Raw genomic sequence first — 55,102 nt, 5'->3', positions numbered from 1 at the left:
CCATGGGCCTGCTGGTTCAGTGTGTGGGCGGCGGCGGCCATCTGTTCCACCAGCGCTGCGTTTTGCTGGGTGGACTGGTCGAGCTCGGCCACTGCGTTGCCGATCTGCCCGATGCCTGCGCTCTGTTCGCGCGTGGCGGCGCTGATTTCACCGATCAGGTCGGCCACGCGGTTCACCTCGCCCACGATCTCGGTCATGGCGGAGCCTGCGGTGTGCGCCAGTGCCGACCCTGTCTCCACCTTCTCCACGCTGGCCTCGATGAGCGACTTGATTTCCTTGGCCGCTTGCGCGCTGCGCTGGGCCAGCGTGCGCACTTCGCTCGCCACCACCGCAAAGCCCCGGCCCTGCTCTCCGGCACGGGCGGCTTCCACGGCAGCGTTCAGCGCCAGGATGTTGGTCTGGAACGCAATGCTGTCGATCACGCCGATGATGTCGCCAATGCGGCGCGAGCTGGTTGTGATGTCGTCCATGGTGCTGACCACCCGCGCCACCACCGTGCCGCCGTGTTCTGCGGCCGCGCGCGCGGCCGATGCAAGCTGGGCCGCTTGTTGCGCGGTGTCGGCGTTCTGCTGCACCGTGGCGGTCATTTCTTCCATGGAGGCTGCGCTTTGTTGCAGGTTGCCGGACTGCTGCTCGGTGCGGTGCGACAGGTCTGCATTGCCCGTCGCAATCTCCTGAGAGCCCGCCTCAATGGTCGTGGCCGATGCGCGCACGCGCCCCACGATACTGGCCAGCGCGACCTGCATGTCCCCCAGCGACGCAAGCACACTGTCGGCGGGCGCCGTGGCGCTGCCGGACACGGTGCCCAGGTCGCCCGACGCAACGCGCCGTGCTGCGGCGCTGAGCTGCACCGGGTCTGCGCCCAGAGACCGCATGAGGCTGCGGTTGATGAGCGCAGCCAGCACCGTGGCCGCCAGGATCGACACCACGGTGGCCAGGATGAGCAGGAGGCGCTTGTTGCCGAACTTTTCGGCCGCGTGGCTGATTTCCTGGTCTGCGGAGGCCGCCACGGCTTGCGTGTAGGCGGACGTGGTGCTGATCAGCTGCTTGAGCAGTGGCTGGCATTCGGCATTCATCTTGGCGATCGCCTCGTCCTTCTTGCCGTCCCGTGCCAGGCCCACAATGGCCAGCGCCACGGGCCCGTAGCTGCGCTCGATGGTTTGCAGTTGCTCGAACAGCTCGCGCTCCCTTGCGGGCACCTGTGCGGCGTTGGCCACGGCCTGGCGCAGTTCTGCCATCTTGGTCTGCACGCGCTCGTGCGCGGCCGTCACGGCCAAGGTCTCTGCCTGCAGGTCTGCCGCGCTGGTCAGCAGGATCAGGTTGCGGGCCGCAATGGCGCGTGCATTGGCGGCCGCCTGGATGTCGCGCGCCAGGCCACCCCGGTGGAATTCATTGCCCACGAAGCGCTGGAAGTCTTCGCGCGCGTCGCCCAGGCTGCGCAGCGACAGGAGGGCAACGGCGATCAATATCGCGATCAATACAGAAAAGGCAAACGCCAGCTTTTGGGTGACGGTTCTTTGGTGAAAAGCCATGGAAAGTCCGGGTGGGTGTCATGCACGGCCGAGGTGCCGTCTGACCGGCTGGCAAACGGGTGCCAGCCAGAGGATGGGTGATGCGCGCAGTGCTTTGTAACCGCGCGTATCAATTTGTGAATTGTCGGTCACAAAGCGCCACGGCCGTGTAGGCCCAGTTCGACAACCTGCGCCGCCACAGGGAATCCGTCCTTGTTACAAATCAGCGAATGGGTATCCGTGCTAGGGAACGAAAGGTGGGCCGCCCCGGCCCGCCCACGCGTATGCGCGCCGGAGTGGGGCGACCGATACCGCTGGCAACGGAGCCGCGAGCCAGGGCCATGCAGAGGCTGTGGGTGGGGCCTGGTGAGGCCGCGCGCTTACAGCCCCCGTTCCACCATATCCAGCAGGCGCTGGCCCAGCAGGTCCAGCATCTGCTGGGGCGTGCCGCGCAGCGGCCCGTCGATGGCGAGCAGCGCCATGCCGTGCACGGTGGACCAGGCCAGGTATTCGGCGCCCGGGCGGCGCGCGGGCGGCAGGGCGCCAGCGGTCACCAGGTCGTCCAGTGCAGCGCTCAGGTGCTGGAAGGGGTTGAGCCCTGTGGCGCCGCCCATGGCCGGGTCGGGCGTTTGCTGCACCGTGAAGCGGCCGCCGAACGCGGTGCGAAAGAGCCCCGTCTCGGCGTGCGCGAACCGCAGATAGCCCGCACCCACGGCGCGCACCTTGGCGTGGGCCCGCTCGGTGGGCGTGCCGGTGGCGGGCACCAGGGCCAGCTCGGCCTCCATCGACCGCGCGGCGGCCGCCACAGCTGCGGCACGCACGGCACCCAGCAGGTCGTCGCGGTTGGCGAAATGGCGGTAGGCCGCATTGGGCGCCACCCCTGCACGGCGCGTGGCCTCGCGCAGCACCACGGCATCGGGCCCGCCCTGGCGCGCCAGTTCAATGCCCGCGTCCAGCAGCGCGCGGTGCAAATCCCCGTGGCGATAGGTGCTGCGTGCGACAGGTGTGCGGGAGGTGGCGGCCTTGTTGCGGGTGCTTACGGTCATGGATCGTTCGGATGTGGACACTGTCCATTATCTTTGCTATTGTTTGTGGACGGTGTTCACAATTGCACGCCGAGGTGTTCACTGGCCCGCCAACCCTCCCGAGGAGATCCCATGAAAGTCGAGTCCTACCTGATGTTCGAAGGCCGCTGCGATGAAGCGCTGGAGTTCTACCGCCGCGCCCTAGACGCCCAAGTCACCATGCTCATGCGCTACAAGGACAACCCCGAGCCTGCCGCTGGCGAGGGCTGCGCCGATGGCAGCGGCCCGGGCCCCACGCCCGAGATGGTCATGCACGCCTCGTTCACCGTGGGCGACACGCAGATCATGGCGTCGGACGGCATGGGCTCGGGCCACGCGAACTTCCAGGGCATCTCGCTGGCGCTGAGCCCCGCCAATGCGACCGATGCCAAACGCTATTTCGATGCGCTGGCCGAAGGCGGCAAGGTGCAGATGCCGCTCACCAAGACCTTTTTCTCGCAGGCGTTTGGCATGGTGGCTGACCGCTTTGGCGTGCCCTGGATGGTGGTGGCCCCTGAATGAGTGCAACCGCCATCACTACCACCGACTCCCCCACAGGAACCCGCATGCTCGCTCTCTATGGCCACCCTTTTTCGTCCTACACCCAGAAGGTGCTGACCGCGCTGTACGAGAACAGGACACCGTTCGAACTGCTCAATCTTGACCCCGCAGAGCCCGTCAGCCATTCCGCCGACTGGTTGCGCCACTGGCCGCTGGCCAAGTTTCCGGTGCTGGTGGACGGAGGCCGCACAGTGGTGGAAAGCAGCATCGTGATCGAGCACCTGCAGCTCGCGCACCCGGGGCCCGTGCCGCTGATTCCCGCCGACCCCCGGGCGGCACTGGACGTGCGGTTCATGGACCGCTTCTTTGACCTGCACGTGATGGCCCCGGTGCAGCACGCGGTGAATGCCGCGCTGACCGGCAACGCCGAGCGCAAGGCAGAAGGCGTGGCCTGGGCTGCGGAGAAGCTGGAGAAAGCCTACGCCTGGCTGGAGGGCATGTGGGCAGGGCGCACCTGGGCGGCGGGCGAGCCGTTCTCGCTGGCCGACTGCGAGGCGGCGCCCTCGCTGTTCTATGCCGACTGGACGCACCCCATCGCAGCCACCTACCCGCAGCTGCGCGCCTACCGTGCCCGGCTGCTGGCACGCCCCTCGTTTGCACGCGCGGTGGAAGGCGGGCGCCCCTACCGCCACTACTTTCCGCTCGGGGCGCCCGACCGCGACTGAGCGCTCGCCCACCACATCACCAGGAGACCCCCATGATGAACCCCGAACCCCACGCCATGCACCGCTGGCTGCAGCAGCTGCTGGGTGACTGGACCTGCGAGTCGCTGGCCGACATGGGCCCGGGCGAACCCCCCGCGCACAGCCGGGGCACTGAACATGTGCGCGCACTGGGCAGCCTGTGGGTGCTGTGCGAAGGGACGGGCTCCATGCCCGGCGGGGGCGGCGAGGCCCGCATGCTGATGACACTGGGCTACGACCCGGACCAGCAGGCGTTTGTCGGCACCTGGGTGGGCTCGATGATGACGCATATGTGGGTGTACCGTGGCACGCTGGATGCCGACCAGAAGGTGCTGACGCTGGAGACCGAAGGCCCCAGCTTCAAGGCCGACGGCGCCACCATGCGCTACCGGGACGTGATCACCCTGGTCAGCGCCAACGAGCGCACGCTCACCTCATTCGGCCAGCAGCCGGACGGCAGCTGGAAGCAGTTCATGCAAGCCAAGTACACGCGAACCCCCTGAGCCGCTGCGCGGCTTCCCCCTGGAGGGGGACGCAACCGCTGGACTGGCGGAGCCAGCTCCACAGGCGCACTGGCATGGCACTCCGCCAAGCGTAGGCGCAACGCGCGTGACACACTGCGCTGTCCATCTCTTCTGATTTCCGCTGTCCCATGACCCTCCGCATCGAAGGCCGCGCACGCTGGCCCGCACTCATCCTGCTGTGCCTGGGCGAGCTGATGATCGTGCTCGACACCACCATCGTGAATGTCGCGCTGCCCAGCATCAAGGCCGACCTGGGCTTTACCGAAACCTCGTTGGTGTGGGTGGTCAACGCCTACATGCTTACCTTTGGCGGCTGCCTGCTGCTGGGTGGGCGGCTGGGCGATCTGTACGGCCACCGGCGGCTGTTCCTGGCGGGCATCACGCTGTTCACCATCGCATCGCTGGCCTGCGGGCTGGCCAATACGCAGGGGCTGCTGGTGGCGGCGCGCGCGGTGCAGGGCGTGGGCGGCGCGGTGGTGTCGGCCGTGGCGTTGTCGCTCATCATGAATCTGTTCACCGAGCCCGGCGAGCGTGCGCGCGCCATGGGTGTCTACGGCTTTGTGTGTGCCGGGGGCGGCAGCATTGGGGTGCTGTTGGGCGGGGTGCTCACCAGCGCGTTGAGCTGGCACTGGATCTTTCTGGTCAACATCCCCGTGGGCGTGGCCATCTACCTGGCCTGCCTGGCGCTGCTGCCGGGCGGCAAGGGGCAGGCCCACGGGCAGCGGCTGGACGTGGCGGGCGCCGTCACCATCACCGCGTCGCTGATGCTCGCGGTGTACGCCATCGTCAACGGCAACGCGGCCGGGTGGACCTCGCTGCAGTCGCTGGGGCTGCTGGGGGCGGCGGTGGCACTGCTGGCGGCGTTTTTGTTCATCGAGTCGCATGTGGCTGCGCCGCTGGTGCCCCTGCCGCTGCTGCGGCTGCGCAACCTGGCCATCTCCAACGTGGTGGGCGTGCTGTGGGCGGCGTCGATGTTTGCGTGGTTCTTTCTGTCGGCGCTGTACATGCAGCTGGTGCTGGGCTACGACGCCATGCAGGTGGGCCTGGCGTTCCTGCCGTCCAACCTCATCATGGCGGGCTGCTCGCTGGGGCTGTCGGCCTGGGTGGTGATGCGTTTTGGCATTTGCCGCACGCTGGGCTGGGGGCTGCTGCTGGCGGCGGTGGGTCTGGCCCTGTTTGCACTCGCGCCCACCGAGGGGCGGTTTGTGATCCACGTGCTGCCCGGCATGCTGCTGCTGGGCGTGGGCGCCGGCATTGCGCTCAACCCGCTGCTGCTGGCCGCCATGGGCGATGTGAAGCCCGAAGACTCGGGGCTGGCCTCAGGGGTGGTGAACACCGCGTTCATGATGGGCGGTGCGTTGGGGCTCGCCATTCTGGCCAGCCTCGCAGATGCCCGCACCGACCAACTGCGCCAGGCCGGGGCCAGTGTGCAGCAGGCGCTCAATGCGGGCTACCAGCTGGCGTTCTGGGTGTCGGCGCTGTGTGCGCTGGTGGCGGCCGGGCTGGGCGGCTTCGTGTTGCGCCCGGCATCGCCGCCCTCAGCCGCTGCGCCTTCCCATCCGGGTGCCGTGTGAGAAGAAGGTTTGCTATCTAGTTGATAGCTGCTCAGGCATGTTGCACTAGCGCATGCGGCCGATTTGGCTTGAAATGGTGGCGCAAGCTGTGTGCGCACGTCGTGCGGCACTGTCCTGTACGCCGCACCGCACTGTTCCACCCAGCGCACTTCTGAAAGCGGCCTCTGGCCTTATCTTTGGCAGGCGTGCTGCCCGATAGCCGGTGGCGCAAACCCAAGGAGCCCTTGATGTCGTCCTCCCCCACCGTGTCTTCGTCGGCCGCCAGCCTGCCCGTCGTGCAGGCCCAGGCGCTGGGTCCGCTGTGGCCCACGATGGACCCGTTCCTGTTCTGCGCCCACCATGACGACGCCTACCCCGCCGGCAACGGCGCGTTTGCGCCCGCCGTGTCGCTGGAGGGCCGCCAGATCGGCAGCGACTTCAGCCGCAAGGACGGCTGGAGCATGTACCACGGCGACACCGTGCCCGGCTTTCCGGGCCACCCGCACCGGGGCTTTGAAACCGTCACCCTGGTGCGCAAGGGCCTCATCGACCATTCCGACTCGCTGGGCGCCGCCGCGCGCTTCGGCGGGGGTGATGTGCAGTGGGTCACGGCGGGCAAGGGCATTGTCCATTCAGAGATGTTCCCCCTGCTCAACGCCACCGAGCCCAACCCGCTGGAGCTTTTCCAGATCTGGCTGAACCTGCCCGCGAAGAACAAGATGGTGGAGCCGCACTTCACCATGCTGTGGAACGAGCGCATTCCGCGCCTGGTGCACCACGACGACGCGGGCCGTGCCACCACGGTGACCGTGGTGGCGGGCGCCCTGCCCGGCGCGCCCGCGCCCCTGTCGCCGCCACCCGAGTCCTGGGCTTCGCAGCCCGAGGGCGATGTGGCCATCTGGACGCTGCGCATGGACCCTGGCGCGCAGTGGACGCTGCCCGCCGCGCGCGGCCAGGGCACGCGCCGCATGCTGTACTTCTTTGTGGGCGACAGCCTGCGCGTGGGCCCGCAGGACGTGGGCCAGCACGCCGCGCTGGAGCTGGTGGCCGGGCAGGACTGGCAGCTGACCAACACCGGCGCCACGCCGCTGGAATGCCTGCTGCTGCAGGGCCAGCCCATCGCCGAGCCCGTGGCGCAGTACGGCCCGTTTGTGATGAACACACAGGCCGAGATCATGCAGGCCATGAACGACTACCGCCGTACCCAGTTCGGCGGCTGGCCCTGGCCCGACCAGGACCCGGTGCACGGCACCGAGGCGCGGCGTTTTGCGCGCTACCCCGGCCAGACCGAGGAAGAGCGCCCAGCCGAGGCCCCGGCGGGCGCATAGGGTTGTTCACCAGGCCCTGCCAAGCTTTCACGGGGCGCTACGGCAGCCGTGCGGCGCCTCGTGGACAATCCGGGGTTTCGTTCTGACCCGCGCGGCGGCTGGTGGCATACCCCTGCCAGCCCCGCGTCGATTCTTCACCGCCTGAAAGCGCAAGCACCACCATGGCCACCACCATCACCAAAGACTCCGCCGTCACCATCACCTACAAGGTCACCACCCCCCAGGGCAAGCCGCTGGATGCGGGGCACCTGTCGTACCTGCACGGTGGCTACGAAAACATCTTCCCCAAGGTCGAGGCCGCACTCGAGGGCCAGGCCGTGGGCTTCAGCACCACGCTGCAACTAGCGGTGGAAGACGCCTTTGGCGCGCGCGATGAAAGCCTGGTGCGCACCATTCCCAAAAGCGAGTTCCCGCCCGGCGTGAAGGTCGGCGGCCAGCTGCAAGGCGTGGGCAACGACGGCCAGCCCGCTGTGTTCAACGTGGTCAAGATCAAGGGCCCCGAAGTGCACCTGGACGGCAACCACCCGCTGGCAGGCCAGGCGTTGACCTTCAGCTGCAAGGTCACCGAAGTGCGCGCCGCCAGCCCTGAAGAAATTGCGCACCGCCATGTGCACGGTGCGCATGGCCACCACCATTGATGGTTGCTCGCCAGCATGGGGCTGGTGACGCCCTCAGACCCTGCTGAACCAGTCATCTGCGCCGGCGCCCGGTAGCGGATACCCAGGCACAAAAAAGCCCGCATTGCGGGCTTTTTTGTTCGGTGAAGCGTCGTGAATTACTTGGCTGCTTCAGGCTTGGCAGCGTCGGCTTTTTTCTCTGCCGTTGCCTTGGTCTTCTTGGCCTTCGCCTTCTTCTCTGCCTTCTTTTCTGCAGGGGCCGACGCGGTGGCGGTTGGCGTTACTGCGGGCTTGGCTTCGGCTTTGACCGCTGGTGTGGCGGGCGTGGCTGGAGTCGCTGGGGTGGCAGGCATGGCCGATGTGGCAGGGGTCGCAGGCGCCGCGGCCTTCGCGGGGGTTGCTGGCGTTGCGGGGGCCGCAGGGGCTTGGGCAAACGATGCGGTCACAAAGAAACCAGCGAGCAGGGCAGCGAGGAGCTTGTTCATGAGAAATCCTTTCAGATCGGATAACCGCCCGACACAGCGTCGGACTTAGCTATGCAACGGGCCTCGCCGGTGGCGCGATGACAGGTTACGAAGTCATTGGCAACAAGGCGTTACCGCGCCCCAGGCCACGTCCGTTCAGCACCGGCTCCTTGCCCAGGCGCTCGCGCGCCCATTCCACAAACGCGCGCACTTTCGCCGGGGCCCGCCGCCCTGCGGGGTACACGATGTGCACGGGCACAGGGGGCAGTTCGTGCTCGGCGAGCACGATGCGCAGCCGCCCGGCGCGCAGGCTGGCTGCGGCCTGGTAAGCGAGGCAACGGGTCAGGCCGATGCCTGCCTCTGCGGCGGCAATGTCCACCTCGTTGCTGTTGCTGATCCAGGTGAACTGCGGCTGGCCGGTGGCGCCATCGCGAAACTTCCAGGGCGCTGGCGTGCGTGCGTCAAACGCGAAGCCGATGGCGCGGTGGTTGCTCAGGTCTGCAGGGTGGCGTGGCCTGCCGTATTGCGCCAGGTAGGCGGGTGACGCCACCACCAGGCGGCGCAGCGCGCCCACCTGCACCGCAGTGAGGCCCGAGTCGGGCAGGGGCGCGATGCGGATGGCCACGTCCATGCCTTCATCGAGCAAATGCACCAGCCGGTTGACGAACAGCGTGCGCACCTGCACGCGCGGCTGGGCCTGCAAAAAGCCCTGCACGATGGGCGCCACATGCTGGATGCCGAACATCTGCGGTGCCGTGATGGACAGCAGCCCCTGGGCCTCGGCCTGTGCACCGCTGGCGGCCTGCTCGGCCTCGTGCAGGTCGTTCAAGAGGGGACGGCAGTCGTGCAAGAAGCGCTCGCCCGCCTCGGTCAAGCGCACCATGCGCGTGCTGCGCTGGAACAGCAGCACACCCAGCCGCGCCTCCAGCGCCGCAATGGCGCGCGTGACGGCCGTGGCCGAGCAGCCCAGCCGCCGCCCCGCCACGGCAAAGCCGCCAGCGTCCGCCACGGCCACAAAACAGCGCAGGGTGTCGAGATAGTCCATGCGACCCATTATTGCGGATACCGCAATTATGAAAAGCGGTGATTGATTATTCACATCGCGGCTTGCAATAGATATCGTCGAGCCATCTTTTCACTCACACCCGACGAGGCTTCACGATGTTCCCCACCACCCCGCTCCAGCTGTACCGCATGCCCATCTCGGGCCATTGCCATCGCGTGGAGCTGATGCTGTCCCTGCTCGGCTTGCCCTATGAACTGATTGATGTGAATCTGCTGCGCGGCGAACACCAGCGCGCGGAGTTTCTGGCACTCAACCCGCTGGGCCAGGTGCCCGTGCTGGTGGACGCGGGCCAGGTGCTGAGCGACAGCAATGGCATCCTGGTGTATCTGGTGCAGCGCTACGCCCCCGGCAGTGCCTGGCTGCCACAAGACGCCGTGGGGCAGGCGCAGCTGCAGCGCTGGTTCAGCCTGGCGGCGGGCTTTCTGGCGCCGGGCATTGGGGGGCCGCGCTTTGCGACGTTGACGGGCCGTGCCGTGAACGAGGTGGCGCAGGCCACCGGCAAGCGCCTGCTCACCTTCATGGAGGACGAACTGCAGGGGCGGGCCTGGTTGCTCGGGGGCACTGCGCCCAGCCTGGCCGATGTGGCCATGGTCAGCTACACCTCGCAAGCCCACCTGGCGGGGCTGTCGCTGGATGCCTACCCGCGCATTGCGGCCTGGGTGGCGCGCATGCAGGCCTTGCCGGGCTACCCGGTGCTGGCCGACCAGCTGCCCACTGCCGAGCAGGTGGCGGCATGACAGCCCCCGTGCCCGCTGCATCGGTTGGGGTGCCGGTGCCGCCCGAGGCATTCCACCCCGGTGAGCAGGCCCTGCAGGCGCGCGTGGGCGTGCGCGAGCGCATGGCGGCCGTGGGGGCCATGGTGTTGCGCGACCACATGCCCGACCAGCACCGCGAGCTGTTTGAAAAGCTGCCCACCTTGCTGCTGGGGACGTTGGATGAACAAGGCCAGCCGTGGGCCACGATGCTTGCCGGACCGCCCGGGTTTGTGCACACCCCCGATGCGCAGCGCATGCAGATCGCGACCGCGCCGGATTCCAAGGACCCGGTGCTCGCACGCCTGGCGCCAGGTGCGGCCGTGGGCGTGCTGGGGCTGGAGCCGCACACGCGGCGGCGCAACCGCATGAACGGGCGGGTGGCAGCGTTTGGCGATACCGGCCTGGGCGTGCAGGTGGTGCAGAGCTTTGGCAACTGCCCCAAATACATCCAGGCGCGGCAGCCAGGCCTGCGCGCTGCGCTGGTCGCTCCGGGCCCGGTGCAGTGGCTGGGGGCCGGACTGGACGCCGACGCCATCGCGCGCGTGCAGCGTGCCGACACCCTGTTCATTGCCAGCGCCTCGGCGCCACGCCCTGGTGCCGGGCACAGCGAAGGCGTAGATGTATCGCACCGGGGCGGTGAGCCGGGCTTTGTGCAGGTGGCGCACACGGAGGCCGGCGTGGTGCTGAGCCTGCCGGACTACCCTGGCAACCAGTTCTTCAACACCCTGGGCAACCTTGCGCTGCACCCGCTGGCAGGCTTGCTGGTGGTGGACTATGAAGAGGGCGGTTTGCTGCACATTGCCGCACAGGCCGAGGTGCTGTGGGACCGCGCAGCGCGTAATGCCTGGCCCGGCGCACAGCGTGTGCTGCGGCTCACGGTGCTGCGCGCCCTGTGGCGGCCGCAGGTGCTGCCGTGGCGCTGGACACCGCCGGTGTCGGCCCCTCAGTTCCGGGTGATGCGCGAGGCAGCGCTGGACTGAGTGGGGCACCACCAGCGGGCCGCGCACGGGGTGCCGTTGTCCCCGCGATGCGCCTGCGCGGCACGGTGGCCTCAGCCTCCACCATCTTGGCGCTGCGCTCGTGTGCTGTCTGCGCCAGCTCTGTGATGAGCGCGGCCTCGGGCAGGTTGTGCCAGTAGCGCGTGGGCATCTCCTTTTTCATCATGGCCAGCTTGAGCCGCGCGGGGTTGAAGATGTGGCGGTAGTAGGTGAGCCACAGCGCCTCGCCTGCGTCGGGCGGCGGCGCATCGCTGCGCTGCGCGCCGGGGCCGGTGTGCAGCTGCTGGCCGTCCCAGCGCACGCTGGCGTCGGGGGTGAGGATGGCCCAGCGCATTTGCGTGAAGCGGCGGATGAAGAAGCCCGCGTTGGCCACGGTGATGTAGTGGTCGGGCTCGAACCAAGCCATGTGCAGGGTCTGGCCGTCGGGTTCCACCACGGGCCGGAAGCGCAGAAAGGCGTGCATCTTGTGGATGTCCCGCCGCACGCTGCGGACCATGTGGTGGGCCAACATGCGGTCGGCGTCCAGCGGGTCGTGTCGCGCGCTGTCGGCTTCATGGCCGCCCTGCGCCATGCGCCACAGCAGGCGGTACATCAGCGCAAAGCGGCCCGGGTCGCGGTGCAGGATGAGCTGCTCGCACAGGTGCACAAAGTCGGGCGGTACGCGCAGCGGCGGCGCATCGGAGGCTGGGCTGGGCCAGGTGTCGCTGGCTGCAGGCTCGGGCGCGAACAGGTCTTCAGCGGCATCCGCCTGGCAGCGCCAGTCCACAGTCTGCGGAGGCACGTTGGCTTGCACCAGGGCGCGTGCCGCTTGGCGAAAACCGGGCCAGTCGGTGGCGTGGTCCAGCGTGATGGTGTGGCGCTGCATCCGTGCCGTTCCAGCTCAGAACAGGCTGCGCTGCACCGGCGGCGGCGTCAACTGCGCGGCGAGGTCAGCGGCGTCCAGCGCACGGCCGGGGCGGTAGTCGGCCGCCTCCACAAAGGGCAGCACTTTCCTGAGCGGCACATGCAGCCGCGCCAGGTCCGCATGCCGCAGGCAGCGCACGCGGCGCGCGGCCAGCAGGCGGTCCACCGTCTGCACACCAAACCCGGGCACGCGCAGCAGCAGTTCGCGCGGCGCGGTGTTGAGGTTGACCGGAAAACGCTCGCGGTGCGCCAGGGCCCAGGCCAGCTTGGGGTCCATGTCCAGCGCCAGCATGCCCTGCTGAGATGTCGGCACGATCTCGTCGTGGGTGAAGCCATAAAAGCGCATCAGCCAGTCGGCCTGGTACAGCCGGTGCTCGCGCACCGTGGGTGGCGCGGCCAGCGGCAGGGCGTGGGCGGCGTCGGGGATGGGGCTGAAGGCTGAGTAGTACACGCGCCGCAGCTGGTGCGCGCCATACAGCCGCGCGCTGGTGGCGAGGATGATGCGGTCGCTGGTGGCATCGGCTCCCACGATCATCTGCGTGCTTTGCCCGCCTGGCGCGAAGTGCGGAACGCTGGCGCGGCGTGTGGTGCGCGACTGCGGCATGGACACGATGGGCTGTGCAGCCTGCTCCTTGCGCGCGGCGCGGGATTCGCCAATGTGCACCGCCATGCGGGCCATGGACCGGTCGATGGCGGCGCTGTTTTTCTCAGGGGCCAGCGCCTTCAGGCCTTCGGCCGTGGGCAGCTCGATGTTGATGGAGAGGCGGTCGGCATAGCGGCCGGCGCGTTCCATCAGCTCGGGCGACGCGTCGGGAATGGTTTTCAAGTGGATGTAGCCGCGAAAGTCGTGCTCCTCGCGCAGCACGCGGGCCACCTCCACCACCTGCTCCATGGTGTAGTCGGGGCTCTGGATGATGCCGCTGGACAGGAACAGCCCCTCGATGCAATTGCGGCGGTAGAAATCGAGCGTGAGCTGCACCACCTCATCGACCGTGAAGCGCGCGCGGGACACGTTGCTGGTGACACGGTTCACGCAGTACAGGCAGTCGTACTGGCAGAAGTTGGTGAGCAGAATCTTGAGCAGCGAGATGCAGCGCCCGTCCGGCGCATAGCTGTGGCAGATGCCCATGCCCTCGGTGGACCCCATGCCGCGCCCGCCCACGGAGTTGCGCGGCGCAGCACCGCTCGATGCACACGAGGCGTCGTACTTGGCGGCGTCGGCCAGGATGGCGAGTTTGGACTGTAAATTCACTGGATGAATTTACAGTATTTTGATTGTCTGACGCCAGCCTGGGGTCAAGCGATAGCGGCAATATGCTCCTGATTTAATAGCTGCAAGCGCATGAAAATCATGCGCTTGAAGCCAAAATCACCTGAAAATTGCTGGATTACACCGTTTCGAGGGCCATCACCGCCGTGGCCGTGTTCGAAATGGGGATGTGATAGTTGCTGTGCACCCGCCGCACGCCCGCGCTGGCGGTGGACAGCGCCCCGCGCATCGCCAGCCACATCAGCAGTTCCACGCCCTGGGTGCCGGTCTTTTCCACCAGTTCGTGCACGCTGAACTGCGTGGCCCATTCGGGGTTGGTGGTCAGGCTCTCGATGAACTGCAGGTCAAACGCCTTGTTGATAAAGCCTGCGCGCTCGCCGTCGAGCTGGTGACTCAGCCCGCCCGAGGCAATCACCGCCACCTTCTTGCTGCGGTCCCAGCTCTGGATCGCCTGGCCCACGGCCTTGCCCAGCGCGTAGCAGCGCTTGGCTGAGGGCAGCGGGAACTGCACGGTGTTGATGCAGACCGGTACCACCGTCACGGGGCAATCGCCCTCGGGCCAGAAGAGCTTGAGCGGCAGCGTGCAGGCGTGGTCCACCAGCATCTCCTGGCAGGTGGTGACGTCAAACTCCTGATCGATCAGCGTGTTGATGAGGTGCCAGGACAGGTCCACCTCACCCGGGAAGGGTGGCAGCGTGGGGATGCCCCAGCCTTCGTCGGCGTTGTGGTATTGCGCCGCCGCACCCACGGCAAAGGTGGGCATCTTGTCGAGGAAGAAATTCAGGCCGTGGTCGTTGTAGAACATCACCACCACGTCCGGCTTCTTCTCGCCCAGCCACTGGCGAAGGGGCGGAAAGCCGTCGAAGAAGGGCTTCCAGTAAGGCTCGTTTTGCAGGCCCTTGTGGATGGCGTTGCCAATGGCCGGAATGTGTGAGGTGCCGAGGCCGCCGATGAGTTGTGCCATGTCGTTTTCCTGATGAAGGTTGTTGTGGCGTGTGTTGCTCAGGCGGCGCCAGGCCGCCCCAAGCCGCCTGCGGCCCCCTTGGGGGGCAGCGAACCACACGCAGTGGGGAGCGTGGGGGCTCAGTCTTTGCCTGCTGCGACCAGCATGGCCTTGAATTCGTCTTTGGTCATGCCCGTCTGCTGCGCGCCGATGTCCTGCATGTCCAGCTTGAAGATGCCCGCGAACTTGGCCAGGTAGTAGGCGTTGCCGCCCGCAGCAATCAGCTGCAGCACGTTCTTGGCGCGGATGGCGGCGGCCTGCTGTTCGTTCAGGCCGTACTTGCGCATGTACGCCTCTTCGTCGGCCAGAAAGGCCTTGCGGTTGGCCTCGTCGTTGAACGAAAAGCACATCTTGTTCAGCGCATAGCCCTTGCGGGCCTGGTCGCCATCGAACGGCGTGGTGCCGGGGATCGGGGGGTTGCGGGAAGGCATGGAAGTCTCCGGGTCTTGATGTAAGTCAGCCCGCAGTGTCGCGACGGCATTGCCAAAGATGAAGGGGCCCAAGATCATCGAATGCATGAGCAAATTCGATGGATCACAGCTGGACGGGCACCTGCTGAAGCTGCTGCTGGCGGTGCTGGAGACGGGCAGCATCACGGCGGCGGCCGAGCGCCTGGGCGTCACCCAGTCGGCGGTGAGCCACTTGCTCGACAAGCTGCGCGCCATCACCGGCGACCCGCTGTTTGTGAAGCGCGGGCGCGGCATCGTGCCTACCGCACGCGCCGAGGCCCTGGCCCAGCCCGCGCGCGACATGCTGCACCAGATGCAGTTGTTTGCCCAAGGGGCAGAGTTTGATCCAGCAGCGTGGCAGACCGAGCTGACCATCGCCGCCAACGACTTCCAGCGCGATTTGCTGCTGCCCGCGCTGGCCGCGCGCCTGCGCAGCGCCGCACCGGGCGTCACGCTGCGCATCGTGCCCAGCGGCGCGCCCAGCGCCGAGCTGCTGCGCTCGGACGCGTGCCAGCTCGTCATCAGCCCTCGCCCACCCGAGGGCACCGACATCGTGCAAAAGCGCCTGTTTGAAGACCAGTACCGCGTGTTCTACGACGCCAGCGTGCGCAGCGCCCCTGCCTCCGAGGCCGACTACCTGGCTGCCGACCACGCCACCGTGGCCTATGAGGCGCACCGGGGGCTGGACCTGGACCGGCAACTGGAAGCACGTGGCGTGCGCCGCCGCCTGGTGGTGCGCGTGCCGGGCTTTGCCGCGCTGCCCGCGTTTGTGCGGGGCACCTCGCTGCTCACTACAGCGCCGTCGCTGATGGGGCGCACCGCGTTGGCCGCGCTGGCGGGCGTGCCGGTGCCCGTGGCTTGCCCCAGCCTGCCCATGTACCTGATCTGGCATGTGCGCTACCAGCAAGACGCGGCACACCGCTGGCTGCGGGCGCAGCTGCAAGAGGTCTTGGCCGCTGTGTTGCCTGTGGAAGGAGCCTGACCCGTAGGGTCAGTCGCGCTCCCGTGACAGCACCTTGCGCAGCCGCCGCGCCGCCCGTTCCCGCAACGAAGGCACGGGGCGCAGCACCGGCCGTGGGTGGGCCTTGGCCTGTTCGCAGGCCGCCAGAAAGTCATTCAGGATGGCCGTGTCATCCAGCGTGTCTGAACCCTGCTTGTGGAACTCCGGATGCCATTGCGTGGCGGCGATGTAGCCGCGCCCTGGCGCAGGCTTGAGGCGAATCGCCTCGGGCACGCCATCGGGTTCGCTCAGTGCCTCGACCACAAATTCCGGCGCCACCCGCTTGATGCCCTGGTGGTGGATGCTGTTGACCCGGGCACGTGGCATGTTGGGGTACAGCTTGGCCAGGTGCGAGTCCGGCAGGATCTGGATGTCGTGGAAGTGCTGGTCGTAGGTGGTGGCGTTGCGGTGCTGCTGCGCGCCGGGGTGCTGGGTCTCGATGTCCTGGTACAGCGCGCCGCCAAAGGCCACGTTGATGAGCTGCAGGCCCCTGCACACTCCAAAGATGGGCTTGCCGACCTGGGCAAAGGCTTTGACCACGGCCAGGTCGTACAGGTCGCGCACGCGGTCACCCACCCACTCGTCGCGCAAAGGCTCTTCGCCATAGTTGCCCGGCCACACATCGGCGCCACCGTGCATCACGATGCCGTCCAGCCATTCGGCGTAGTGGTCCAGCGTGACGTCGCCGCGCGCGGTCTCGCCCGTGGGGCAGGGCACCATCACCACCATGGCACCCGCCGACATGAGCCAGTGGGCGATGGACTGTTCGACGTACTGCAGCGTCTTGCCCGTGAACAGCGGGCGTGCAGGGTCGGCGTGTTGAAAGCAGGCGGACAGGCCAATCTTGAGGCGGGGGGCAGCAGGCATGGGGGAAAGCTCCGGGCAGCGCTTGTGCGCGTGATTCCTGCAGTTGTAGCACCGCACCCCCTGTGGCGTCTGTAGGAAAGGGCCGTGCAGCGCCGCGCGCTGCGGCCACGGGTTGATGGGGTGCCTCAAGCGTCACAACCTGCAACGAAATGTGGCTTTCTTCATGAAATGTGTCCGCATGTCGATGGGGCGCGGGCGAAATCTGGGGGGCTGATCGCCATAATTTCAGCTCACCCGGTGCCAGGGAGGGGCGCCCGGTGGCGCGATGCACGCCTTCCCCGAAAGCAGAAAAAATGTCCCATCCAAAATTCCGTTTGTCCGCCCTGGCTGCGTTGGTGGCCGCGACAGCTGCCGCCTGCCCGCTGGTGGCACAGGCCACCGTGCCCGCCGGTGCGGCAGCCGAGATCATCAGCCTGCAAGGCACAGGTGACCAGCGTGCCGCCTCCGCAGCCGACTGGGGCCCTGCCCGACTGGCCCAGGCGCTGGCCCAGGGCGACTTTGTGCGCACACGCCAGGCCGCCAAGATGGCGCTGCTGTTCGCGGACGACACCCAGCTGCGCCTGCACCAGAACACGGTGCTGCAGGTCAAGGGCGTGGCCACCCCGGCACAGCCCGTGACCACCTTGCTGCTCAACGCCGGCCGTGCGTGGACGCAGACCAAACGCGCCGACGGCAGCCGCCTGAACCTGGAGACACCGGCCGCGACCGCTGCGATCCGTGGCACCGACTGGGACATCAGTGTGGAGGACGATGGCCGCACGCTGATCACCGTGCTCTCGGGCACGGTGGAGTTTTCCAACGCGCAGGGCTCGGTGTCGGTAGGGGCCAACGAAGCGGCGTTGGCCGAAGTGGGCAAGGCCCCCGTCAAGCTGGTGCTGAGCCAGCCACGCGACCGCATCCAGTGGGTCAACGCGTTGCGGGCCGATCCAGTGCCCCACCTGTCGGCCGAGGCCGTGCCTGCAGCACTGGTGCCCGTGCGGGATGCCCTGGCAGCGCGCGACATCGCCGCAGCCCGTGCGGCGCTGGTGCAGGCGCGCACCACGGCCGCACCCGCATGGGTGGATGTGTTCGATGCGGCCGTGGCCCTGCAGGCGGGCGACCTGCTGGCCGCACGCGGGTCGCTGGCGCGGCAGGTGGCTGCGGTGGACGCCGCGCCGCTGCCCGCGTGGCTCATGCAGTCCGACGTACAGCTGATGGAGGGGGAAGGGGCAGCAGCGGCCGGGACGCTGCGCACGGCGCTCCAGCGCTGGCCCGCCCACCCGGCGCTGGTGGCGCAACTGGCGCGGGTGCAGATCCTGAGCGACCGGGTGGACGAAGCGGCTGCCACCCTGGCCCCCGTGCAAGGCACAGCCCACGCCGACCTGGCGCTGGTGCGCGCTGAGCTGGCCCGGCGCCGGGGCGATGCGCCCGGCACGCTGGCCGCCTATGCCGAGGCCCAGACTTTGGCGCCAGGCGATGCACGCGCCTGGCAAGGCCTGGGCAGTGCGCATGCCGAGCGCGAAGACCCGCGCCCCGCCCGCGAGAACCTGCACCGCGCGTTGCAGCTGTCGCCGCAATCGCCCGGTGCCTGGGGCGAGTTAGGGACTCTGGAAACCTTTGTGAACCAGTTCACCGAAGCGGGTCAGGCGTTTGCCACTGCGCTGGGCGACAACCCGGCGGACTACGTCGCGCTCACCGGCCAGGGGCTGCTGCACCTCAAGCAAGGGCAGCCGGATGCCGCGCTGGATGCGTTCTTGCGGGCGGGCGTGATGGAGCCGCGCTATGCCCGCGCCAAGACCTGGACTGCCGTGGCCTACTACCAGCTGGGCCGCCATCAGGATGCGCTGACCACCTTGCAGCAGGCGACCGTACTGGACGACAAGGACCCTGTGCCCTACATGCTGCTGGCGCAGATCCACACCGATCTGTTCCGGCCCGGCGAAGCGGTGGAGGCTGCGCGCGCCGCCGTGGGGCGCATGCCATATCTCAAGTCGCTCAACCAGGTGGCCAACGACCAGAAGGGCAGTGCGAACCTGGGTTCATCGCTGGCATTCTTTGGCATGGAAGACTGGGCGCTGGAGATGGCGCAGCAGAGCTTCTACCCCTACTGGGGCGGCAGCCACCTGTTCATGGCAGACCGCTATGCGGGCGAATTCAACAAGAACTCGGCGCTGTTCCAGGGCTTTCTGACCGACCCCATGGCGTTTGGGGGCAGCCAGCGTTATTCGCCGCTGCTGCAGCAGCCCGGCAGCCACGGATCGGTGGGTGTGACGCTGGACCGCGAGTTCTACCGGATGCGTGCGCCAGCGGTCACGCTCAATGGCCTGGACAACAGCCATGTGCCGGTGTCCTGGTTCTTCAAGGCGCAGACGGCGGATGTGAGTGCCTATCCGTTCGACCTGCAGGTCAACCGCCTTCCTGCCATGCGCGCGGGCGAGGGAGACCTGCGTGCCCATGCCATCACCGCTGGGGTGGGCATGCAGCCCACCGAGCGCATCAACCTGTTTGCCTACGCCAACCAGTTCAGCATGCGCCTGCGCGGCCAGAACGCGCAGGAGACTTCGCTGGACGACACCGTCACCCAGGGCGCCCTGGGCATGGCCTACCGGTGGGGGCCGACGGAGCAAACCTGGATCAAGCTGGGCCGCAGCGTGGACAACCTGCAATTGCTGCGCTACCCCACGGCCTACATCGAGCCACCGTTCCTCACCGTCATGGGCGTGAGCAGTGCCCCGCGCAAGGACTTCAGCGACATTCAGCTGCGCCACACCGTGGACACCACCCCCGGCAGCCGCTGGAGCGTGACGCTGGAGCATGTGCGCGAGCGCCAGAACAACCTGCTGGCGGGCGAGGCCGCCGTGGTGGCTGACATTCCAAACGTGGGCCTGTACCGCGACTACCTCGTCCTGGCAGGCTACAACCGCATTGACCGTCGTTACACCGGCCTCACCCTGGCCACCACGCAACGCCTGGACCCGGCGCTGAGCCTGGACGCAGCCCTGGGGCTGCAGCAAATCCGCCACCGCGTGGACGGCCTCACGCAGAGCTACCTGGTGGGGCTGGATGCCCTGAGCGAAGACCAGGCCCGCCGCGCGGACACCGAGCGCGTGGTCACGCCGCGCCTGGGGGCGGTGTGGCAGCCTGCTGCGGGCACCACGCTGCGCGTGGCCTATCAGGACTGGCTGCGGCCTCTCAGCGTCTCCACCCTCGCCAGCGTGGAGACCGCAGGCATCCCTGTCGAGGACCGACTGGTGGAGGCTGGAGGGCGCCACAAACGCACAGTGGCACAGCTGGGCATGGAGGTGGGTGCCAACACCTTTGTGGGCCTGCGGGCCGACCATCTGCGGGTGAACAACCCTGGCACGATTGGCGTGGACCTGCGCACGCCCAGCCTGCCGTTCCTCGAAGAGATGCGCAACGCGCAGCTGGTCAACCTGTCCACCAGTGATCTGTTGGAGGACACGCCGAGTTTTGAGCGCGGCACGCTGCAGACCTTGGGTGGCACGGTCAACCACATGTTCAGCCGCCGCTGGTCGGGCTACGCCAAGTACCTGTACCAGCACAGCGAAAGTCGCATGCTCGATGGTGGTGCCGAGGTGGTGGGGCGCATTCCCTACATTCCGCGCCATACCGTGGCGCTGGGTGCCACCTGGGCCAGCGCGCAGCGCCTGTACCTGAGCGCGCGCGCGGTGTACCGCTCGGAGCGGTTTGAGGACAAGGAGAACCTCACGCGCCGTGCGCCGGGCTGGGGCGTGGACCTGATGGGTTTCTGGGAAACGCAGGACAAACGCTGGGTGGTGGGCGTTGCGGCCATGAACCTGTGGGCGCCCAAGTCCGACCGGCAAAAGACCCGCTATGTCCTGGATGCGCGCTATCGCTTCTGATCGGGCGGCGGTGCCGCACGCCCGGCAGCGCCAGCGGTGGCTCTCGCTCGCGGCGGGGGTGCTGGCGTTGCTGCTGGTAGGGGCAGCCACGCTCAGCCGCACATGGCATGCGCTGGAGTTCAAGACCTTTGACGTGCTGACGGCGCTGGCGGCCCCCCACGGCACGACCGTGCCGGTGGTGATTCTTGCGATCGACGAGCCGACGTTTCAGGAGCTGCAACAGACCTGGCCATTTCCGCGCAGCGTGCATGCGGCCCTGCTGGAGCGGCTGCGCGCAGACGGTGCCCTGGCCGTGGGGCTGGACATTGTTTTTGCCGACCCCACCACCGAGGCCGAAGACGCCGCTCTGGACCGCACGATGGCCCAGGTGGGGCAGGGCTTGCCCGTGGTGCTGGCCTCCACCCGCGAGAAGATCGACAGCGCCAATGCCGCGCTGTGGATGGACATCCAGCCGCTGCAGCGGTTTCTGGACGCTGGCGCCGACGCGGGCGATGCCGGGGTCGAGCCGGACGACGACTTCGTGGTGCGCCGCGCCCCCGTCGCGCGCGAAGGCTTTGCGCTGCGGCTGGCCCAGCGCGTGACAGAGGCGCGCGGCCAGACCCCGGCGCTGCACCATTTCGACTGGATCGGCTACCGGGGCCCGCGCGGCACGTTTGACACGCGCTCGTACTACCAGGCGCTGGAGCCGGGGCTGCTGCCTGCAGGTTTCTTCAAGGGCAAGATCGTGCTGGTGGGGCGCTCGGCGCGCACCGCCACCGAGCTGGCGCACTCGCAGGCCGACCTGTTCAACTCGCCGTTTGGCACGGCGGGCGGTGAGCGGCTTTTCCCGGGGGTGGAGCTGCAGGCCACGCTGCTGGACAACTACCTCACCGGCGGCGGGCTGCGCAGCGTGTCGGACGCTTGGACTTTGGCGATCACCGTGCTGCTGCTGCCTGTGCTGTTGGGGGCGAGCCGGCGGCTGCACCCGGCGGGCGCGGCGGCGCTGACGGCGGCGCTGGTGGTGGCCATGGGAGCCGTGTCGTGGGGGCTGTTTGCCGGCCCGCGCCTGTGGTGGCCGCCGCTGTTGCCTGTGGCGGCGGCAGTCGCCATTTATGGGGCGGCTGCGCTGGTGGGCTATGCCGTGGTGCGCCAGCGCGCGCGCCAGACGCGGGCGATGTTTGCGCAGTACGTGCCGCCTGCCGTGGTCTCGCGCCTCATTGCGCAGCCCGAGCTGATGCGCCTGGGTGGCGAGGCGCGCGAGGTCACGCTCATGTTCACCGACCTGGCCAACTTCACCACACTGTCCGAGCAGCTCAGTGCCGAGCAGACGGTGGAGGTGCTCACCGGCTACTTCAACGCCATGACGCCGATCGTGCACGCCACGGGCGGCACCGTGGACAAGTTCATTGGCGACGCGGTGATGGCCTTCTGGGGTGCGCCGCTGGACGACCCGCGGCATGCCGAACACGCCGTGGCCGCCGCCATCGCCATGCAGCAGGCCATGCAGGCGCTGGTGGCCGATCTGCGCGCGCGCGGACTGCCGCCCATCCACATGCGGATCGGGCTGCACACGGGGCGTGTGGTGGTGGGCAATGTGGGCTCGGACCAGCGCTTTTCATACACGGCCATTGGCGACGCGGTGAACCTGGCCGCGCGGCTGGAGGGCGCCAACAAGGCGTTTGGCACCGGCATCCTGCTGTCGGCCGCCACCGCAGCGCAGCTGCCGCCCACGGTGGCGTTGCGCGCGCTGGACGATGTGATCGTCAAGGGCAAGACCGAGCCCGTGCGCGTATTCACGCCGTGCGAGGATGCGGCGGTGCGTGATGCCAGCCTGGCCGCGTTGAACGCCTTCCATGCGCGCGACTGGCCCGGGGCCGAGGCACAGCTGGCAACGGTGCTGGAGCGGCTGCCCGGAGACCCGGCCGCTACCCGCCTGCTGGCGCGTGTAAATGAAGCGCGGGCGTTGCCTGCCGATGCGCCCTGGCAGGCCGCCGTGGCGCTCGACAAACTGTAAGAGCCTGTGGACCATCCCCCGCGACATCGTCACCAGGCTCTCTACATCCTTTGACATGTATTCACCGGGGATATGGATGCAGGTGCCATGATGGGGACTTCGCAACTTCATCAGGAAGGACCCTCCCCATGCAAGTACAAGTCAACACCGACGACCACATCCACGGCGGCGATTCGCTGGCGCGCTGGATCACGGACGAGTGCAAGAGCCGGCTGTCCCGCTTTCAGGACCATGTGACGCGGCTGGAGGTGTTCCTCACCGACCTGGATGCGGGCAAGTCCGGTGCCAATGACAAGCGCTGCCGCATCGAAGCGCGCGTCACGGGCCGCCAGCCCATCACCGTGACTGATGAGGCCGACAAGATGGCCAACGCCTTCATCGGCGCGGCCGACAAGCTGGCCCGCGCCCTCGACACTGACCTGGGCCGTGTGAAGGACCGCAATGGCCGTGACACCATCCGTGTGGCCGCCGACGAACGGGATTGAAGTGAATTCGAGGTGAAATAGGCTTCTAGCGCATGATTTTCATGTGCTGGCAGCTATCAATTCGATAGTAATGAAAAAGGCGCTGCAGCCCAAAGGTTGCAGCGCCTTTTTGTTGGGGTCGCCTACAGGTCGAGCACCAGCAGTTTGCTGCGCGCGCGGGAGCAGCAGGGCATGAACTGCTCGTTGGCCGCCTTTTCTTCGTCGGTCAGGTACATGTCGCGGTGGTCCACCTCGCCTTCCAGCACGCGCGTGAGGCAGGTGCCACACACGCCCTGCTCGCACGAGGTCAGGATGTCGATGCCCTCCTTGCGCAGCGCTTCCACCACCGACACATCGGGCGCAATGGGGTAGACCTTGCCCGTGCTGGCAATGCGCACCTCAAACCCCTGGTCGCCCGAGGTGTCCTGCGCCGGGGCGCCAAAGTATTCCAGGTGGATGTGGTCCTGCGCCCAGCCCAGGGCCTTGGCGGTGGTCACCACATGGTCGATGAAGCCTGCCGGGCCACACACGTACAGCCGCTTGTCGGGGCCGGGGGCTGCCAGCACGGCGGCGGTGTCCAGCTTCTGCTCGGGGGCGCCTGCATCGAAGTGGAAGTGGGCGTGGGGCGCAATGGCCGATGTAGCAATTTCAGCAGCAAACGCCGTGCGTTCGGCAGAGCGGGTGCAGTAGTGCAGCGCAAAGTCAGCGCCCGTGCGCGCCAGCCGGTCGGCCATGCACAGCAGTGGCGTCACACCAATGCCGCCCGCCAGCAGCAGCGTGCGCTGTGCAGGGTGCAGCGCAAAGTGGTTGCGCGGCGTGCTGATGGTGATCACGTCGCCCTCGTGCACGCTGTCGTGCATGGCGACCGAGCCGCCGCGCGATGCCGGGTCACGCAACACGGCGATGCGGTAGCGGTGCGACTCGTGCGAGGCATTGCACAGCGAGTACTGCCGAGTCAGCCCGCCCGGCAGGTGCACATCGATGTGCGAGCCCGCGCTGAACGGCGGCAGTGCGGCGCCGTCCAGCCGCGCCAGCTCATAGCTGGCGATGCCCTCGGCTTCGGCCTGCTTCTTGACGACGCGGACCTGCAGGGTCTCCTGCGCGGTCATGCGGCCACCGCCTGTGCTGTGGCAGGCGCGTGTTCTGCCGCCAGCAGGCGGTCCAGAATCTTGCGCGACTGCACGCCACCCGCATCGATGTTGAGCATGAGCAGCTTGCGGTCGGGGTAACGCAGCAGGTTCTCCTGCTGCAGCTCCAGCATCTGCTGGTCCTCCGCAAAGATCTTGCCCTGGCCGTCGCGGATCTGGGTGGTGAGCGACGGGTCTTGTGGCTTGAAGTTGCGCGCCATGCCCCAGAAGTAGTGGATCGACGTTTCGGTCTCGGGCGTGATGAAGTCCACCACGATGCTCGATGCCTTCTTGTCGGCCGGGGCGTTGTAGCCGCCGTTGCCGGCCAGGGCCACGCCCACCTCGATCAGCACATGGCTGGGGGGCGTGAAGTGGCAGATCTGCCAGCGGTCCACCAGCTGGTCGTCGGGCAGGCCGTTCATGCGCAGCGCCATCTTCCAGAACGGGGGGGCTTCAATGCCTTCCATGAAGCGGCTGGTGATCACCTCGTCGCCCTCCACGCGGGTCTTGCAGGGCACCTCGTCGATTTCCTTCTGGCCGATGCTGGTGGAGTGCACATAGGTCTCGTGCGTCAGGTCCATCAGGTTGTCGATCATCAGGCGGTAGTCGCAGGCGATGTGGTACAGCCCGCCGCCGTAAGCCCATTCAGGGTTGTTGGCCCAGGGCAGGTGGTGGATGGTGGCGGGGTCGGCCTTGTCGGCGTCGCCGGGCCACACCCAGATGAAGCCATAGCGCTCCACCACCGGAAAGCTGCGCGCCTTGGGGAACCCCTGCACGCGCTGGCCGGGCATGGACACCGACTTGCCCGTGCATTCCACCCGCAGGCCGTGGTAGCCGCACTGCAGGTGGCCTTCGCACACCGTGCCCAGCGACAGCGGGGCGCCCCGGTGGGGGCAGAAGTCGTCCAGCGCGGCGACCTGGTCGGGCGCGGGGCGGTAGAACACGATCTTCTCGCCGCAGATGGTGCGGCCCAGGGGCTTGTCCGCGATCTCGTCGGGCGTGCAGGCTACGTACCAGGCGTTCTTGGGATACATGGTTGTCTCTCTCCGTGGGTGGATGGTGTCGTTGCAGGCTTGGTATACAGCCCGCTCGCAGATCGCAGGCTAGGTGGGGCGATTGTGCGAAAAAGGCGAGTTCATGTATACATAGTAAAGGCGTAAAGCAGCTATTGCACTCTGGCATATCTTCTAACTTGTTGTTTTGTAATGTGTTGAAGTGTTTTTGAGTGGATGTTGTTTTGGTTTGTGTATACATTGTGCTGACTGACTCTCTCCCTCTCGCTGGTCGTATCGCTCCCTATCGCCATGAACCCTCCCGAACCCCTGACCATTGCCCTACCCGCCGAGGCCGCCGAGGCAGGTACCTCGCAGGCCGTCAAGGCGCAATTGCGCCTGCGCGAGATGATCCTGGCGGGCGAGCTGCCCGGCGGCGCCCGCATTGCCGAGCTGACCCTCGTCGAGAAGCTGGGGGTGTCGCGCACGCCCATTCGCGCCGCGCTGATGCGGTTGGAGCAGGAGGGCCTGCTGCACCGACTGCCCGGTGGCGGCTACGCCGTGCGCACGTTCTCTGAAACCGATGTGGCCGACGCCATTGAACTGCGCGGCACCATGGAAGGGCTGGCCGCGCGCCTGGCGGCCGAGCGGGGCGTGGCCCCCGCCCTGCTGGCCGAGGCCCACGCCTGCCTGGACGTCATCGACAGTGCCCTGGCACCGCCCACGCTGGATGACGAAGGTTTTTCGCGCTATGTGGAGCTGAATGCAAGGTTTCACCTGCTGCTCAGCCGCATGGTGGGCAGCGATGTGGTGGCGCGGGAGCTGGACCGCGTCAAGGGCCTGCCGTTTGCGTCGCCCTCTGCGTTTGTGGTGGTGCAGACGCATTCGGCCCAGGCGCGCGACATGCTGGTGGTGGCGCAAGACCAGCACCGCCAGGCGCTCGATGCCATCGAGCGGCGCGAGGGTGCACGGGCCGAGGCCATCCTGCGAGAGCACTCGCGCATCACCCGGCGCAACCTGCTGGCGGCGGTGCAGGCGTCGCAGGTGCAGGGCTTGCCCGGTGTACAGCTGATCCGCGAGCGGGCATAACGGCCGGTGCAGGCGTCCGGGGCTCCTTGGGTTATTGCATTTGGCGATACCTGAATGCTTGAATTTGCGCTTGTGAAATAACCCAGCCCACGCCAAACTCCCGCCAGCATTTTCTGTATACAACGACTTTCCACAGGAGACAACGATGCAAAAACGCCACCTTCTTCGTGCCTCGGCTGCCGCCGCCATCGCGCTGTCCACCGGCCTGGCCGTGCTGCCCGCCGTGGCGCAGGACAACGTGTTCAAGATCGGCCTGGTTCTGCCCATGACCGGCCAGCAAGCCACCACCGGCCGGCAGATCGAAGCCGCGGCGCGCCTGTACATGGCCCAGAACGGCGACATGGTGGGTGGCAAGAAGGTGCAGCTCATCATCAAGGACGACACCAGTCTTCCTGATGTGACCCGCCGCCTGGCCCAGGAGCTGGTTGTCAACGAAAAGGTCAACGTGCTCGCCGGCATGGGCATCACGCCCTCGGCCATGGCCACAGCCCCGCTGGCCACGCAGTCCAAGACCCCCCTGGTGGTGATGGCTGCCGCCACGTCCAGCATCACCGAGGCCTCGCCCTATGTGGTGCGTACCAGCTTCACGCTGCCGCAAGTGTCGGTGGCCCTGGCCGACTGGGCACCCAAGAACGGCATCAAGAAGGTCGTGACCCTGGTGAGCGACTATGGCCCCGGCATCGATGCCGAAAAGTTCTTCAACCAGCGCCTCACGTTCAACGGCGGCCAGGTGACCGAAGCCCTGCGCGTGCCGCTGCGCAACCCCGACTTCGCTCCCTTCCTGCAGAAGGTGCGCGACGCCAAGCCCGACGCGCTGTTTGTCTTTGTGCCGTCGGGCGCGGGCGCTGCCGTGATGAAGCAGTTCCTGGAGCGCGGCATGGACAAGGCCGGCATCAAGCTTATCGGCACCGGCGACGTGACGGACGACGATCAACTCAACGACATGGGCGATGGCGCCCTGGGCGTGGTCACCTCGCACCACTACTCGGCTGCGCACCCCTCGCCCATGAACAAGAAGTTCGTGGAAGCCTTCGAGAAGGCCAACAAGGGCCTGCGTCCCAACTTCATGGCCGTGGGCGGCTATGACGGCATGCGCGTGATCTATGAAGCGCTCAAGACCACCAAGGGTGCCGGCGGCGGTGACGCCCTGCTGGCCGCCATGAAGGGGCAGATCTTCGAAAGCCCGCGCGGCAAGGTGTTCATCGATGCGCAGACCCGCGACATCGTGCAGGACGTGTACCTGCGCAAGGTGGAGCGTGTGAGTGGCCAGCTGTACAACGTGGAGTTCGACGTGATCAAGGACGTCAAGGACCCCGGCAAGACTAAATAAGCCCCCTGAGCCGCGACCCGCTCGGTGTGTCCGCCAGATGCGGCCACTCTTCGTTGCCGTCCAAGCCTGCGCAGGCAGGCTCGGAGCCGCGGCACTCAGCCCCCAGGGGGACGCCGCCAGCGCGGCGGGGCGGCCCTTGCACGGCGGCCGCTGGTCTGGCCGCGCCAGTATTTACGGGCAGGCTCCCTCTCGATCCGTTCGGACTGAGCCTGTCGAAACCGGGGGCCGCAGGTTGAACGTCCGGCTTTGGTGATTCGTCGCACTTCCACAGCCCTGAGCAGGGTGGTGCACTTTTGTCTTCAATGAAGTGATTTCATGCTGACCATTCTTTTCGACGGCGTTGCCTACGGCATGCTGCTGTTCATCCTGGCAGTCGGCCTGGCCGTGACCATGGGGCTGATGAACTTCATCAACCTCGCGCACGGGGCCTTTGCCATGGCGGGGGGCTACATCACCGTGCTGCTCATGCAGCGGCTGGATGTGCCTTTCCTCGTCTGCCTGCCCATCGCCTTTGTCGGTACGGCCTTGCTGGGCGGCGTGCTGGAGCGCACGCTGTACCGCCCGCTGTACCACAAGGCCCACCTGGACCAGGTGCTGTTCTCCATTGGCCTGGTGTTCATGGCCGTGGCCAGCGTGGACTACTTTGTGGGCTCCACGCAGCAGATCATGCAGCTGCCTGAATGGCTCAAGGGCCGTACCGAGATCGGCAGCGGTGCCCTCATGCTGGGCATGGGGCACTACCGCCTGTTCATCATCGCGGTGTGCGCTGCGCTCACCGTGGGCCTCCAATATGTGCTCACCAAGACCCGCTTCGGCAGCCGCCTGCGCGCCAGTGTGGACGACCAGCGCGTGGCGGCGGGCATGGGCATCAACGTGAACATCGTGTTTTTGTCCACCTTCGCTTTCGGGTCCGGCCTGGCGGGCCTGGGCGGTGCGCTGGGCGCGGAGGTGCTGGGTCTCGACCCGAGCTTCCCGCTCAAGTTCATGATCTACTTTTTGATCGTGGTGGCGGTCGGCGGCACCTCGTCCATCACCGGCCCGCTGCTGGCCGCGCTGCTGCTCGGCATTGCCGACGTGGCAGGCAAGTACTACATCCCCAAGCTGGGCGCCTTCATTGTGTACAGCCTCATGATCCTGATCCTCATCTGGCGCCCCCAGGGCCTCTTTGTGCGCAAGGGGGGCAAGTGATGTCGAACCTGCAAAACACCTTGCTGCAGGCCCGGCGCTTTCGCTGGTGGGAGCCCGTGCTGTGGCTGCTGGCCTTTGCCGCACCGTTGGCGCTGCCGAGCCACGCCCTCATCATCAACGAGATCGCCATCGTGGCGCTGTTCGCGATTTCGCTGGACCTCATCCTGGGGTACACGGGCATCGTCTCGCTGGGCCATGCGGCTTTCTTCGGGCTGGGCGGCTACGCGGCCGCGCTGTTTGCCAAGCATGTGATGCCCGACCCGCTGGTGGGCCTGGCCGTGGGCATTGGCGCGGCCACCGTGCTGGGCGCCGTGGCGTCGCTCACCATCATGCGCGGCACCGATCTCACCCGCCTCATGGTCACGCTGGGCGTGGGACTGGTGATGCTGGAGCTGGCCAACAAGCTCGACTGGCTGACCGGTGGCGCCGACGGCCTGCAGGGCGTGATGATGGGGCCGGTGCTTGGCCAGTTCGAGTTTGACCTGTACGGCCGCACGGCCGCGTGGTATTCGCTCACCGTGCTGCTGGTGTTCTTCCTCATCGCGCGCCGCATCGTGCAGTCGCCTTTTGGTGCCACGCTCAAGGCCATCCGCGACAACCGGCTGCGCGCCATGGCCATCGGTATCCCGGTGACGGCCAAGCTGGCGCAGGTGTACACGCTGGCCGCTGCGCTGGCCGGTGCCGCGGGCGCACTGCTCACGCAGACCACAGGCTTTGCCTCGCTCGACCTGTTCGAGTTCCACCGCTCGGCCGACGTGATGCTGATCCTGGTGATCGGCGGCGTGGGCTGGCTGTATGGCGGCATCCTGGGCGCCATTGGCTTCAAGCTGCTGCAGGACGTGATCTCGTCCATTACACCGCAGTACTGGACCTTCTGGGTGGGCTTGTTCCTGGTGGTGCTGGTACTGGTCGGGCGTGACCGTCTGTTCCGCCCCTGGACCTGGTTTGGCGCCGGTCGCAAGGCCGGGGCTGCCTCCAAAGCGGGAGGCCATTGATATGAACACGACAACTTCCACCACCGTGCTGTCGGCCAAGGGCTTGGTCAAGCGTTTTGGCGGCATCACGGCCACCAACAACGTCACGCTGAACCTGCAAAAGGGCGCGCGCCATGCGCTCATTGGCCCCAATGGCGCGGGCAAGACCACGCTCATCAATCTGCTGACTGGCGTGCTGGAGCCCACCGAAGGCTCCATCACCCTCGAAGGCCAGGACATCACGCGCCTGGCGCCGCACCAGCGTGTGCAGCGCGGCATGGTGCGCACCTTCCAGATCAACCAGCTGTTCGACACCCTCACGCCGCTGGAGACACTGGCGCTCACCGTGTCGCAGCACCAGGGCCTGGGCGGCAAGTGGTGGCAACCGCTGGGCGCGCGCAAGGCGGTCACCGAGCGCTGCGAGCAACTGCTGGAGCAGTTCCACCTCACCTCAGTGATGGCCGAGGAAACGCGCGTGCTGGCCTACGGCAAGCGCCGCCTGCTGGAGATTGCGATTGCGCTGGCCTGCGAGCCGCGCGTGCTGCTGCTCGACGAACCCGTGGCCGGTGTGCCCGCCGGCGAGCGCGAGGAGCTGCTGCAGACTGTGGCGGCCCTGCCCGCCGATGTCTCGGTGCTGTTGATCGAACACGATATGGACCTGGTTTTCAGCTTTGCCAACCGCATGACGGTGCTGGTCAACGGCACCGTGCTCACCGAGGGCGACCCGGACACGATTGCCAATGACCCGCAGGTGAAGGCGGTGTACCTCGGCCATGGGGAGGATGCGCATGTCTAAGACAGAACTCCTGCGCATCGAGGGCCTGAGCGCGGGCTACGGCGAGGCCGTGGTGCTGCAAGGCATTTCGCTGGCCCTGCCCGAAGGCGACACGCTGGCCCTGCTGGGGCGCAACGGCACGGGCAAGACCACGCTCATCAACACGCTGGCCGGAGCCACGCGCCAGCATGCCGGCACGGTGAGCCTGGCCGGCGTGGCGCTGCACAAGCTGCCCCCGCACGAACGCGCAGCGGCCGGCATCGGCTGGGTGCCGCAAGAGCGCAACATCTTCAAGTCGCTCACGGTGCACGAGAACCTCACGGCCGTGGTGCGCCCGGGCCGCAAAGGATCGACCGCACGGCCGTGGACGCCCGAGCGCGTGTACGAAATGTTCCCGCGCCTGGCCGAGCGCAAGACCAACCTGGGCACGCAGCTCTCGGGCGGCGAGCAGCAGATGCTGGCCGTGGGCCGCGCGCTGGTGCTCAACCCGCGCCTGCTGCTGCTGGATGAGCCGCTCGAAGGCCTGGCGCCCATCATCGTGGAAGAGCTGCTGCGCGCCATCCGCCGCATCACGCGCGAAGAGGGCCTGTCGGCCATTATCGTGGAGCAGCATCCGCAGGCCATCCTGGCCATCTCGGACCACGCCGCCGTGCTGGACCGTGGCACTGTGGTGCACACCGGCAGTGCCGCCGAGCTGAGCGCCCAACCCGAGCTGCTGGACCGCCTGCTGGGCGTGGCACGGTAGCGCGCGCCATGCAAGCCGTGCATCGCAGAACCCTTCTGGCCTGGCTGGCAGCGTCGTTCGGCGGTGCGGCCAGCGCGCAGGCCGCTTTCCCCTCACGCCCGCTGCGCATCGTCGTGCCCAATGCGGCGGGCGGTGCGGCCGACATCACGGCGCGCACGGTGGGCCAGAAGATCGCCGGCCCGCTGGGGCAAAGCGTGGTCATTGAGAACAAGCCCAGCGCTGGCGGCGTGGTAGCGGGAGACCTGGTGGCGCGGGCTGAGCCCGACGGTCACACGCTGCTGCTGGTGAGCAGTGGCACGGCGGTCAGCGCCGCGCTGTTCCAGTCGCTGCCGTTCGACACACTCAAGGACTTTGCGCCTGTCTCGTTGCTGGCCACGTTTGATCTGGCCGTGGTGGTGAAAGAAGGCGGGCGTTTTGCCACCCTGGCCGAGCTGCTGGCTTATGCGCGTGCCCACCCGGGCAAGCTCAATATCGGCACGCCACAGATCGGCACCACACAGAACCTGGCGGCCGAGCTGTTCAAGGTGACGGCGGGCATCGACGCGCAGGTGGTGCCTTTCAACGGCACGCCGCCGGTCATCACGGCGCTGCGGGGTGGCGAGATCGACGTGATGATCGACATCCTGGGTGGTCTCATGCCACAGATCGGCGCCAAGGCCCTGCGGCCGCTGGCTGTGATGGGCGCGCAGCGGGCGCCGCAGTTGCCCGACGTGCCCACGGTGCGCGAAAGCGGCGGGCCACTGGCGGGCTTCAACGTCACGTCGTGGAACGGCCTGGCCGTGCCCGCCAAGACACCTGCTGCCGTGGTGGAGCGTCTGTCGCGCGAAGTGCAGACCGCACTCGCCCAGCCCGATGTGAAAAAGCGCCTGCTGGAACTGAACCTCAATGCCCAGGGCAGCACCCCCGCGCAACTGGGCGAGCACCTGGCGGCCGATGTGCGCCGCTGGAGCGACGTGATCGCCCGGGCCAAGATCGCGCGGCAGTGACGGTTGCTGCGCTTCGGCTTTTGTGACCGAAAGGCAAATCGGATGAACATCACACACATCGGCCTCGTGGGCTATGGCGAGGTGGGCAAGATCTTCAGTGCGGGCTTGCGTGTCCAGCCCGGCGTGGCCTCGGTCGCTGCCTGGGACCTGAAGCTGGCCGACCCCGCGCACCGCGACGCCCTGCAGAAGCACGCCGCGCAAGCGGGCGTGGTGGCCGTGGATGGGATGCAGGCACTGTGCGCGCGCTGTGACTGCATCATCTCGGCCGTCACCGCATCGAACACGCTGGCCGTGGCGCAGGAGACCGCGCAGCACATCCGCCCCGGCACCGTGTTCCTGGACCTCAACTCGGCATCGCCCGGCACCAAGCAGCAGGCCGCTGCGCTCATCGAGGCGCGGGGTGCACACTATGTCGAGGCGGGCGTGATGACCTCGGTGCCCCCCTACGGCATCCGCGTGCCCATGCTGCTGGGCGGCGCGCAGGCCGCCGCACTGGCCACCGTGCTGACCAGCTGGGGCATGGATGCCAAACCCGTGAGCGAGCAACTGGGCGTGGCCAGTGCCATCAAGATGTGCCGCAGCATCATGATCAAGGGCCTTGAAGCCCTGGTGATTGAGAGCTACGCCACCGCCCGCCACTACGGCGTGGAAGATCATGTGCTGCCCACCTTGGCCGAGACCTTTCCCTCCATCGACTGGCACGAACAGGGTCGCTACTTCTTCAGCCGCGTCGTGCAGCACGGCCAGCGCCGCGCCGAAGAGATGCGCGAATCGGCCCACACGGTGCACGAGGCCGGCATGGAACCATTGATGACCTCGGCCATCGCTGCCAAGCAGCAGTGGGTGGCCGACCTGGCGCGCGAAGGCGTCTTTCACGGCCTGCCCAAGGACGCGCGCTGGCAGGACTATGCTGACCGGGTGTTGGGCAGTGAGTCATCCCTGTCCGGCGGGAACTGACAACGCGCTTCTGCGGTCGCTGCTACCACTGCAGCCTATTGAAACTGGCGCGGCTCAAAAAGCGAGGGACGCCGAGCAAGGGCCGCCCCGCAGCGAGGGCGTCGTTCCCCCTCGGGGGGAAGGTGCGCAGCGCCTCAGGGGGGGCTTCTATACAACGCCTGCAGCGTCGTCCGAATCAGCTCCGCCATCGCCTGCTGTGTGAGTGTGGCCGGGCGTTGCGAGCTGACGGCCATGAACAGCTTGCTGCGCAGGCGGGTGCTGCCGCCTTCCTCCTCGCCGTCCCCATCGCTGCTCGCGCCGTGGATGGGCCGGGTACTGAACACTTCCGATTTGCCCGACGTGGTGACCGCATTCATGGGCAGCACCGCACAGCCCGCGCCATCGGCCACCAGGTCCAGGATGGCGGCCACGCCGTCGATTTCCAGGCTGATCTGTGGGCGCTTGCCGCGTGCTGCCAGTTCGGATTCCACCAGCATGCGGATGGAGTTGGGGCGCGTGGGGATGACCAGCGGAAAACGCGGCAGCTCGTCCAGCGGCAGGGGCGTGCGGGCCGGGGCATCGGCCTCCGCCTCGCTCTGACCGGGGGCGCGGCGCTGCACCAGAAACAGGTCTTCCTCCAGCAGCGCCGTGGTCTCGATGCCCGGCGCGGGCGTGGTGTTGTAAAGCAGTGCGATGTCGAGCAGCCCGGTGGTCAGCGATTCGCGCATGGCCACCGACAGGCCCTCGCTGATGGCCAGCGCCGCGTCCGGCATCTTCACGCGGAAGGCGCGGGTCAGCGGCACCGTCAGCACCTTGGCAATGCTGGGCGGCAGGCCGATGGCCACGCGCCCGGCCAGGGCGCCGCGCACGCGGCCCAGCTCCTCGCGCGCGCGCTCGACCTGGTGCAGGATGCCGCGCCCGTGCTCCAGCAGCAGCTTGCCCGCCTCAGTGGGCGTGGCGCCCCGGCCGTTGCGCACCAGCAGGTTCTGGCGCAGCTCCACCTCCAGCAGGCGCACCTGGCGGCTCAGTGCGGGCTGGGCAATGTCCAGCACCACCGAGGCGCGGGTAAAGCTGCCCAACTCGGCCACGCGCACAAAGTATTCGATCTGCTTGAGGTCCATACGCAAGGCTCTCTGCTATTTGCAATAGCTGTGGGTCAACGATCACGGAATGATATATCTGGTAGTGCCGGTGCCGCCTTCATGTTTGGGCCGCCGCTGCCCACAATCGGCGGCATGTATACAACTGCACGCACCGCCTGGGCCACCCGCAGCCCGGCAGGAGACAACGCATGACGGCGCCAGTGATCCGAGGCATTTCTTCCATGGCCACGCGCCAGGTGCTGGCAGACCTAGTGGCCGGTTTTGCGCAGCAGTCGGGCACGCAGGCCGCCATCGAATCGGTGGGCGGTGTCGACGCTGCCAAACGCGTGGTGGCTGGTGAGGCCTTTGACGTGGTGATCCTCGCCTCCGACGCCATCGACAAGCTTTTGGCTGCGGGCCACCTGCTGCCCGGCAGCAAGGTGGACTGGGTGCACTCCGGCGTGGCCGTGGCCGTGCCTGCCGGCGCGCCGCTGCCCGATCTGTCCAGCGAAGACGCGGTGCGCCAGGCCGTGTTGGCAGCGCCCAGCATCAGCCTGTCCACGGGCCCCAGCGGCGTGGCACTGGCCAAGCTGTTCGAGCGCTGGGGCATTGCCGATCAGATCGCCCCGCGCATGGTGCAGGCGCCCCCCGGCGTGCCCGTGGGCTCGCTGGTGGCCAAGGGCGAGGTGGCGCTGGGCTTTCAGCAACTGAGTGAGCTGCTGCATGTGCAGGGCATCCAGACCGTGGGCCCGCTGCCACCGGCCATCCAGATCACCACCACGTTTTCCGCAGGCGTTGGCGTGCATTCGCAACAGGCGGATGCAGCACGTGCGTTGCTGGCTTACCTGGCTTCTCCCGCTGCGGCGGACGCCAAGCAAAAGCAGGGCATGACCCCCGCCTGACCGATCACAAGAACACCTTCCAGGAGCACCCAAACATGAGCCTCATCATCGACTGCCACGGCCACTACACCACGGCCCCCAAGGCGCTGGAGAACTGGCGCAATGCGCAGATCGCCGGCATCAAAGACCCAGCCGCCATGCCCAAAGTGGCAGACCTGCACATCAGCGACGACGAGCTGCGCGAGTCCATCGAGACCAACCAGCTCAGGCTGATGAAAGAGCGCGGCAGCGACATCACGCTGTTCAGCCCACGCGCCAGCTTCATGGCCCACCACATCGGCGACTTCAATGTGTCCAGCACCTGGGCCGCCATCTGCAACGAGCTGTGCTATCGGGTCTCCACGCTGTTCCCCGACCACTTTGTGCCCGTGGCCATGCTGCCGCAAAGCCCCGGTGTTGACCCCGCCACCTGCATCCCCGAGCTGGAAAAGTGCGTGCACGAATACGGCGCCGTGGGCATCAACCTGAACCCCGACCCCTCGGGTGGCCACTGGACCAGCCCCCCGTTGACCGACAAGCACTGGTACCCCATCTACGAAAAGATGGTGGAGTACGACCTGCCCGCCATGATCCACGTGAGCACCAGCTGCAACGCGTGCTTTCACACCACCGGCGCGCACTACCTGAACGCCGACACCACGGCCTTCATGCAGCTCATCCAGGGCGACCTGTTCAAGGACTTCCCCACGCTCAAGTTCCTGATCCCGCACGGCGGCGGCGCGGTGCCTTACCACTGGGGCCGCTTCCGAGGCCTGGCGCAAGAGATGAAGAAGCCGCTGCTCGACGAGCACCTGATGAACAACGTGTACTTCGACACCTGCGTGTACCACCAGCCCGGCATCGACCTGCTCAACACCGTGATCCCGGTGAAGAACGTGCTGTTTGCCAGCGAAATGATCGGCGCGGTGCGGGGCATTGACCCCACCACCGGCAACTACTACGACGACACCAAGCGCTACATCGAGGCGTCCACGATCCTGAGTGCCGACGACAAGCACCAGATCTACGAAGCCAACACGCGCCGCGTGTTCTCCCGACTCGATTCACGCCTGAAGGCAAAGGGGCTCTGATATGTTTGAACTTGGCGTTGTCTATCGCAACATCACCCGCGCTGACCGCGCAGCCGCTGACGGCCTGGCCGCCCTCGGCTCGGCCACCGTGCACGAGGCCATGGGCCGCGTGGGCTTGCTCAAGCCCTATATGCGCCCCATCTACAGTGGCCAACAGGTCAGCGGCACGGCCGTCACCGTGCTGCTGCAGCCTGGCGACAACTGGATGATGCATGTGGCGGCCGAGCAGATCCAGCCCGGCGACATCGTGGTGGCGGCTGTCACCTCGGAGTGCACCGACGGCTACTTTGGCGACCTGCTGGCCACCAGCTTCCAGGCCCGGGGCGCGCGCGCGCTCATCATCGACGCCGGTGTGCGCGACGTGAAGACGCTGCAGGAGATGAACTTCCCCGTGTGGAGCAAGGCCATCAGCAGCAAGGGCACCATCAAGGCCACGCTGGGCTCGGTCAACATCCCCGTGGTGTGCGCCGGTGCACTGGTCACGCCGGGCGACGTGATCGTGGCCGACGACGACGGTGTGGTGTGTGTGCCCGCCGCCCGCGCGGCCGAGACCCTGGCCGCCGCGCAAAAGCGCGAGAGCTTTGAGGGCGAGAAGCGCGCCAAGCTCGCCAGCGGCGTGCTGGGCCTGGACATGTACAACATGCGCCCCGGCCTGGAGAAGGCGGGCCTCAAGTACATCGATTGAGCAGTTTTTCAGTCTTTTGGGCTGCAGGCGCTAGTCAATCATGCGCTTGCAGCTATGTAATTAATAGCAAGCAGCTTCTTCTTTCCATGCGTTGTTCCGTGTCTCCCGTTTCTCTCTCCCGCCGTGTGGGCCTGGCCGTGGGCCTGGCCACAGCCCTGGGCTGTGTGCCCCAGTTCGCCTCGGCGCAGGCGTTTCCGTCCAAGCCCGTGCGCATCATCACGCCCTTCCCCGTGGGCGGTGGCCCTGACGGCGTGGCCCGCCTGGTGGCCGACAAGTTGTCCAAGAGCTGGGGCCAGCCTGTGGTCGTCGAGAACCGCCCCGGTGGCAATGGCTTCATCGCCATCGACGCGTTCAAGCGCGGCGCCAAGGACGGGCATGACCTGATCGTGCTCGACAACGTGCACCTGGCCGCCTACCCCAGCCTGTTCAAGAAGCTGCCCTACGACACGGCCAAGGACTTCGACACGCTGCTGCCGCTATTCAAGACCTATTTCTTCTTTACGGTGGCCGCCAACAGCAAGTACAAGGCCGTGAGCGACATCGTGGCCGATGCCAAGGCCAACCCTGGCAAGCTCAACTACGGCTCCTGGTCCATCGGCAACCCGGTGCACCTGGGCTCCGAGCTGTTTGAAAGCGCCACCGGCACGCAGATGGAGCACGTGCTCTACAAAGAAACCACGCAGCTCTACACCTCGGTCTCCACCGGCGAGCTGTCGTTTGCGCTGGGCAGCGCCGCCACAGCCGGGCCGCTGCAACGTGCGGGCAAGCTGCGCTTTCTGGCCGTCACCGCGCCGCAGCGCCTGGCCAGCTTTCCGGATGTGCCCACTGTGGGCGAATCGGGTGGCCCCAAGGGCTTTGAGGTGACGGGCTGGAACGCCATCGCGGTGCCGCCCGGCCTGCCCCCTGCCGTGACCGACAAGATCCGCAAGGACATCGAGCAGGCCCTGTCCGGCGCCGATGTGCAGGAGAAGTTCAAGAGCTTTGGCTACGAGCCCTTCCCCACAACGCGCGCGCAGTTCGGCCAGTTCGTCAAGGACGAGAGCCAGCGCTTTGGCGACGTGATCAAGAAGGCCAACGTGTCCCTCGACTGACCTGCCCCACCCAGCAACCAAGGACCCACGCCCATGAGCGAATTCACCAAGACCCCCGGCTGGCTGGACTGGTACGCCGGCCCCAGCAAACCCCGCTTCCAGGTGCCTGCGGGCGCCGTGGACGCGCACTGTCACGTGTTCGGCCCCGGTGCCGAGTTCCCCTACGCACCCGAGCGCAAGTACACGCCCTGCGATGCGAGCAAGGCGCAGCTCTATGCACTGCGCGACCACCTGGGCTTTGCGCGCAACGTGGTGGTGCAGGCCACCTGCCACGGCGCGGACAACCGCGCCATGGTCGATGCGCTGGTGCACTCGGGCGGCAAGGCGCGCGGCGTCGCCACCGTGCGCCGTTCGGTGACCGACGAGGAACTGCAGGCCATGCACGACGCCGGCGTGCGCGGCGTGCGCTTCAACTTCGTCAAGCGCCTGGTGGACTTCACGCCCAAGGACGAGCTGATGGAGATTGCCGCGCGCATCGCCAAGCTCGGCTGGCACGTGGTGATCTACTTCGAGGCCGTGGACCTTCCCGAGCTGTGGGACTTCTTCACTGCGCTGCCCACCACCGTGGTGGTGGACCACATGGGCCGCCCCGATGTGAACAAGCCGGTGGACGGACCGGAGTTTGAGCTGTTCCTGAAGTTCATGCGCCAGCACCCCAATGTGTGGAGCAAGGTGAGCTGCCCCGAGCGCCTTTCCGTGACTGGCCCCAAGGCCCTGAACGGCGAGCAAAATGCCTACACCGATGTGATCCCGTTCGCCCGCAAGGTGGTCGCAGAGTTCCCCGACCGCGTGCTCTGGGGCACCGACTGGCCGCACCCCAACCTCAAGGACCACATGCCCGACGACGGCCTGCTGGTGGACTTCATTCCGCACATCGCCCCCACGGCAGAGCTGCAGCAAAAGCTGCTGGTCACTAACCCCATGAAGCTTTATTGGCCAGAGGAGGTCTGAGATGCCGCTCGACAAACCCTACCTGGACGTGCCCGGCACGACCATCTTTGATGCGGAGCAAAGCCGCAAAGGCTACTGGCTCAACCAGTTCTGCATGAGCCTGATGAAGGCCGAGAACCGCGCGCGCTTCAAGGCCAACGAACGCGCCTATCTGGACGAGTGGGCGATGACCGAAGAGCAGAAGCAGGCCGTGCTGGCGCGCGACCTGAACTGGTGCATCCGCCTGGGTGGCAACATCTACTTTCTGGCCAAGATCGGTGCCACCGACGGCAAGAGCTTCCAGCAGATGGCGGGCAGCATGACCGGCATGACGGAAGAGGAATACCGCAACATGATGATCAGCGGCGGCCGCTCGGCCAATGGCAACCGCGTGATCGGTGAAGACGGCGACGCACAGGCGCACCGGCAGCCGCAAGGTGCGGCGGGCAAGAAAGGAAATTGACCATGGCCAAGATCACCGCCTCCGTGTTCACGTCGCACGTGCCTGCCATCGGCGCTGCGCTGGACCTGGGCAAGACGCAGGAAGACTACTGGAAGCCGCTGTTCGCGGGCTACGACTTCTCCAAGCAGTGGATGAAGGACAACAAGCCCGACGTGATCTTCCTGGTCTACAACGACCACGCCACGGCTTTCAGCCTGGAGATGATCCCCACGTTCGCCATCGGCACGGCCGCGCAGTTCCAGCCCGCCGACGAGGGCTGGGGCCCCCGCCCCGTGCCCGTGGTGCAGGGCCACCCAGACCTGGCGGCGCACATTGCGCAGTCGGTCATCCAGCAGGACTTTGACCTCACTATCGTCAACAAGATGGATGTGGACCACGGCCTCACCGTGCCGCTGTCGCTGATGTGCGGCGAGCAAGACCCCAAGACGGGAGCCTGGCCCTGCCCGGTGATCCCGTTCGCCGTCAACGTGGTGCAGTACCCCGTGCCCAGCGGCCGCCGTTGCTACAACCTGGGCCAGGCGATCCGCAAGGCCGTGGAGAGCTACGACGAAGACCTCAACGTGCACATCTGGGGCACGGGTGGCATGAGCCACCAGCTGCAGGGCCCGCGTGCCGGCCTCATCAACAAGGAGTTCGACAACGCCTTCCTCGACAAGCTCATCAGCGATCCCGAGGCCGCCGCCAGCATCCCGCACATCGACTACGTGCGCGAGGCGGGCAGCGAAGGCATCGAGCTGGTGATGTGGCTCATCGCGCGCGGCGCCATGGCCGATGTGGCCGGTGGCAAGCCGCCGAAGGTGGCGCACCGCTTCTACCATGTGCCCGCGTCCAACACCGCCGTGGGCCACCTGATTCTTGAGAACACCTAAAAAACACGCCAAAGGACACACACCATGACCATCAAAGTCGCACTCGCAGGCGCTGGCGCCTTCGGCATCAAGCACCTGGACGGCATCAAGAACATCGACGGCGTCGAAGTCGTCTCCCTCATCAGCCGCGACCTGGCCAAGACCCAGGAAGTGGCCGACAAGTACGGCATCAAGCACGTCACCACCGACCTGGCCGACAGCCTGGCCATCAAGGAAGTGGACGCCGTGATCCTGTGCACGCCCACGCAGATGCACGCCAGCCAGACCCTCGCCTGCATGGAAGCGGGCAAGCACGTGCAGGTCGAGATCCCGCTGTGCGACGTGCTGGCCGATGGCGAGAAGGTCGTCGCCCTGCAAAAGCAGACCGGCCTGGTCGCCATGTGCGGCCACACCCGCCGCTTCAACCCCAGCCACCAGTACGTTCACAAGAAAATCACGGCCGGCGAGTTCAACATCCAGCAGATGGATGTGCAGACCTACTTCTTCCGCCGCACCAACATGAACGCGCTGGGCCAGCCCCGCAGCTGGACGGACCACCTGCTGTGGCACCACGCTGCCCACACGGTGGACCTGTTCGCCTACCAGGCGGGCAGCCCCATCGTCAAAGCCAACGCCATCCAGGGCCCCATCCACAAGGACCTGGGCATTGCCATGGACATGAGCATCCAGCTCAAGGCGGCCAACGGAGCGATTTGCACGCTGAGCCTGAGCTTCAACAACGACGGCCCCCTGGGCACCTTCTTCCGCTACATCGGCGACACCGCCACCTATATTGCCCGCTACGACGATCTGGTGAACGGCAAGGAAGAGAAGATCGACGTGAGCAAGGTGGATGTGTCGATGAACGGCATCGAGCTGCAGGACCGCGAGTTCTTCGCCGCCATCCGCGAAGGCCGCGAGCCCAATGCCAGCGTGGCGCAGGTGTTGCCGTGCTACCAGGTGCTGCACAACCTGGAGCAGCAGCTCAACGCAGGCTGATTGCAAGCCAAATTGGCTGCTGGCGCTTATCCAATAAGCGCCAGCAGCTATTCATTTGATAGGGATGGGGTGTGCGGCCTCATCCCTTCAATGCCGTCTTGTGCTCAATGACGCGCGAGACCAGGCCGTAGTCCACCGCCTCCTCGGCCGACATCCAGCGGTCCCGCTCGATGTCTGCCAGCACCACCTCCAGTGGCTTGCCCGTCTGCCGGGCAATGGTGCCCGCAATTCGCTCACGCGCTTTCACCATCTCGCGCGCCTGGATGGCGATGTCGCTGGCCGGGCCACCCGCGCCGCCGCTGGGCTGGTGGATCAGAAAGCGTGTGTTGGGCAGGCAGAACCGCCGCTCGCGGGGTGCCGCCAGGTACAGGTGCGTGGCCGCGCTGCCCACCCAGCCGGTGCCGATCATGTTCACCGGCGCAGAGATGAAGCGCACCAGGTCGTGGATCGTGTCGCCCGACTCCAGGTGCCCGCCGGGCGAGCTCACCAGCATGTCGATGGGCTCGGCGCTCTCTGCGTCCAGCGCAATCAGCCGCCGCGCCACATCGGCGGCCACGGTGTCGGTGATGGTGCCGAAGACCAGCAGGGTGCGCGCCTTGAAGGCCTTTTCTTCCAGGTACGAGGTGCGCGGCTCGGCGCCTTGGGTGGGGGCTGGAGCGGGTGTGGTGGTGTCTGGCGTGTCCATGGGGCAAGTCCTTGCGAGTGATAGGACTGCCTTGACGAACGAGAGACGCCGGGCGTGACATTTCTCTGCGCTTGCATATTCAGGCCAGCGCTGCATGGCGGACCCACTGGCCCGCACTGCGCCCCTCGGACTGTTCAGCCTGCGGTCACGCGTTGCCCCGGCGCGATGGTGGGGGGCGCCGCATTCAGCGTCTCGATCGCAAAGCCCGCCGCCGCCTTGTAGCGGGCCATGAAGCCCTCGCGTTCCTCACGTGGCAGCACGTCGTCAATATGGTCGAACACCCCGCCGCAGCGCTCGTCCACCAGCCCCAGCAGACCAAACGGGCCGGAGCCCCGGTTGCGCAGCACCAGCGCAGAGATGTCCTTGCACAGCTTGTCGTCATAGGCACGCAGCGCCTGCGGACCCACACCGTGCGCGATGAGCTGCGCCCCCAGCACGCGCGCATCCACGATGGCCTGGCTGGCACCGTTGGAGCCCACGGGGTACATCACATGCGCCGCGTCGCCCAGCAGCGCCACGCGGCCGTCTACCCAGGTGGGCACAGGGTCGCGGTCGATCATGGGGTACTCAAAAATGTCCTTGGCGCCGCGCAGCATGGCGGGCACGTCCAGCCAGCTGTAGTTCCAGCCCTCGAAATGGTGGATGAACTCCTCCAGTGCCACGCGCCGGTTCCAGTCGCCCTGCTGCCAGCCGCCCTGGTTGTCTACCGTGATCTCGGCGATCCAGTTGATGGTGGCCAGGCCCGTGGCCGGGTCGGGCGGGGTGATGGGGTAGAACACCACACGGTGCCGCAGCGAGCCCACGCCCACAAACGACGCGCCCGTGCGCACCGGCACCCCGGGCGTGGTGCCGCGCCACATGATGGCACCGCCCCACTGGATGGGCGGCTGCGTGGGGTGCATCTGCGCCCGCACGGCCGAGTGCAGGCCATCGGCGGCAATCAGCAGCGATCCGGCTACTTCACGCTTCTCTCCGTCGCGTGTCTCGACAATGGCGGTGACGCCGTTCGCATCCTGCCGGTAGCCCACCACCCGCTGCCCCAGCTGCACTGCGTCGGTTCCCAGGCGCTCTCGCACGGCGTTGAACAGCATCATCTGCAGCTGCCCCCGGTGCACCGAATACTGCGGCCAGTGGTAGCCCGCCTCCAGCCCGCGTGGCTCGGCGTACACCTCGTTGCCGTTGCGACCCACCAGCGCCCATTCGCGCGCCTGCAGGCCGATCGTGTCCAGCACCTCGTTGCCAAACCCCAGGTCATGCAGTTCTCGCACGGCGTTGGGCTGCAGGTTGATGCCCACGCCCAGCGGCTGCAGCTCGGGCACCGATTCAAAGACGATGCAGGGCACGCCGATCTGGTGCAGGGTGAGGGCAGTGGCCATGCCACCGATACCGCCGCCGGCGATCAGCACGGGGCGGGGCGAGGAGGGGTGTGAAGTAGGAGTAGGTGCGCCAGACATGCCGAGATTGTCCATGCAACGGCGGGTGGAGCTTGTCGCGGACGCCGCAGGCGAATCGGGGGAATAGCGGGTGGCTTTTTGCTGCGGGTTGTGCCCGTTCAGCCAGCCTTGTCAGGCGTAGCTACCTATGTAGCTCCCAGACCAAAGGGTTAGGCTGCATTGCAACTGCTTGGGGGCATTGGAGTGAGTACTACCGGCCAGGCGCTGTTGTTTGGCGACTCAGCATGGATTGTTAGAGTTCAGTAATGGCCACTTCTAGCTTCATTGCCTATCGCTCAATCTACGCTGTCTCGCAGGACGGGGGATCGAGAATGGTTTGTCTGTCCATCGGCGCTCCGTATCAGATGTCGCAAGACGAATGGGCATGCGCTGTTGGCCTCAGTGGACTGCACGAGAATCTGCACGACATACATGCGGCAGATTCCTGGCAGGCGCTTCAGTTGGCAGCGCAATTCATCCGGAAACTACTTGGATACTTTGTCGAAGAGGGTGGCAAGTTGTATTGGCCCAGCCCTGACGTGGAAATTGCACTGCAAGAGTTGTTTCCGTACACAACTGGCCCAAGGAATGGTCCGTAGTAACCCAGAGGCCGCTATGGGCCCTGAGCAGCCGCCTGCTTCAAAGAACCGCAATACATTCACTCGGGCGCAAAATGCCGCTCCACGTAAGGTCTCCTGCCGCAGGATCGGACGTACCCAGCGGCGTTTCCAAGCACCTCAGCGTCGCCTGGTGATGGCTTCTCTCTGTTCATCGCTCATCTGCTCAAGCTTGTCGTGCAAGTCACGCCACGAGCCCTTGTGGCGAGAGCCGAAGATGAGCAAGCTGGCGAGTGACCAAAACAGCCCGAACGCAATCACTAACCCCACCCATGTCAGTAAGGCCTCCAGGGGTTTGTAGTCACCGCCCCGCATCACCAGCGCCCCGGTACGCCAGGCCCATAGCAACAGACCCAGGGGCGCCAGGGCAAAGGCAACTCCAACGGCCAGCCCCACACGAGGTAACGCCTTGCCCAGACCGACCACTACCCAGCAAACTGCCACCATCGTGACCAGTGCGGCCAAGTGTCCAGGGAGGACCACCCAGCTCAAACACGCCACTAGCACCTGCACCATCGCCGTTCCCACAACCGAGCCCTGGTTGCCACCGCGCTGTGTGGCGCTGGCCGACTCTGGCATCGAGTCACCATGCTCCAGCCTGCTGTGCAAAACCTCCCGTGCGATGGCCATCGTTGGTGCCGCAAGTTGACCTTCGGCGATTCGGCGTTCCAGCTCCTCGATGGGCATGTCGTGGTACAGCGCAGCCAGTGAGGCCCGTTTCTTTTCGCTAAGAACGTTCGTCATCGTGGCAGTCAACGGGTAGAAGGGGCGTTGTTTGCCCCGGCGACAACTGGAGCGGTGGAGGTGGTAACGGCTATGGTTCCGGCACGGAGAGCGCACCCGACGGAGCCGCAGCGAGGTGCACTATAGCCCGCGCTATGCCTGAAGAAAGTGTTGATGTCCCTCATGGCGTGGCGTCCATGGAACCGATGCCAATCGTTTGCAGACCGAAGAGTTCGTTTGGGACGAGGCGGCTTTTCGCGAGCTCTGCATCCCGTGGCGAGGTCGAGGCGTGCTCGCTCTGCATTGGGTCTCCATCTTCTGCCCTGGTGCGCGTCCAGTCAGCCTGTGGCACCATGCTCCGATGCGAAAAGACGAACACACCGTGGCGCTCGTAGGCGCCAGCCGCAGTGCCTTGGTGCGCGCCGCCACGCGCCTTCTAGGCCCGGCCGATGCTGAAGACGCGGTGCAGGACGCCTATGTGCGCGCGCTGGAGGCCAATGCCCCTGCGCTCAATGCTGCCCAGGCTTGGCTGCTGACAGTGGTGCGCAATCTGGCCATCGACCGTTTGCGGCGGCGCCAGTGGATGGCGCAATGGCTGGCTGAAGCCGTGCAGAGCGCGCACGCCGATGTCGCTGGCGCGGTCGCACCTTCTGCGGAGGCCGATGCGGCTCTTGCGCAGCAGGCCACGCTGGCGCTGCGGCGACTTGCCGAGTATGTGACGCCTGCGGAGGGCGCTGCGTTGCTGTTGCATGCGGTGTTCGACGCCAGCCATGCCGAGCTGGCGCAGGCCAGCGGTCGGTCTGAAGCAGCCAGCCGCCAGCAACTGCGCCGCGCCTTGCAGCGGCTGCGGCAGGCGCAGGAGGGCGACGAATCCAGCCATGAACCCAAGGGCGCCACCGCAGCAGCGCTGCGCCTGTATCTGCAGTCGCTGCAATCGCGAGACCCACAGACACTGTGGGCGCTGCTGCGCCAGCCGCCCGTCAGCGCGGGGGCGGTGCATGCCGCAGCCCAGGCGATGCAGCTTGTGCCACCGCGTGCCCAGCACGCAAGCGCCACTGTGGGTGGGGTGGTGCAGGTAGGCGGGCAGTTGGGGCTGGTGCTCACGCTCGATGGTGTGACGCTGTGCGTGGTGCCGCTGGGGCCACACGCCGAGCAAGTGCATGACGCCGTGGTGGCCTGACCCGCGCACCTGCAGCTGCCACTGGTAGGAAGAAGGCAAGACGGAAGGACGTTTGCAGCACCATGATCCAGCAGCCCGCGCCCACCTTCTTTGCCACCCCGCAGGCGTTCCGCGATTGGCTGGAGCGCCACGCCGCCAGCGCGACGGAGCTGCTGGTGGGTTTTCACAAGGTGGGCTCGGGCCGCCCCAGCATGGGCTGGCCGGAGTCGGTGGACGAAGCGCTGTGCTTTGGGTGGATCGATGGCATTCGGCGGCGTATTGACGAGCACACGTATTCGATCCGCTTCACGCCGCGCAAGCCGTCGTCGATCTGGAGTGCGGTCAACATCGCCAAGGTGGAGCAGTTGCAGGCGGCAGGCCGCATGACGCCTGCGGGGCTGGCCGCTTTCGCGCACCGCAAGGCCGACAAGTCGGCCATCTACTCGCACGAGCAGGCGGGGGTGGCCGAGCTGCCGGTGGCGCTGCAGCGTGCATTCCAGCGCAACAAAGCCGCGTGGCGGTACTTTCAGGAATCCACACCGCCCAGCTACCGCAAGGTGATGCTGCACTGGGTCACATCCGCCAAACGCGATGCGACCCGGGAGGCCCGGTTTGCGCAGCTGATGGCCGCCTGCGCAGCGGGTGAGCGCATCGAGTTGTGGGCGAAGCGGACGCCCAGTACCAAGACTTAGCCGCTCCCAGCCCAGCCCCAAGCCCGAGCCACCCGGTAGGTTGCCGCGCTTGCCGTAAGCTCGCGGCATGCAACAAAGAAACCTTGGACCTTTCTCCGTCTCGGCCATCGGCCTGGGCTGCATGAACCTTTCGCACGCCTACGGCGCCCCGGTGTCTGCCGAGCAGGGCGAACGCGTGCTGCTGGCCGCGCTGGATGCGGGCGTGACGCTGTTTGACACCGCCACGCTGTACGGCTTTGGCGCCAACGAAACCCTGGTGGGCCGTGTGCTGAAGCAGCACCGCAGCCGTTTCACCCTGGCCAGCAAATGCGGCATGCAGGGCGTGGATGTGAATGGCGACGGCAAGCTGGTGCGCGTGATCGACGGCCGCCCCACCACGCTGCGCCAGACCAGCGAAGACAGCCTGCGCCGCCTGCAGACCGACGTGATCGACCTGTACTACCTGCACCGCTGGGACAAGACGGTGCCCATTGAAGACAGCATGGGCGCACTGGCCGACCTGGTGCGCGCGGGCAAGATCCGCAGCATCGGCCTGTCGGAGGTGTCGGCCGCCACGCTGCGCAAGGCGCACGCGGTGCACCCCATTGCTGCGGTGCAGACCGAGTATTCGCTCTGGACGCGCAACCCCGAGATTGCTGTGCTGGACGCCTGCCGAGAACTGGGCGCCTCCTTTGTGGCGTTCAGCCCCGTGGCCCGTGGCTTTCTGTGTGGCGATCTGCGCGATGTGAGCACGCTGGATGCCAAGGATATCCGCCGCGCCATGCCCCGTTTTGCGCCCGACGCCTATGCCGCCAATCTGAAGCTGCTCGATGGCTACCAAGCCATTGCGCACGATGTGGGTTGCACCCCCGCCCAGCTGGCGCTGGCATGGCTACTGCACAAGGCCGAGCACATCATCCCCATCCCCGGCACCACCAGCGTGGCGCATTTGCAGGACGACTTGGGCGCCGTCGATGTGCGGCTGGATGCCGCCACCATGGCGCGGCTGGACGCGCTGATCAACGAGCGAACGGTGGTGGGCAGCCGCTACAACGCGCAGAGCGCGAGTGAAGTCGATACCGAGACGTTTGAAGACCGCGCAGCGTGAGCGGCGCGGTCTGGGGGGACATCAGCACCGCAGCTTCACTGCGGCCTGAGAGGGCGTGTGCCAGGTGTCAACGCCCGCGCAGGTTTCCCTTGTCATCTGCAATCACGATCTCCACGCGGCGGTTCATGGCGCGGCCTTCGGGCGATGCGTTGTCGGCCACCGGGTGGGCCTTGCCGTAGCCGCGTGCGGTGATGCGGCTGCTGTCCACACCGCGCTGCACCAGCGCATCGCGCACGGCCTGCGCTCGGCGGTCTGACAGGTCCTGGTTGTAGCTGTCGCCACCCACGCTGTCGGTGTAGCCCTCGATCAGCAGCTTGCGGTCGGGGAACTGCTTGAGGAAGTTGGACAGCTTGTCCAGACGTGGGGCCGCTTGGGCCGACAGCTCGGCCTTGTTGAAGGCAAACAGCACATCGCCCAAGGTCACCAGCAGGCCGCGTTCGGTCTGCTGGGCTTCGAGTTCGCGCAATTGCGCTTCGAGTGCGCGCACGCGGTCTTGTGCCGCATTGGCCTGGGCCATGGCAGCGGTGGCTTGCGCCTGCTGTTGTGCGGCGCGTTGCTCGGCGCTCATCGCCTGCTGCTGGGCTTGCTGGGCGCGCAGGCGGGCCGCGTCAGCCTCTTGGGTGCGGGCCTGCAGACGGATGCGGTCGGCTTCGCTGCCTGCCTGTTGGATGTTGGCATCGAGCTGGCGTGCGCGGGCTGCGTTGGTGGCGATCTCAGCGCGTTGGCGGGCGATGTACGCCAGGTGGTTGGTCTCGGACGTGTCGCGGTCATCGGCCCACACGCGGTCGGCCTTGGCCAGTGCGTCGGTGGCTTGCTTCAGTTCGAGCTGCGCGTACTGGTTGACGGCCGGGTCTCCTGCAGCGGTGCTCACTGCGGTACGGGCCTCTTCCAGCGCGGGCGATGGGGTGGTGCTTGCGCACGCGGCCAGCAGGCCAACGGCAATCAGGCTGGTGCACAGGGCGGTGGTGCGATGAAAAAAGCGGTGCATGGTCAGGTGTTCCTTGAAATGGGGTGGGGCAATCGCGGGGCCTCAACGGTGTGGTGCCTGAGGCGAAGCCAGGGGGCGCGGTGGCCCCATGGTTGGCGCTGGCTCAGCGGGGCGATCGGCGGTTGATTTCTTCTTGCAGTGCGCGGATACCGTCTTGCACTTGGGCGAAGTTGGCGGCATTGCTGGCCGCGTCTGCGCGGGTTTCAGCGACACGGGCATCTACCTCGGCCTCAGCGGCCAGGCGGCGTGCTGCCACATAGTCCTTCTCTGCCATCGCTTTTTCGGCCTGCATCAGCTTCTCGCGTGCTTGCTGCAGCTGCACGGGGGCGCTGGTGGCCACAGCCGGGGCAGCCGCCACGCGGTTGACGGTGGTGCGGGTGACCGCCATCTGTTCGTTGGGCGCCGGGGTGGAAGAACAGGCGGCCAGTGCGCCCAGTGCGAGTGCCGCTGTGGCGGTACGAATCAATGCGGATGAATGCATGGTGTGGTGGACTCCTCTGGAGGTGGTTGGGTAGGCCGTGCCGACGTATCGGGCGGGCCACCAGGGGGTTCTGGTGTTGATGCATTGTTGGGGCACGCCCGGCAAGCAGGCGTAGGCCCTGCCTCTGTATTGCTGTGGGGCATGTCTTACGAACACTTGCAAACAAGGCGCTCTCCATTTGCTTGAAGGAGAGTGGCTTGTTGCGTTCGGGAACTCTCATCTCCCCCGGGTCTCGATCAATGACAGCGCGCGCACGCAGCGTGTTGTTGCGGGTGCCCTTCACCCGTACGCCACGTCCCATGGCCGGGCACCTGCGCGGGCGCTGCGCACGCCTGCTCCATCACCGCAACACAACGAAGAGGAGAGTCACTGCATGCCGCCATCCACCTTTTTTACCTGGGTCCAGGAGACCACCTTTGCGGGCGTGCCGCTATGGAGCCTGTGTGTGGCCCTGGCAGCGGCTGTCGCTACCTATGCCGCCATCCTGGTGGTGTTGCACCTGCTGACCCGCCGCGCCAAGGTGTGGGCCACGCAGTCACACAGTGGCATGGCACTGACCCTGGTGGATGTGCTGGAAGGCACGAGCCGCACGCTGGTGCTGGTAGTGGCGCTGCTGGTGGGCGCAAGTCTGCTGGACCTGCCTGGCCGCTGGGAGAGCCGTCTGAGCCAGCTGTGGTTTGTGGCCGTGGCGCTGCAGATGGGGCTGTGGGGCATGCGCGCGATCGGTATCGGCGTGCGCCGCTATGTGGAGCGGCACTCGTCCAGCGGCATGACGCAGGTCAGCGCCTCGGCCACGCTGATGTCGTGGGGGCTGCGCACGCTGCTGTGGAGCGTGGTGCTGCTGGCCATCTTGTCCAACGTGGGGGTGAACATCACGGCCTTCATCGCCAGCCTGGGGGTGGGTGGTATTGCCGTGGCGCTGGCGGTGCAGAACATCCTGGGCGACTTGTTTGCCTCGCTGGCGATTGCGGTGGACAAGCCTTTTGAGGTGGGCGACTTCATCGTGGTGGGCAACGTGTCGGGCACGGTCCAGGTGATCGGCCTCAAGACCACGCGCATCCGCAGCCTGCAGGGCGAGCAGATCGTGATGTCCAACACCGACCTGCTCAAGCAGACCATCAGCAACTTCCGCATGCTGGAGCGGCGGCGCATCGTGTTCACCTTTGGCGTGGCCTATGGCACCACCCCCGAGCAGGCCGAGGCGATTCCAGGCGTGGTGCGCAAGCTCATCGAGTCGCACCCGGAGCTGCGCTTTGACCGTGCGCATTTCAAGGCACTGGGCTCCAACTCGCTGGACTACGAGGTGGCCTACATCGTCGAAGACCCGGCCTACAACCTCTACATGGACTTGCAGCAGTCCATCAACCTGGGGTTGCTGCGCGAGTTCAAGGCCATGGGGGTGGAGTTCGCATTCCCCACCCGCACGGTGCACATTGCCAGCGCACCGCCGCAGGCACCTGCTGCTGCGGTGTCCTGATTGCGCAGGCGGGTACTGCGTAGGCAAAAAAAAGCCGGCAGCCTTTGCAGGCCGCCGACTTGAACAGGGTAGTTGCCTCTAGCGCTTTTTCAACTTCTCAAAGAAAGCTTACTTGGCGACCACGCGCACCATTTCCAGGCACTTGTTCGAGTAGCCCCATTCGTTGTCGTACCAGCTCACGACCTTCACGAAGGTGCCGTCCAGCGCGATGCCGGCGTCCGCGTCAAAGATCGAAGTACGGGTGTCGCCACGGAAGTCGGTGGCCACCACCTTGTCTTCGGTGTAGCCCAGCACGCCCTTCAGCGTGCCTTCGGACTGGGCCTTCATCTCGGCCTTGATTTCTTCGTAGGTGGCGGCCTTTTCCAGCTCCACTGTCAGGTCCACCACCGACACGTCGGAGGTGGGCACGCGGAAGGACATGCCGGTCAGCTTCTTGTTGAGGGCTGGGATCACCACGCCCACGGCCTTGGCAGCGCCAGTGCTGGAGGGGATGATGTTTTCCAGAATGCCACGGCCACCGCGCCAGTCCTTGTTCGACGGGCCGTCCACGGTCTTTTGCGTGGCGGTGGCGGCGTGCACGGTGGTCATGAGGCCGCGCTTGATGCCCCACTTGTCGTTCAGCACCTTGGCCACGGGGGCCAGGCAGTTGGTGGTGCACGATGCGTTGGAGATGATGGCCTGGCCTGCGTAGGTGTCGTGGTTCACGCCGAACACGAACATGGGGGTGTCGTCTTTCGACGGAGCCGACAGGATGACCTTTTTGGCGCCAGCGTCCAGGTGCTTCTGCGCGGTGACCTTGTCCAGGAACAGGCCGGTGGATTCGATCACCACGTCGGCGCCGACTTCGTTCCACTTCAGGTTGGCGGGGTCGCGCTCTTGCGTGAGGCGGATCTTCTTGCCATTGACGATCAGGGTGTTGCCCTCGACCGCCACGGTGCCCTTGAAGCGGCCGTGCACCGAGTCGTACTGAAGCATGTACGCCAGGTACTCAGGCTCCAGCAGGTCGTTGATGCCTACGACTTCGATGTCGCTGAAGTTCTGGATGGCCGAGCGCAGCACGTTGCGGCCGATGCGGCCGAAGCCGTTGATACCAATCTTGATCGTCATAGGGAGCCTCTTCAAAGTTGCAAAGTCGAAATCATGAATTGGCCGCCGCGCGCCCGCTGGCAGCGGTGCGCAGCGGGCAAAGGGCGTTTTAACGGGCCTTCTTGGCGGGCTTCAGGCGGGCCGCGCCGATGGCCACCAGCACTGCGTCGGCCACGTTCTCTTCGGTGAATCCGAAATGCTTGAACAGCACAGGCGCAGGGGCAGATTCGCCGTAGGTGTCGATACCCACCACGGCGGCGCAGCCGTACTTCCACCAGCCGTCGGTCACGCCCATTTCCACGGCCACGCGCGGCACGCCGGCGGGCAGCACGCTGCTCTTGTACTTGGCGTCTTCGCGGTCGAAGGTGGTGGTGCTGGGCATGGAGACCACGCGCACCGGCACCTTCTTGTCGGCCAGCAGGCGCTGGGCCTTCAGGGCCAGCTGCACTTCGGAGCCGGTGGCGATGATCACGGCCACGGGCTTCTTCTTGAGGCCCACATCGGCAGGCTCGCTCAGCACGTAGGCGCCGCGCGAGATGTCGCCCAGGTCGCGCTTGGGCGCATAGGGCAGGTTCTGGCGCGACAGGGCCAGCACGGTGGGCTTGTTGCGGTTGGACAGGGCCACGCTCCAGGCCACGGCGGTTTCGGCCGTGTCGGCAGGGCGCCACACATCCAGGTTCGGGATCAGGCGCAGGCTGGCCACATGCTCGATGGACTGGTGCGTGGGGCCGTCTTCGCCCAGGCCGATGGAGTCGTGCGTGAACACGTGGATCACGCGCTGCTTCATCAGCGCGGCCATGCGGATGGCGTTGCGGCTGTAGTCGCTGAAGGTCAGGAAGGTGCCGCCGTAGGGGATGAAGCCACCGTGCAGCGCCACGCCGTTCATGATGGCGGCCATGCCGAATTCGCGCACGCCGTAGTTGATGTGGCGGCCACCGATTTTTTGGCCGTTTTCGAGCGCGGTCTGCACCACGTTGCCCTGCATGTCAAAGCGCAGATTGGGTGTGCTCTTGGTGTTGGTGAGGTTGGAGCCTGTCAAGTCGGCGCTGCCGCCCAGCAGTTCGGGCAGCGCGGCGGTGAAGGCTTCCAGCGCCAGCTGGCTGGCCTTGCGGCTGGCCACAGTCTCGCCCTTGGTGTGCGCTGCCACCACGGTGTCCACGGCCACTTGCGCAAAGTTGGCGGGCAGGTCGCCCTGCATGCGGCGGGTGTATTCGGCAGCCAGCTCGGGGAAGGCCTTGCTGTAGGCGGCAAAGCGGTCATTCCAGGCTGCTTCGGCTTGTTGGCCGCTGGCCTTGGCGTCCCAGCCGGCGTAAACGTCTTCGGGGATGGCGAAGGGCTCTGCCGTCCAGCCCAGGGCTTCGCGGGTGAGCTTGATTTCTTCAGCGCCCAGGGGCTCGCCGTGGGCCTTGGAGGTGTTGGCGCGGTTGGGGCTGCCCTTGCCGATGTGCGTCTTGCAGATGACCAGCGTGGGGCGCTCGGTCTGCTTCTTGGCTTCGGCAATCGCGTCCGCCACCTTGTCGGCATCGTGGCCGTCGATGGGACCGATCACGTTCCAGCCGGCGGACACAAAACGCAGGGCGGTGTTGTCGGCAAACCAGGGCGTCACCTGGCCGTCGATGGAGATGCCGTTGTCGTCGTACAGGGCGATCAGCTTGTTCAGCTTCCAGGCGCCTGCCAGCGAAATCGCTTCCTGGCTGATGCCTTCCATCAGGCAGCCGTCGCCCAGGAACACGTAGGTGTTGTGGTCCACCACGGCATGGCCTTCGCGGTTGAACTCGGCGGCCAGCAGCTTCTCGGCCAGCGCAAAGCCCACGGCGTTGGTGATGCCCTGGCCCAGCGGGCCTGTGGTGGTTTCCACGCCGGGGGTGATGCCCACTTCGGGGTGGCCGGCGGTCTTGCTGTGCAGCTGGCGGAAGTTCTTCAGCTCGCTCATGGGCAGGTCGTAGCCCGTGAGGTGCAGCAGCGAATAGATCAGCATCGAACCGTGGCCGTTGCTCAGCACAAAACGGTCGCGGTCAAACCACTGGGGGTTGGTGGGGTTGTGCTTGAGGTGGCGAGCCCACAGGCCCACGGCCATATCGGCCATGCCCATGGGGGCGCCGGGGTGGCCGGAGTTGGCTTGTTGAACGGCGTCCATGGCCAATGCGCGGATCGCATTTGCCATCTGTTGGGATTGCTGGGTGTTGGCCATGGGGGAGTGGTTCAGGGTGGGAGGTTCAGGGGAAACCCGGCATTTTACCGGCGCGGCTTTCACCCGCCTGAATAGGCCAGCCGTGCGCTGGGCGCAGGGCGGCAATGCACTACAGTGCGGGCCATGCAAGGACTGCACCTCACTGCCGATCTCCAGGGCTGCCGCTGCGCCAGTGCCTGGCTGCTGGACGCCACCGCCCTGGGCCGGGCCTGTACCGATGCGGTGCGCGCCGCCGGGCTGCAGGCCGTGGGGCAGTTGTTTCATGAGTTTCCGGCCACGGCGCACGGCCCTGGTGGGGTGACTGCTACTGTTTTGATAGCAGAGTCCCACCTGTGTGTGCACACCTGGCCTGAGCAGCGCGCGGTGACGCTGGATGTGTATGTGTGCAATTTCGGCGCCGACCATTCGGCCAAGGCACATGCGCTGATGGACGCGCTGCTGGCCTTGTTCCAGCCCACGGCCGTGGATCGCCACGCGCTGCACCGGGGTGTGTTGAGCGGGGTGGCTGCATGAGTCCTGTTCACCACCAGGTGCCAGCCCTGCTGCTGGCCGCCGGCCGGGGCGAACGCATGCGCCCCCTGACCGACACCACGCCCAAGCCCCTGCTTCTGGTGCAGGGCCAGCCGCTGCTGCAGTGGCACCTGCAGGCCTTGCTGGATGCGGGTGTCGAGAGGGCGGTGATCAACACCGCATGGCTGGGCGGGCAGATCAGCGGGTATTTTTCCAGCGTTTTTACCTCCAAGCGCAGGAAGAATATGCCTGAGCAGCTATCAATTTCATACTCCCACGAAGGAGTGGACTTTGGTGGCGCGCTGGAAACTGCGGGTGGCATTGCCCGTGCGTTGCCCCAGCTCGGCCCGGTGTTCTGGCTGGCGGCGGGCGATGTGTTTGCGCCCGACTTTGTGTTCGACCGCGCGGCGGTGGCTGCCTTCGAGGCCAGCAACCATCTGGCCCACCTGTGGCTGGTGCCCAACCCCGCCCACAACCCGCGGGGCGACTTCGGCCTGTCGGCCGACGGCCTGGCGCTGAACCTGCCCGCCGACGACCCCGCACCGCGTTACACCTACAGCACTATCGCCCTGCTGCGCGCCGAGCTGTTTGCGCTGCCCTGGTGCGACATTCCGCCGGGCAACCCCGGCGGCATCAAAGCCCCGCTGGCGCCACTGCTTCGCCGGGCCATGGACAATGGCCGCGTCAGTGCGCAGCTCTACACCGGCCGCTGGACCGATGTGGGCACGCCCGAGCGGCTGGCCGAACTCAACACTCTTTCTCTCGACGCGCCATGAACACCACCGTGCCTGCCTCCGTCTATGCCCAGCGCCGCGCGCACCTTGC

General features: G+C 66.6%; 53 protein-coding genes and 1 pseudogene (2 of these 54 cut by a window edge). 35 read left to right on the top strand and 19 right to left on the bottom strand.

Annotation, left to right across the window (positions count from 1 at the left end; all coding sequences use genetic code 11):
• Positions 1–1,532, bottom strand: partial view of a methyl-accepting chemotaxis protein gene (locus tag C8C95_RS24000; protein WP_116748269.1) — the 5' portion only. It extends 151 nt beyond the left edge of the window; the window shows 1,532 of its 1,683 coding nt (coding positions 1–1,532); its start codon is at positions 1,530–1,532; its stop codon lies off the left edge, out of view.
• 359 nt (positions 1,533–1,891) lie between these two features.
• Positions 1,892–2,557: a TetR/AcrR family transcriptional regulator gene (locus C8C95_RS08390; protein WP_116748268.1), complete on the bottom strand. Its 666-nt coding sequence runs from the start codon at positions 2,555–2,557 to the stop codon at positions 1,892–1,894.
• 111 nt (positions 2,558–2,668) lie between these two features.
• Between C8C95_RS08390 and C8C95_RS08385 the strand changes: the two genes are divergently transcribed.
• The 6 genes from C8C95_RS08385 to C8C95_RS08360 all read left to right on the top strand — a co-directional run bounded on the left by C8C95_RS08385 (position 2,669) and on the right by C8C95_RS08360 (position 7,862).
• Positions 2,669–3,097, top strand: a complete 429-nt coding sequence (locus C8C95_RS08385; RefSeq protein ID WP_116748267.1) for a VOC family protein — start codon at positions 2,669–2,671, stop codon at positions 3,095–3,097.
• 44 nt (positions 3,098–3,141) lie between these two features.
• Positions 3,142–3,801 carry a glutathione S-transferase family protein gene (locus C8C95_RS08380; RefSeq protein ID WP_116748266.1) on the top strand — a complete coding sequence of 220 codons (660 nt, stop codon included), beginning with the start codon at positions 3,142–3,144 and terminating at the stop codon, positions 3,799–3,801.
• A 32-nt stretch (positions 3,802–3,833) separates the two neighbouring features.
• Positions 3,834–4,322, top strand: coding sequence for a DUF1579 domain-containing protein (locus tag C8C95_RS08375; protein WP_116748265.1), 489 nt, complete (start codon positions 3,834–3,836; stop codon positions 4,320–4,322).
• A gap of 149 nt (positions 4,323–4,471) precedes the next feature.
• The gene (locus tag C8C95_RS08370) at positions 4,472–5,917 is read left to right on the top strand and encodes an MFS transporter (protein WP_116748264.1); all 1,446 of its coding nucleotides are present in this window, start codon (positions 4,472–4,474) and stop codon (positions 5,915–5,917) included.
• Between the two features lie 227 nt (positions 5,918–6,144).
• Positions 6,145–7,224, top strand: a complete 1,080-nt coding sequence (locus tag C8C95_RS08365; RefSeq protein WP_116750193.1) for a pirin family protein — start codon at positions 6,145–6,147, stop codon at positions 7,222–7,224.
• A 161-nt stretch (positions 7,225–7,385) separates the two neighbouring features.
• Positions 7,386–7,862 (top strand): peptidylprolyl isomerase, encoded by a 477-nt coding sequence (locus C8C95_RS08360; RefSeq protein WP_116748263.1) that lies wholly within the window; start codon positions 7,386–7,388, stop codon positions 7,860–7,862.
• A 137-nt stretch (positions 7,863–7,999) separates the two neighbouring features.
• On the opposite strand, the gene C8C95_RS08355 is transcribed toward C8C95_RS08360, so the two are convergent.
• Both C8C95_RS08355 and C8C95_RS08350 read right to left on the bottom strand, forming a co-directional pair.
• A complete protein-coding gene (locus C8C95_RS08355; protein WP_116748262.1) occupies positions 8,000–8,326 on the bottom strand; it encodes a hypothetical protein in 327 nt (108 codons plus the stop codon).
• 85 nt (positions 8,327–8,411) lie between these two features.
• Positions 8,412–9,350: a LysR family transcriptional regulator gene (locus C8C95_RS08350; protein ID WP_116748261.1), complete on the bottom strand. Its 939-nt coding sequence runs from the start codon at positions 9,348–9,350 to the stop codon at positions 8,412–8,414.
• A 116-nt stretch (positions 9,351–9,466) separates the two neighbouring features.
• Between C8C95_RS08350 and C8C95_RS08345 the strand changes: the two genes are divergently transcribed.
• Together C8C95_RS08345 and C8C95_RS08340 are read left to right on the top strand one after the other, a co-directional pair.
• Positions 9,467–10,108 carry a glutathione S-transferase family protein gene (locus C8C95_RS08345; RefSeq protein ID WP_116748260.1) on the top strand — a complete coding sequence of 214 codons (642 nt, stop codon included), beginning with the start codon at positions 9,467–9,469 and terminating at the stop codon, positions 10,106–10,108.
• A complete protein-coding gene (locus C8C95_RS08340) occupies positions 10,105–11,106 on the top strand; it encodes a pyridoxamine 5'-phosphate oxidase family protein (RefSeq protein WP_116748259.1) in 1,002 nt (333 codons plus the stop codon). The genes C8C95_RS08345 and C8C95_RS08340 overlap by 4 nt, the downstream gene beginning before the upstream one ends.
• Here C8C95_RS08340 and C8C95_RS08335 read toward each other — a convergent pair.
• The 4 genes from C8C95_RS08335 to C8C95_RS08320 form a co-directional block, all read right to left on the bottom strand.
• Positions 11,000–11,989, bottom strand: a complete 990-nt coding sequence (locus tag C8C95_RS08335; protein WP_243415653.1) for a TIGR03915 family putative DNA repair protein — start codon at positions 11,987–11,989, stop codon at positions 11,000–11,002. The genes C8C95_RS08340 and C8C95_RS08335 overlap by 107 nt on opposite strands.
• 15 nt (positions 11,990–12,004) lie before the next feature.
• A complete protein-coding gene (locus C8C95_RS08330; protein WP_116748258.1) occupies positions 12,005–13,279 on the bottom strand; it encodes a putative DNA modification/repair radical SAM protein in 1,275 nt (424 codons plus the stop codon).
• A 136-nt stretch (positions 13,280–13,415) separates the two neighbouring features.
• Positions 13,416–14,261 (bottom strand): class III extradiol dioxygenase family protein, encoded by an 846-nt coding sequence (locus tag C8C95_RS08325; RefSeq protein ID WP_116748257.1) that lies wholly within the window; start codon positions 14,259–14,261, stop codon positions 13,416–13,418.
• A 119-nt stretch (positions 14,262–14,380) separates the two neighbouring features.
• The gene (locus tag C8C95_RS08320; protein ID WP_116748256.1) at positions 14,381–14,731 is read right to left on the bottom strand and encodes a protocatechuate 4,5-dioxygenase subunit alpha; all 351 of its coding nucleotides are present in this window, start codon (positions 14,729–14,731) and stop codon (positions 14,381–14,383) included.
• 76 nt (positions 14,732–14,807) lie between these two features.
• Here C8C95_RS08320 and C8C95_RS08315 point away from each other — a divergent pair, with 76 nt between their 5' ends.
• Positions 14,808–15,731 (top strand): LysR family transcriptional regulator, encoded by a 924-nt coding sequence (locus C8C95_RS08315; protein WP_116750192.1) that lies wholly within the window; start codon positions 14,808–14,810, stop codon positions 15,729–15,731.
• Between the two features lie 9 nt (positions 15,732–15,740).
• Here the strand turns inward: C8C95_RS08315 and C8C95_RS08310 are convergent, their stop codons facing one another.
• The gene (locus C8C95_RS08310; RefSeq protein ID WP_116748255.1) at positions 15,741–16,616 is read right to left on the bottom strand and encodes a type 1 glutamine amidotransferase; all 876 of its coding nucleotides are present in this window, start codon (positions 16,614–16,616) and stop codon (positions 15,741–15,743) included.
• 293 nt (positions 16,617–16,909) lie between these two features.
• On the opposite strand from C8C95_RS08310, the gene C8C95_RS08305 reads away from it, so the two are divergent.
• From C8C95_RS08305 to C8C95_RS08295, 3 genes are all read left to right on the top strand, one after another.
• Complete coding sequence (locus tag C8C95_RS08305) at positions 16,910–20,479, top strand: TonB-dependent receptor (protein WP_116748254.1); 3,570 nt, start codon at positions 16,910–16,912, stop codon at positions 20,477–20,479.
• Positions 20,451–22,472: an adenylate/guanylate cyclase domain-containing protein gene (locus C8C95_RS08300; RefSeq protein ID WP_116748253.1), complete on the top strand. Its 2,022-nt coding sequence runs from the start codon at positions 20,451–20,453 to the stop codon at positions 22,470–22,472. Before C8C95_RS08305 ends, C8C95_RS08300 begins: the two co-directional genes overlap by 29 nt.
• Before the next feature lie 128 nt (positions 22,473–22,600).
• Positions 22,601–22,957 carry an HPF/RaiA family ribosome-associated protein gene (locus C8C95_RS08295; protein ID WP_056742968.1) on the top strand — a complete coding sequence of 119 codons (357 nt, stop codon included), beginning with the start codon at positions 22,601–22,603 and terminating at the stop codon, positions 22,955–22,957.
• A 122-nt stretch (positions 22,958–23,079) separates the two neighbouring features.
• On the opposite strand, the gene C8C95_RS08290 is transcribed toward C8C95_RS08295, so the two are convergent.
• Both C8C95_RS08290 and C8C95_RS08285 read right to left on the bottom strand, forming a co-directional pair.
• Entirely contained in the window at positions 23,080–24,045 is a 966-nt protein-coding gene (locus C8C95_RS08290; RefSeq protein ID WP_056067964.1) for a PDR/VanB family oxidoreductase, read from the bottom strand.
• Complete coding sequence (locus tag C8C95_RS08285; protein ID WP_056742972.1) at positions 24,042–25,097, bottom strand: aromatic ring-hydroxylating dioxygenase subunit alpha; 1,056 nt, start codon at positions 25,095–25,097, stop codon at positions 24,042–24,044. Before C8C95_RS08285 ends, C8C95_RS08290 begins: the two co-directional genes overlap by 4 nt.
• 270 nt (positions 25,098–25,367) lie before the next feature.
• Here C8C95_RS08285 and C8C95_RS08280 point away from each other — a divergent pair, with 270 nt between their 5' ends.
• The 8 genes and pseudogenes from C8C95_RS08280 (at position 25,368) to C8C95_RS08245 (ending at position 33,099) form a co-directional block, all read left to right on the top strand.
• Positions 25,368–26,144, top strand: coding sequence for a GntR family transcriptional regulator (locus tag C8C95_RS08280; RefSeq protein ID WP_116748252.1), 777 nt, complete (start codon positions 25,368–25,370; stop codon positions 26,142–26,144).
• Between the two features lie 142 nt (positions 26,145–26,286).
• Positions 26,287–27,474, top strand: a pseudogene (locus C8C95_RS08275) (ABC transporter substrate-binding protein); the annotation flags it as partial.
• Between the two features lie 315 nt (positions 27,475–27,789).
• The gene (locus C8C95_RS08270; protein WP_060984885.1) at positions 27,790–28,662 is read left to right on the top strand and encodes a branched-chain amino acid ABC transporter permease; all 873 of its coding nucleotides are present in this window, start codon (positions 27,790–27,792) and stop codon (positions 28,660–28,662) included.
• On the top strand, positions 28,662–29,657 hold the full coding sequence (locus C8C95_RS08265) for a branched-chain amino acid ABC transporter permease (RefSeq protein WP_056067974.1): 996 nt from the start codon (positions 28,662–28,664) through the stop codon (positions 29,655–29,657). Before C8C95_RS08270 ends, C8C95_RS08265 begins: the two co-directional genes overlap by 1 nt.
• 1 nt (position 29,658) lies before the next feature.
• The gene (locus C8C95_RS08260; protein WP_056742979.1) at positions 29,659–30,432 is read left to right on the top strand and encodes an ABC transporter ATP-binding protein; all 774 of its coding nucleotides are present in this window, start codon (positions 29,659–29,661) and stop codon (positions 30,430–30,432) included.
• The gene (locus tag C8C95_RS08255) at positions 30,425–31,156 is read left to right on the top strand and encodes an ABC transporter ATP-binding protein (protein ID WP_116750191.1); all 732 of its coding nucleotides are present in this window, start codon (positions 30,425–30,427) and stop codon (positions 31,154–31,156) included. Before C8C95_RS08260 ends, C8C95_RS08255 begins: the two co-directional genes overlap by 8 nt.
• A gap of 8 nt (positions 31,157–31,164) precedes the next feature.
• The gene (locus C8C95_RS08250; protein ID WP_116748250.1) at positions 31,165–32,142 is read left to right on the top strand and encodes a tripartite tricarboxylate transporter substrate binding protein; all 978 of its coding nucleotides are present in this window, start codon (positions 31,165–31,167) and stop codon (positions 32,140–32,142) included.
• Between the two features lie 42 nt (positions 32,143–32,184).
• Positions 32,185–33,099 (top strand): DUF1932 domain-containing protein, encoded by a 915-nt coding sequence (locus C8C95_RS08245; protein ID WP_116748249.1) that lies wholly within the window; start codon positions 32,185–32,187, stop codon positions 33,097–33,099.
• Between the two features lie 134 nt (positions 33,100–33,233).
• Here the strand turns inward: C8C95_RS08245 and C8C95_RS08240 are convergent, their stop codons facing one another.
• Entirely contained in the window at positions 33,234–34,199 is a 966-nt protein-coding gene (locus tag C8C95_RS08240) for a LysR substrate-binding domain-containing protein (RefSeq protein ID WP_116748248.1), read from the bottom strand.
• A gap of 170 nt (positions 34,200–34,369) precedes the next feature.
• Between C8C95_RS08240 and C8C95_RS08235 the strand changes: the two genes are divergently transcribed.
• The 8 genes from C8C95_RS08235 to C8C95_RS08200 all read left to right on the top strand — a co-directional run bounded on the left by C8C95_RS08235 (position 34,370) and on the right by C8C95_RS08200 (position 41,148).
• Positions 34,370–35,062: a substrate-binding domain-containing protein gene (locus tag C8C95_RS08235; RefSeq protein WP_116748247.1), complete on the top strand. Its 693-nt coding sequence runs from the start codon at positions 34,370–34,372 to the stop codon at positions 35,060–35,062.
• Between the two features lie 35 nt (positions 35,063–35,097).
• Positions 35,098–36,132 carry an amidohydrolase family protein gene (locus C8C95_RS08230; RefSeq protein WP_108616815.1) on the top strand — a complete coding sequence of 345 codons (1,035 nt, stop codon included), beginning with the start codon at positions 35,098–35,100 and terminating at the stop codon, positions 36,130–36,132.
• 1 nt (position 36,133) lies between these two features.
• Positions 36,134–36,817 carry a 4-carboxy-4-hydroxy-2-oxoadipate aldolase/oxaloacetate decarboxylase gene (gene ligK, locus C8C95_RS08225; RefSeq protein WP_015016178.1) on the top strand — a complete coding sequence of 228 codons (684 nt, stop codon included), beginning with the start codon at positions 36,134–36,136 and terminating at the stop codon, positions 36,815–36,817.
• An 86-nt stretch (positions 36,818–36,903) separates the two neighbouring features.
• Entirely contained in the window at positions 36,904–37,908 is a 1,005-nt protein-coding gene (locus C8C95_RS08220) for a tripartite tricarboxylate transporter substrate binding protein (protein ID WP_116748246.1), read from the top strand.
• 33 nt (positions 37,909–37,941) lie between these two features.
• The gene (locus tag C8C95_RS08215; protein ID WP_116748245.1) at positions 37,942–38,859 is read left to right on the top strand and encodes an amidohydrolase family protein; all 918 of its coding nucleotides are present in this window, start codon (positions 37,942–37,944) and stop codon (positions 38,857–38,859) included.
• A 1-nt stretch (position 38,860) separates the two neighbouring features.
• A complete protein-coding gene (ligA, locus tag C8C95_RS08210) occupies positions 38,861–39,301 on the top strand; it encodes a protocatechuate 4,5-dioxygenase subunit alpha (RefSeq protein WP_060986128.1) in 441 nt (146 codons plus the stop codon).
• A 2-nt stretch (positions 39,302–39,303) separates the two neighbouring features.
• Positions 39,304–40,170 carry a class III extradiol dioxygenase subunit beta gene (locus C8C95_RS08205; protein WP_015016174.1) on the top strand — a complete coding sequence of 289 codons (867 nt, stop codon included), beginning with the start codon at positions 39,304–39,306 and terminating at the stop codon, positions 40,168–40,170.
• 24 nt (positions 40,171–40,194) lie between these two features.
• On the top strand, positions 40,195–41,148 hold the full coding sequence (locus tag C8C95_RS08200) for a Gfo/Idh/MocA family oxidoreductase (protein ID WP_116748244.1): 954 nt from the start codon (positions 40,195–40,197) through the stop codon (positions 41,146–41,148).
• Between the two features lie 79 nt (positions 41,149–41,227).
• On the opposite strand, the gene C8C95_RS08195 is transcribed toward C8C95_RS08200, so the two are convergent.
• The 3 genes from C8C95_RS08195 to C8C95_RS08185 form a co-directional block, all read right to left on the bottom strand.
• Positions 41,228–41,833: an ATP-dependent Clp protease proteolytic subunit gene (locus C8C95_RS08195; protein WP_116748243.1), complete on the bottom strand. Its 606-nt coding sequence runs from the start codon at positions 41,831–41,833 to the stop codon at positions 41,228–41,230.
• 134 nt (positions 41,834–41,967) lie between these two features.
• Positions 41,968–43,287 (bottom strand): flavin-dependent oxidoreductase, encoded by a 1,320-nt coding sequence (locus C8C95_RS08190; protein WP_116748242.1) that lies wholly within the window; start codon positions 43,285–43,287, stop codon positions 41,968–41,970.
• A 716-nt stretch (positions 43,288–44,003) separates the two neighbouring features.
• On the bottom strand, positions 44,004–44,627 hold the full coding sequence (locus C8C95_RS08185; RefSeq protein WP_116748241.1) for a hypothetical protein: 624 nt from the start codon (positions 44,625–44,627) through the stop codon (positions 44,004–44,006).
• Between the two features lie 340 nt (positions 44,628–44,967).
• Between C8C95_RS08185 and C8C95_RS08180 the strand changes: the two genes are divergently transcribed.
• From C8C95_RS08180 to C8C95_RS08170, 3 genes are all read left to right on the top strand, one after another.
• Complete coding sequence (locus tag C8C95_RS08180; RefSeq protein ID WP_116748240.1) at positions 44,968–45,786, top strand: sigma-70 family RNA polymerase sigma factor; 819 nt, start codon at positions 44,968–44,970, stop codon at positions 45,784–45,786.
• Between the two features lie 62 nt (positions 45,787–45,848).
• On the top strand, positions 45,849–46,457 hold the full coding sequence (locus tag C8C95_RS08175; RefSeq protein WP_116748239.1) for a YdeI/OmpD-associated family protein: 609 nt from the start codon (positions 45,849–45,851) through the stop codon (positions 46,455–46,457).
• 67 nt (positions 46,458–46,524) lie between these two features.
• Entirely contained in the window at positions 46,525–47,544 is a 1,020-nt protein-coding gene (locus C8C95_RS08170) for an aldo/keto reductase (protein ID WP_116748238.1), read from the top strand.
• 67 nt (positions 47,545–47,611) lie between these two features.
• Here C8C95_RS08170 and C8C95_RS08165 read toward each other — a convergent pair whose 3' ends face one another.
• Both C8C95_RS08165 and C8C95_RS08160 read right to left on the bottom strand, forming a co-directional pair.
• On the bottom strand, positions 47,612–48,532 hold the full coding sequence (locus C8C95_RS08165; protein ID WP_116748237.1) for an OmpA family protein: 921 nt from the start codon (positions 48,530–48,532) through the stop codon (positions 47,612–47,614).
• A 103-nt stretch (positions 48,533–48,635) separates the two neighbouring features.
• Positions 48,636–49,013 carry a DUF4398 domain-containing protein gene (locus tag C8C95_RS08160; RefSeq protein ID WP_116748236.1) on the bottom strand — a complete coding sequence of 126 codons (378 nt, stop codon included), beginning with the start codon at positions 49,011–49,013 and terminating at the stop codon, positions 48,636–48,638.
• 373 nt (positions 49,014–49,386) lie between these two features.
• Here C8C95_RS08160 and C8C95_RS08155 point away from each other — a divergent pair, with 373 nt between their 5' ends.
• Complete coding sequence (locus tag C8C95_RS08155; RefSeq protein WP_116748235.1) at positions 49,387–50,490, top strand: mechanosensitive ion channel family protein; 1,104 nt, start codon at positions 49,387–49,389, stop codon at positions 50,488–50,490.
• Between the two features lie 108 nt (positions 50,491–50,598).
• Here C8C95_RS08155 and gap read toward each other — a convergent pair whose 3' ends face one another.
• Complete coding sequence (gene gap, locus C8C95_RS08150; RefSeq protein ID WP_116748234.1) at positions 50,599–51,597, bottom strand: type I glyceraldehyde-3-phosphate dehydrogenase; 999 nt, start codon at positions 51,595–51,597, stop codon at positions 50,599–50,601.
• An 88-nt stretch (positions 51,598–51,685) separates the two neighbouring features.
• Positions 51,686–53,767: a transketolase gene (gene tkt, locus C8C95_RS08145; RefSeq protein ID WP_116748233.1), complete on the bottom strand. Its 2,082-nt coding sequence runs from the start codon at positions 53,765–53,767 to the stop codon at positions 51,686–51,688.
• Between the two features lie 123 nt (positions 53,768–53,890).
• Here tkt and speD point away from each other — a divergent pair, with 123 nt between their 5' ends.
• The 3 genes in view from speD to C8C95_RS08130 are tightly spaced (each overlapping or abutting the next) and all read left to right on the top strand, a layout consistent with a single transcriptional unit that may run on beyond the window.
• Positions 53,891–54,280, top strand: a complete 390-nt coding sequence (gene speD / locus C8C95_RS08140) for an adenosylmethionine decarboxylase (RefSeq protein WP_116748232.1) — start codon at positions 53,891–53,893, stop codon at positions 54,278–54,280.
• On the top strand, positions 54,277–55,053 hold the full coding sequence (locus tag C8C95_RS08135) for a nucleotidyltransferase family protein (protein WP_116748231.1): 777 nt from the start codon (positions 54,277–54,279) through the stop codon (positions 55,051–55,053). The genes speD and C8C95_RS08135 overlap by 4 nt, the downstream gene beginning before the upstream one ends.
• Positions 55,050–55,102, top strand: the beginning of a protein-coding gene (locus C8C95_RS08130) for an aminopeptidase P N-terminal domain-containing protein (protein ID WP_116748230.1). It continues 1,345 nt past the right edge of the window; 53 of the gene's 1,398 nt are visible here — the first part of the coding sequence; its start codon is at positions 55,050–55,052; its stop codon lies beyond the right edge, outside the window. The genes C8C95_RS08135 and C8C95_RS08130 overlap by 4 nt, the downstream gene beginning before the upstream one ends.

Origin of the sequence: Acidovorax sp. 99, assembly GCF_003096455.1 — a bacterium.
In the GTDB taxonomy this organism is placed as follows: Bacteria; Pseudomonadota; Gammaproteobacteria; order Burkholderiales; family Burkholderiaceae_C; genus Acidovorax; species Acidovorax delafieldii.
This window is presented reverse-complemented; position numbering and strand designations above follow the sequence as displayed.

Excerpts from the sequence above, each read along its gene's own strand:
- gap (WP_116748234.1), bottom strand. The coding sequence starts at position 51,597 with ATGACGATCAAGATTGGTATCAACGGCTTCGGCCGCATCGGCCGCAAC.
- C8C95_RS08220 (WP_116748246.1), top strand. The coding sequence starts at position 36,904 with ATGCGTTGTTCCGTGTCTCCCGTTTCTCTCTCCCGCCGTGTGGGCCTG.
- C8C95_RS08360 (WP_116748263.1), top strand. The coding sequence starts at position 7,386 with ATGGCCACCACCATCACCAAAGACTCCGCCGTCACCATCACCTACAAG.
- C8C95_RS08135 (WP_116748231.1), top strand. The coding sequence starts at position 54,277 with ATGAGTCCTGTTCACCACCAGGTGCCAGCCCTGCTGCTGGCCGCCGGC.
- C8C95_RS08260 (WP_056742979.1), top strand. The coding sequence starts at position 29,659 with ATGAACACGACAACTTCCACCACCGTGCTGTCGGCCAAGGGCTTGGTC.
- speD (WP_116748232.1), top strand. The coding sequence starts at position 53,891 with ATGCAAGGACTGCACCTCACTGCCGATCTCCAGGGCTGCCGCTGCGCC.
- C8C95_RS08180 (WP_116748240.1), top strand. The coding sequence starts at position 44,968 with ATGCGAAAAGACGAACACACCGTGGCGCTCGTAGGCGCCAGCCGCAGT.
- ligK (WP_015016178.1), top strand. The coding sequence starts at position 36,134 with ATGTTTGAACTTGGCGTTGTCTATCGCAACATCACCCGCGCTGACCGC.
- C8C95_RS08270 (WP_060984885.1), top strand. The coding sequence starts at position 27,790 with ATGCTGACCATTCTTTTCGACGGCGTTGCCTACGGCATGCTGCTGTTC.
- C8C95_RS08290 (WP_056067964.1), bottom strand. The coding sequence starts at position 24,045 with ATGACCGCGCAGGAGACCCTGCAGGTCCGCGTCGTCAAGAAGCAGGCC.
- C8C95_RS08280 (WP_116748252.1), top strand. The coding sequence starts at position 25,368 with ATGAACCCTCCCGAACCCCTGACCATTGCCCTACCCGCCGAGGCCGCC.
- C8C95_RS08305 (WP_116748254.1), top strand. The coding sequence starts at position 16,910 with ATGTCCCATCCAAAATTCCGTTTGTCCGCCCTGGCTGCGTTGGTGGCC.
- C8C95_RS08365 (WP_116750193.1), top strand. The coding sequence starts at position 6,145 with ATGTCGTCCTCCCCCACCGTGTCTTCGTCGGCCGCCAGCCTGCCCGTC.
- C8C95_RS08300 (WP_116748253.1), top strand. The coding sequence starts at position 20,451 with ATGTCCTGGATGCGCGCTATCGCTTCTGATCGGGCGGCGGTGCCGCAC.
- C8C95_RS08265 (WP_056067974.1), top strand. The coding sequence starts at position 28,662 with ATGTCGAACCTGCAAAACACCTTGCTGCAGGCCCGGCGCTTTCGCTGG.
- C8C95_RS08285 (WP_056742972.1), bottom strand. The coding sequence starts at position 25,097 with ATGTATCCCAAGAACGCCTGGTACGTAGCCTGCACGCCCGACGAGATC.
- C8C95_RS08295 (WP_056742968.1), top strand. The coding sequence starts at position 22,601 with ATGCAAGTACAAGTCAACACCGACGACCACATCCACGGCGGCGATTCG.
- C8C95_RS08390 (WP_116748268.1), bottom strand. The coding sequence starts at position 2,557 with ATGACCGTAAGCACCCGCAACAAGGCCGCCACCTCCCGCACACCTGTC.
- C8C95_RS08240 (WP_116748248.1), bottom strand. The coding sequence starts at position 34,199 with ATGGACCTCAAGCAGATCGAATACTTTGTGCGCGTGGCCGAGTTGGGC.
- C8C95_RS08370 (WP_116748264.1), top strand. The coding sequence starts at position 4,472 with ATGACCCTCCGCATCGAAGGCCGCGCACGCTGGCCCGCACTCATCCTG.
- C8C95_RS08160 (WP_116748236.1), bottom strand. The coding sequence starts at position 49,013 with ATGCATTCATCCGCATTGATTCGTACCGCCACAGCGGCACTCGCACTG.
- C8C95_RS08350 (WP_116748261.1), bottom strand. The coding sequence starts at position 9,350 with ATGGACTATCTCGACACCCTGCGCTGTTTTGTGGCCGTGGCGGACGCT.
- C8C95_RS08325 (WP_116748257.1), bottom strand. The coding sequence starts at position 14,261 with ATGGCACAACTCATCGGCGGCCTCGGCACCTCACACATTCCGGCCATT.
- C8C95_RS08250 (WP_116748250.1), top strand. The coding sequence starts at position 31,165 with ATGCAAGCCGTGCATCGCAGAACCCTTCTGGCCTGGCTGGCAGCGTCG.
- C8C95_RS08310 (WP_116748255.1), bottom strand. The coding sequence starts at position 16,616 with ATGCCTGCTGCCCCCCGCCTCAAGATTGGCCTGTCCGCCTGCTTTCAA.
- C8C95_RS08385 (WP_116748267.1), top strand. The coding sequence starts at position 2,669 with ATGAAAGTCGAGTCCTACCTGATGTTCGAAGGCCGCTGCGATGAAGCG.
- C8C95_RS08165 (WP_116748237.1), bottom strand. The coding sequence starts at position 48,532 with ATGCACCGCTTTTTTCATCGCACCACCGCCCTGTGCACCAGCCTGATT.
- C8C95_RS08230 (WP_108616815.1), top strand. The coding sequence starts at position 35,098 with ATGAGCCTCATCATCGACTGCCACGGCCACTACACCACGGCCCCCAAG.
- C8C95_RS08320 (WP_116748256.1), bottom strand. The coding sequence starts at position 14,731 with ATGCCTTCCCGCAACCCCCCGATCCCCGGCACCACGCCGTTCGATGGC.
- C8C95_RS08185 (WP_116748241.1), bottom strand. The coding sequence starts at position 44,627 with ATGACGAACGTTCTTAGCGAAAAGAAACGGGCCTCACTGGCTGCGCTG.
- tkt (WP_116748233.1), bottom strand. The coding sequence starts at position 53,767 with ATGGCCAACACCCAGCAATCCCAACAGATGGCAAATGCGATCCGCGCA.
- C8C95_RS08175 (WP_116748239.1), top strand. The coding sequence starts at position 45,849 with ATGATCCAGCAGCCCGCGCCCACCTTCTTTGCCACCCCGCAGGCGTTC.
- C8C95_RS08235 (WP_116748247.1), top strand. The coding sequence starts at position 34,370 with ATGACGGCGCCAGTGATCCGAGGCATTTCTTCCATGGCCACGCGCCAG.
- C8C95_RS08345 (WP_116748260.1), top strand. The coding sequence starts at position 9,467 with ATGTTCCCCACCACCCCGCTCCAGCTGTACCGCATGCCCATCTCGGGC.
- C8C95_RS08375 (WP_116748265.1), top strand. The coding sequence starts at position 3,834 with ATGATGAACCCCGAACCCCACGCCATGCACCGCTGGCTGCAGCAGCTG.
- C8C95_RS08215 (WP_116748245.1), top strand. The coding sequence starts at position 37,942 with ATGAGCGAATTCACCAAGACCCCCGGCTGGCTGGACTGGTACGCCGGC.
- C8C95_RS08245 (WP_116748249.1), top strand. The coding sequence starts at position 32,185 with ATGAACATCACACACATCGGCCTCGTGGGCTATGGCGAGGTGGGCAAG.
- C8C95_RS08380 (WP_116748266.1), top strand. The coding sequence starts at position 3,142 with ATGCTCGCTCTCTATGGCCACCCTTTTTCGTCCTACACCCAGAAGGTG.
- C8C95_RS08255 (WP_116750191.1), top strand. The coding sequence starts at position 30,425 with ATGTCTAAGACAGAACTCCTGCGCATCGAGGGCCTGAGCGCGGGCTAC.
- C8C95_RS08340 (WP_116748259.1), top strand. The coding sequence starts at position 10,105 with ATGACAGCCCCCGTGCCCGCTGCATCGGTTGGGGTGCCGGTGCCGCCC.
- C8C95_RS08155 (WP_116748235.1), top strand. The coding sequence starts at position 49,387 with ATGCCGCCATCCACCTTTTTTACCTGGGTCCAGGAGACCACCTTTGCG.
- C8C95_RS08170 (WP_116748238.1), top strand. The coding sequence starts at position 46,525 with ATGCAACAAAGAAACCTTGGACCTTTCTCCGTCTCGGCCATCGGCCTG.
- C8C95_RS08355 (WP_116748262.1), bottom strand. The coding sequence starts at position 8,326 with ATGAACAAGCTCCTCGCTGCCCTGCTCGCTGGTTTCTTTGTGACCGCA.
- C8C95_RS08200 (WP_116748244.1), top strand. The coding sequence starts at position 40,195 with ATGACCATCAAAGTCGCACTCGCAGGCGCTGGCGCCTTCGGCATCAAG.
- C8C95_RS08335 (WP_243415653.1), bottom strand. The coding sequence starts at position 11,989 with ATGCAGCGCCACACCATCACGCTGGACCACGCCACCGACTGGCCCGGT.
- C8C95_RS08205 (WP_015016174.1), top strand. The coding sequence starts at position 39,304 with ATGGCCAAGATCACCGCCTCCGTGTTCACGTCGCACGTGCCTGCCATC.
- ligA (WP_060986128.1), top strand. The coding sequence starts at position 38,861 with ATGCCGCTCGACAAACCCTACCTGGACGTGCCCGGCACGACCATCTTT.
- C8C95_RS08195 (WP_116748243.1), bottom strand. The coding sequence starts at position 41,833 with ATGGACACGCCAGACACCACCACACCCGCTCCAGCCCCCACCCAAGGC.
- C8C95_RS08190 (WP_116748242.1), bottom strand. The coding sequence starts at position 43,287 with ATGTCTGGCGCACCTACTCCTACTTCACACCCCTCCTCGCCCCGCCCC.